General features: G+C 65.8%; 46 protein-coding genes, 1 other RNA gene and 1 pseudogene (1 of these 48 only partly in view). 26 read left to right on the top strand and 22 right to left on the bottom strand.

Annotated features, from left to right (window positions below; translation table 11 throughout):
* Nucleotides 1-222, top strand: a 222-nt coding sequence (locus A7D16_RS19340; RefSeq protein ID WP_153043136.1) for a transposase, incomplete at its 5' end; no start/stop codon positions are given.
* Nucleotides 223-357: 135 nt separating this feature from the next.
* Here the strand turns inward: A7D16_RS19340 and A7D16_RS19335 are convergent.
* Nucleotides 358-1,374: a LysR family transcriptional regulator gene (locus A7D16_RS19335; RefSeq protein ID WP_064634847.1), complete on the bottom strand. Its 1,017-nt coding sequence runs from the start codon at nucleotides 1,372-1,374 to the stop codon at nucleotides 358-360.
* A gap of 66 nt (nucleotides 1,375-1,440) precedes the next feature.
* Here A7D16_RS19335 and A7D16_RS19330 point away from each other — a divergent pair.
* Nucleotides 1,441-1,707, top strand: a pseudogene (locus A7D16_RS19330) (NAD(P)H-dependent oxidoreductase); the annotation flags it as partial.
* A 354-nt stretch (nucleotides 1,708-2,061) separates the two neighbouring features.
* On the opposite strand, the gene serS reads toward A7D16_RS19330, so the two are convergent.
* The gene (gene serS / locus A7D16_RS19325; RefSeq protein WP_064634846.1) at nucleotides 2,062-3,342 is read right to left on the bottom strand and encodes a serine--tRNA ligase; all 1,281 of its coding nucleotides are present in this window, start codon (nucleotides 3,340-3,342) and stop codon (nucleotides 2,062-2,064) included.
* Nucleotides 3,343-3,454: 112 nt separating this feature from the next.
* Between serS and A7D16_RS19320 the strand changes: the two genes are divergently transcribed.
* Both A7D16_RS19320 and A7D16_RS19315 read left to right on the top strand, forming a co-directional pair.
* On the top strand, nucleotides 3,455-4,117 hold the full coding sequence (locus A7D16_RS19320) for an energy transducer TonB (protein WP_064634845.1): 663 nt from the start codon (nucleotides 3,455-3,457) through the stop codon (nucleotides 4,115-4,117).
* 359 nt (nucleotides 4,118-4,476) lie between these two features.
* Complete coding sequence (locus A7D16_RS19315; protein WP_064634858.1) at nucleotides 4,477-4,944, top strand: energy transducer TonB; 468 nt, start codon at nucleotides 4,477-4,479, stop codon at nucleotides 4,942-4,944.
* Nucleotides 4,945-5,273: 329 nt separating this feature from the next.
* Here the strand turns inward: A7D16_RS19315 and aroA are convergent, their stop codons facing one another.
* The 3 genes from aroA to serC form a co-directional block, all read right to left on the bottom strand.
* Entirely contained in the window at nucleotides 5,274-6,596 is a 1,323-nt protein-coding gene (gene aroA, locus A7D16_RS19310) for a 3-phosphoshikimate 1-carboxyvinyltransferase (RefSeq protein WP_064634857.1), read from the bottom strand.
* Nucleotides 6,597-6,708: 112 nt separating this feature from the next.
* Complete coding sequence (gene pheA, locus A7D16_RS19305) at nucleotides 6,709-7,917, bottom strand: prephenate dehydratase (RefSeq protein WP_064634844.1); 1,209 nt, start codon at nucleotides 7,915-7,917, stop codon at nucleotides 6,709-6,711.
* 83 nt (nucleotides 7,918-8,000) lie between these two features.
* On the bottom strand, nucleotides 8,001-9,086 hold the full coding sequence (gene serC / locus A7D16_RS19300; RefSeq protein ID WP_064634843.1) for a 3-phosphoserine/phosphohydroxythreonine transaminase: 1,086 nt from the start codon (nucleotides 9,084-9,086) through the stop codon (nucleotides 8,001-8,003).
* 176 nt (nucleotides 9,087-9,262) lie between these two features.
* Between serC and msrP the strand changes: the two genes are divergently transcribed.
* A complete protein-coding gene (gene msrP / locus A7D16_RS19295; protein WP_064634842.1) occupies nucleotides 9,263-10,231 on the top strand; it encodes a protein-methionine-sulfoxide reductase catalytic subunit MsrP in 969 nt (322 codons plus the stop codon).
* Nucleotides 10,232-10,350: 119 nt separating this feature from the next.
* Complete coding sequence (gene msrQ, locus A7D16_RS19290) at nucleotides 10,351-11,007, top strand: protein-methionine-sulfoxide reductase heme-binding subunit MsrQ (RefSeq protein ID WP_064634841.1); 657 nt, start codon at nucleotides 10,351-10,353, stop codon at nucleotides 11,005-11,007.
* Here the strand turns inward: msrQ and A7D16_RS19285 are convergent.
* Nucleotides 10,949-11,758, bottom strand: coding sequence for an FHA domain-containing protein (locus A7D16_RS19285; protein ID WP_064634840.1), 810 nt, complete (start codon nucleotides 11,756-11,758; stop codon nucleotides 10,949-10,951). The genes msrQ and A7D16_RS19285 overlap by 59 nt on opposite strands.
* Before the next feature lie 244 nt (nucleotides 11,759-12,002).
* On the opposite strand from A7D16_RS19285, the gene A7D16_RS19280 reads away from it, so the two are divergent.
* The 3 genes from A7D16_RS19280 (at nucleotide 12,003) to A7D16_RS19270 (ending at nucleotide 14,550) form a co-directional block, all read left to right on the top strand.
* Entirely contained in the window at nucleotides 12,003-12,278 is a 276-nt protein-coding gene (locus A7D16_RS19280; protein WP_042822008.1) for a polyhydroxyalkanoic acid system family protein, read from the top strand.
* A gap of 162 nt (nucleotides 12,279-12,440) precedes the next feature.
* On the top strand, nucleotides 12,441-13,007 hold the full coding sequence (locus A7D16_RS19275; RefSeq protein WP_064634839.1) for a phasin family protein: 567 nt from the start codon (nucleotides 12,441-12,443) through the stop codon (nucleotides 13,005-13,007).
* Between the two features lie 538 nt (nucleotides 13,008-13,545).
* Nucleotides 13,546-14,550, top strand: a complete 1,005-nt coding sequence (locus tag A7D16_RS19270) for a restriction endonuclease (RefSeq protein WP_064634838.1) — start codon at nucleotides 13,546-13,548, stop codon at nucleotides 14,548-14,550.
* A gap of 176 nt (nucleotides 14,551-14,726) precedes the next feature.
* On the opposite strand, the gene hutC is transcribed toward A7D16_RS19270, so the two are convergent.
* Both hutC and A7D16_RS19260 read right to left on the bottom strand, forming a co-directional pair.
* Entirely contained in the window at nucleotides 14,727-15,464 is a 738-nt protein-coding gene (gene hutC / locus A7D16_RS19265; RefSeq protein ID WP_064634837.1) for a histidine utilization repressor, read from the bottom strand.
* A gap of 173 nt (nucleotides 15,465-15,637) precedes the next feature.
* Nucleotides 15,638-17,008, bottom strand: coding sequence for a formimidoylglutamate deiminase (locus tag A7D16_RS19260; RefSeq protein ID WP_064634836.1), 1,371 nt, complete (start codon nucleotides 17,006-17,008; stop codon nucleotides 15,638-15,640).
* Nucleotides 17,009-17,068: 60 nt separating this feature from the next.
* Between A7D16_RS19260 and hutI the strand changes: the two genes are divergently transcribed.
* From hutI to hutU, 4 genes are all read left to right on the top strand, one after another.
* Nucleotides 17,069-18,292: an imidazolonepropionase gene (hutI, locus tag A7D16_RS19255; protein WP_064634835.1), complete on the top strand. Its 1,224-nt coding sequence runs from the start codon at nucleotides 17,069-17,071 to the stop codon at nucleotides 18,290-18,292.
* The gene (gene hutH, locus A7D16_RS19250; protein WP_064634834.1) at nucleotides 18,289-19,827 is read left to right on the top strand and encodes a histidine ammonia-lyase; all 1,539 of its coding nucleotides are present in this window, start codon (nucleotides 18,289-18,291) and stop codon (nucleotides 19,825-19,827) included. The genes hutI and hutH overlap by 4 nt, the downstream gene beginning before the upstream one ends.
* Nucleotides 19,828-20,008: 181 nt before the next feature.
* Nucleotides 20,009-20,866 carry an N-formylglutamate deformylase gene (hutG, locus tag A7D16_RS19245; RefSeq protein ID WP_064634833.1) on the top strand — a complete coding sequence of 286 codons (858 nt, stop codon included), beginning with the start codon at nucleotides 20,009-20,011 and terminating at the stop codon, nucleotides 20,864-20,866.
* A gap of 16 nt (nucleotides 20,867-20,882) precedes the next feature.
* The gene (gene hutU / locus A7D16_RS19240) at nucleotides 20,883-22,550 is read left to right on the top strand and encodes a urocanate hydratase (protein WP_064634832.1); all 1,668 of its coding nucleotides are present in this window, start codon (nucleotides 20,883-20,885) and stop codon (nucleotides 22,548-22,550) included.
* 115 nt (nucleotides 22,551-22,665) lie between these two features.
* On the opposite strand, the gene A7D16_RS19235 is transcribed toward hutU, so the two are convergent.
* Nucleotides 22,666-22,741: non-coding RNA, sX9 sRNA (locus A7D16_RS19235), on the bottom strand.
* Between the two features lie 228 nt (nucleotides 22,742-22,969).
* Here A7D16_RS19235 and A7D16_RS19230 point away from each other — a divergent pair.
* A complete protein-coding gene (locus A7D16_RS19230; protein ID WP_064634831.1) occupies nucleotides 22,970-23,698 on the top strand; it encodes a hypothetical protein in 729 nt (242 codons plus the stop codon).
* Between the two features lie 149 nt (nucleotides 23,699-23,847).
* Here A7D16_RS19230 and A7D16_RS19225 read toward each other — a convergent pair whose 3' ends face one another.
* The 6 genes from A7D16_RS19225 to ligA all read right to left on the bottom strand — a co-directional run bounded on the left by A7D16_RS19225 (nucleotide 23,848) and on the right by ligA (nucleotide 35,537).
* Nucleotides 23,848-26,346 (bottom strand): membrane-bound PQQ-dependent dehydrogenase, glucose/quinate/shikimate family, encoded by a 2,499-nt coding sequence (locus A7D16_RS19225; RefSeq protein ID WP_064634830.1) that lies wholly within the window; start codon nucleotides 26,344-26,346, stop codon nucleotides 23,848-23,850.
* 224 nt (nucleotides 26,347-26,570) lie between these two features.
* The gene (gene gyrA, locus A7D16_RS19220; protein ID WP_064634829.1) at nucleotides 26,571-29,270 is read right to left on the bottom strand and encodes a DNA gyrase subunit A; all 2,700 of its coding nucleotides are present in this window, start codon (nucleotides 29,268-29,270) and stop codon (nucleotides 26,571-26,573) included.
* A 210-nt stretch (nucleotides 29,271-29,480) separates the two neighbouring features.
* Nucleotides 29,481-30,545: an S-methyl-5-thioribose-1-phosphate isomerase gene (gene mtnA / locus A7D16_RS19215; RefSeq protein ID WP_064634828.1), complete on the bottom strand. Its 1,065-nt coding sequence runs from the start codon at nucleotides 30,543-30,545 to the stop codon at nucleotides 29,481-29,483.
* A 560-nt stretch (nucleotides 30,546-31,105) separates the two neighbouring features.
* Nucleotides 31,106-31,792, bottom strand: coding sequence for a DUF3011 domain-containing protein (locus A7D16_RS19210; RefSeq protein WP_064634827.1), 687 nt, complete (start codon nucleotides 31,790-31,792; stop codon nucleotides 31,106-31,108).
* A 284-nt stretch (nucleotides 31,793-32,076) separates the two neighbouring features.
* Entirely contained in the window at nucleotides 32,077-33,039 is a 963-nt protein-coding gene (epmA, locus tag A7D16_RS19205) for an EF-P lysine aminoacylase EpmA (protein WP_064634826.1), read from the bottom strand.
* On the bottom strand, nucleotides 33,036-35,537 hold the full coding sequence (gene ligA / locus A7D16_RS19200; protein ID WP_064634825.1) for an NAD-dependent DNA ligase LigA: 2,502 nt from the start codon (nucleotides 35,535-35,537) through the stop codon (nucleotides 33,036-33,038). The genes epmA and ligA overlap by 4 nt, the downstream gene beginning before the upstream one ends.
* Nucleotides 35,538-35,925: 388 nt before the next feature.
* Here ligA and A7D16_RS19195 point away from each other — a divergent pair, with 388 nt between their 5' ends.
* The gene (locus tag A7D16_RS19195; RefSeq protein WP_064634824.1) at nucleotides 35,926-37,050 is read left to right on the top strand and encodes a pyridoxal phosphate-dependent aminotransferase; all 1,125 of its coding nucleotides are present in this window, start codon (nucleotides 35,926-35,928) and stop codon (nucleotides 37,048-37,050) included.
* Between the two features lie 203 nt (nucleotides 37,051-37,253).
* Here the strand turns inward: A7D16_RS19195 and A7D16_RS19190 are convergent, their stop codons facing one another.
* The 7 genes from A7D16_RS19190 to A7D16_RS19160 all read right to left on the bottom strand — a co-directional run bounded on the left by A7D16_RS19190 (nucleotide 37,254) and on the right by A7D16_RS19160 (nucleotide 44,211).
* Nucleotides 37,254-37,637: a hypothetical protein gene (locus A7D16_RS19190; protein WP_064634823.1), complete on the bottom strand. Its 384-nt coding sequence runs from the start codon at nucleotides 37,635-37,637 to the stop codon at nucleotides 37,254-37,256.
* Nucleotides 37,638-37,643: 6 nt separating this feature from the next.
* Nucleotides 37,644-38,375, bottom strand: coding sequence for a cell division protein ZipA (gene zipA / locus A7D16_RS19185; RefSeq protein ID WP_064634822.1), 732 nt, complete (start codon nucleotides 38,373-38,375; stop codon nucleotides 37,644-37,646).
* 56 nt (nucleotides 38,376-38,431) lie between these two features.
* The gene (gene smc / locus A7D16_RS19180; protein ID WP_064634821.1) at nucleotides 38,432-41,935 is read right to left on the bottom strand and encodes a chromosome segregation protein SMC; all 3,504 of its coding nucleotides are present in this window, start codon (nucleotides 41,933-41,935) and stop codon (nucleotides 38,432-38,434) included.
* Between the two features lie 210 nt (nucleotides 41,936-42,145).
* On the bottom strand, nucleotides 42,146-42,595 hold the full coding sequence (rplI, locus tag A7D16_RS19175) for a 50S ribosomal protein L9 (RefSeq protein ID WP_006451584.1): 450 nt from the start codon (nucleotides 42,593-42,595) through the stop codon (nucleotides 42,146-42,148).
* Between the two features lie 277 nt (nucleotides 42,596-42,872).
* Nucleotides 42,873-43,103, bottom strand: a complete 231-nt coding sequence (gene rpsR / locus A7D16_RS19170; protein WP_005991243.1) for a 30S ribosomal protein S18 — start codon at nucleotides 43,101-43,103, stop codon at nucleotides 42,873-42,875.
* An 11-nt stretch (nucleotides 43,104-43,114) separates the two neighbouring features.
* On the bottom strand, nucleotides 43,115-43,549 hold the full coding sequence (gene rpsF / locus A7D16_RS19165) for a 30S ribosomal protein S6 (protein ID WP_006451585.1): 435 nt from the start codon (nucleotides 43,547-43,549) through the stop codon (nucleotides 43,115-43,117).
* Nucleotides 43,550-43,872: 323 nt separating this feature from the next.
* A complete protein-coding gene (locus A7D16_RS19160; protein ID WP_064634820.1) occupies nucleotides 43,873-44,211 on the bottom strand; it encodes a HesB/IscA family protein in 339 nt (112 codons plus the stop codon).
* A 204-nt stretch (nucleotides 44,212-44,415) separates the two neighbouring features.
* Here A7D16_RS19160 and asnS point away from each other — a divergent pair, with 204 nt between their 5' ends.
* The 11 genes from asnS to sbcB all read left to right on the top strand — a co-directional run.
* Nucleotides 44,416-45,810, top strand: coding sequence for an asparagine--tRNA ligase (gene asnS, locus A7D16_RS19155; protein WP_064634819.1), 1,395 nt, complete (start codon nucleotides 44,416-44,418; stop codon nucleotides 45,808-45,810).
* Between the two features lie 28 nt (nucleotides 45,811-45,838).
* Nucleotides 45,839-46,189 (top strand): hypothetical protein, encoded by a 351-nt coding sequence (locus A7D16_RS19150; protein WP_064634856.1) that lies wholly within the window; start codon nucleotides 45,839-45,841, stop codon nucleotides 46,187-46,189.
* A complete protein-coding gene (locus A7D16_RS19145) occupies nucleotides 46,186-46,491 on the top strand; it encodes a hypothetical protein (RefSeq protein ID WP_064634818.1) in 306 nt (101 codons plus the stop codon). Before A7D16_RS19150 ends, A7D16_RS19145 begins: the two co-directional genes overlap by 4 nt.
* The gene (locus A7D16_RS19140; RefSeq protein WP_064634817.1) at nucleotides 46,488-46,814 is read left to right on the top strand and encodes a hypothetical protein; all 327 of its coding nucleotides are present in this window, start codon (nucleotides 46,488-46,490) and stop codon (nucleotides 46,812-46,814) included. Before A7D16_RS19145 ends, A7D16_RS19140 begins: the two co-directional genes overlap by 4 nt.
* 1 nt (nucleotide 46,815) lies before the next feature.
* Complete coding sequence (locus tag A7D16_RS19135; protein ID WP_064634816.1) at nucleotides 46,816-47,454, top strand: FMN-binding negative transcriptional regulator; 639 nt, start codon at nucleotides 46,816-46,818, stop codon at nucleotides 47,452-47,454.
* 85 nt (nucleotides 47,455-47,539) lie between these two features.
* Nucleotides 47,540-48,202, top strand: coding sequence for a carbonate dehydratase (can, locus tag A7D16_RS19130; RefSeq protein ID WP_064634815.1), 663 nt, complete (start codon nucleotides 47,540-47,542; stop codon nucleotides 48,200-48,202).
* A 229-nt stretch (nucleotides 48,203-48,431) separates the two neighbouring features.
* Nucleotides 48,432-48,980, top strand: coding sequence for a 3-hydroxyanthranilate 3,4-dioxygenase (locus A7D16_RS19125; protein WP_064634814.1), 549 nt, complete (start codon nucleotides 48,432-48,434; stop codon nucleotides 48,978-48,980).
* Between the two features lie 361 nt (nucleotides 48,981-49,341).
* Nucleotides 49,342-51,471 (top strand): FUSC family protein, encoded by a 2,130-nt coding sequence (locus tag A7D16_RS19120; protein ID WP_064634855.1) that lies wholly within the window; start codon nucleotides 49,342-49,344, stop codon nucleotides 51,469-51,471.
* A gap of 33 nt (nucleotides 51,472-51,504) precedes the next feature.
* Nucleotides 51,505-52,776 carry a kynureninase gene (kynU, locus tag A7D16_RS19115; RefSeq protein ID WP_064634813.1) on the top strand — a complete coding sequence of 424 codons (1,272 nt, stop codon included), beginning with the start codon at nucleotides 51,505-51,507 and terminating at the stop codon, nucleotides 52,774-52,776.
* A gap of 320 nt (nucleotides 52,777-53,096) precedes the next feature.
* Complete coding sequence (locus A7D16_RS19110; protein ID WP_064634812.1) at nucleotides 53,097-54,464, top strand: FAD-dependent oxidoreductase; 1,368 nt, start codon at nucleotides 53,097-53,099, stop codon at nucleotides 54,462-54,464.
* 289 nt (nucleotides 54,465-54,753) lie between these two features.
* Nucleotides 54,754-55,953, top strand: partial view of an exodeoxyribonuclease I gene (gene sbcB / locus A7D16_RS19105; protein WP_064634811.1) — the 5' portion only. Its footprint extends 246 nt past the window's final position; the window shows 1,200 of its 1,446 coding nt (coding positions 1-1,200); it begins with the start codon at nucleotides 54,754-54,756; its stop codon lies off the right edge, out of view.

Below are 55,953 nucleotides of genomic sequence, written 5' to 3'. Positions count from 1 at the left end.
AGCGGCGCGCGAGAGATTTTAGGCGAGCAGCTCACGGTGCAGATTGCCAAGCGCAGCGAACTGCACACCTTCAAGGTCATGCCCAAGCGATGGATTGTCGAGCGTAGTTTTGCTTGGCTGGAGAAGAACCGAAGGCTATGGAAGAACTGCGAGCGCAAACTCAACACCAGCCTGCAGTTCATCCATTTGGCCTTCTTGGCACTGTTACTCAGAAGATTGTGAACAGGTTCTAAGCACGCGTGCAACCTATCGAACATTTGGAGAAAGCTCACTGCCGAGCAGCTGGCAGACTGCAATATCTCATGTCAGCCAGCCTCGGCGGCCGGACAGCCTTCAGCCGGCTTCGACCCCAGCCGCTTAGCCCGCTTCGGCCACAACCAACCGCGGTGCAACGCCAGCGGCACGCTTGAGCTTTTCCGCCAGTTCGGCGCAGTTGCCGCCGCAGTCCAGGCGCGAGCGTTCGATTTCCTGCGGCAGGTGTTGGGCCAGGAAGTCGATGAACACACGCACCGCCGGCAGCAGGCCGCGGCGCGAGGCGAACACCGCATGGCAGATACCCTGCGGCAGCGACCAGTGCGGCAGCACCACTTCCAGCTCGCCGCTGCGCACCGCTTCGGCGCACACGGTTTCCGGAAGCATGGTGATGCCGAAGCCGTCGCGCGCCATCGATTGCAGCAGCGGGAAGTCGAAGCCGGCCAGGCGCGGCTGCAGGTCGACGCGGCGCATTTCGCCGTTGGGCCCATGCAACTCCCAGCGCTGATGCGCTTCGTCTTCGCTGGTGCTCATGGTGGTGTGGTTGGCCAGCTCGCTGGGGTCCTTGGGACGGCCGGCGCGGTCCAGATATTTTGGGCTGGCCACCAGCAGCTCCTGCACCTGGCCGAAGCTACGCATCACCAGGCTACCGTCGTCGTCAAGGCGCGAACGCACGCGCAGCGCGATGTCGTAGCCCTCGTTGATCACATCGACGCGGCGGTTGCTGATGTTGAGCTGCAGCCGCACCTTGGGGTACTTGGCCAGAAATTCCGGCAACAGCTTGGGCAACTGGATCTGCGCGAGCGAGACAGGAACGCTCACACGTACAAGACCGCGCGGCTCGGCGCTGAGACGATCCACCACCTCGCGCGCGGCCTGGGCCTCGGCCAGCATGGTCTGGGCATGCCGATGCACGCTGGTGCCGACGTCGGTGACCGCGAAGCGGCGCGTGGAGCGCTGCAGCAGGCGCACACCCAGGTCGGTTTCGAGCTGACTGATACGGCGGCTCAGGCGCGATTTGGGGATGCCAAGCGCACGCTCGGCCGCGGCGAAGCCGCCGTGGTCCACCACCATCGCGAAGTAGTACAGGTCATTCAGGTCGTGCATGGCGCAGGTATCCATGAATAGAACGATAAGTGATATTTAATCACCTTTATCCCAACAGAGCAACGACCTAGGCACCTCCGCGGCGCTGCCTTCCATTACACCGCCAATGGTCTGGGAGGCCTTGCCGGCGGCAAGCGCGTCATCATCGCCAGCGCGCGCGGCGGCATCTATGCCGACCCAACCAACGATTTCCAGGAGCGCTACCTGCGTCAGCTGCTCGGCTTCCTGGGCATCGGCGACATCGGCTTCGTGCGCGCCGAAGGCGTGGCCTATTCGCCGCAGCACCGCAGCAATGTGATTGCGAAGGCGCTGGCCGGCTTGCAGCAGACGGCAGACGCCGCGGCATAAGCGCCCAGCACAAGCGCGGGCCAGTGCCCTCGCCCGCACCGTAAAAGCGATAGCGACGCGCGTGGTGGGCGCAGACGCGCTGCGATTGCGAGCGTGCTGCCATATCCGCCGGCGAGCGCTCCGCAACTGCGCCAGGCAGCGAGCTGCATACAACGCAAAACGGGGCCACTGCTGGCCCCGTTTTGCGTGCTAAAGGTACGTCGCTAGACAGCAACGACGACTGCACGTGCTGGTGCAACCGCGTGCGTGCTGCCAATCCAACGACGAGGCCAAACCGCGCGTGTTGCTACCGAGATCACTCGACGCATCTACGCCGCTGCACAGCACTCGCCAACTGCACCGGCCACGCCGACGTCAACCGATCTTTTCCAGCCCCCCCATGTAAGGGCGCAATACCTGCGGCACGTCGATCGAGCCGTCGGCATTCTGGTAGTTCTCCATCACCGCGATCATGGCGCGGCCCACTGCGGTGCCGGAGCCGTTGAGCGTGTGCAGCAACTCCGGCTTGCCGCTAACCGGATTGCGCCAGCGCGCCTGCATGCGCCGCGCCTGAAAATCGCCGCAATTGGAGCAGGACGAAATTTCGCGATAGGTGTTCTGCGAAGGCAGCCATACTTCCAGGTCGTAGGTCTTGATCGCAGAAAACCCCATGTCGCCGGTGCACAGCAGCACCTTGCGATACGGCAGGCCGAGCTGTTCCAGCACCACCTCGGCGCACCGCGTCATGCGCTGGTGTTCGGCGTCGCTGTCTTCCGGCGCACAGGCAGTGACCAGCTCCACTTTTTCGAACTGGTGCTGACGGATCATGCCGCGCGTATCGCGGCCGCCGCTGCCGGCTTCGGCACGGAAGCACATCGAATGCGCAGTCATGCGCAGCGGCAGCCGTTCGGCATCGACGATCTCGTCGCGCACGATGTTGGTCAACGGCACTTCGGAGGTGGGGATCAGATAGCGGCGCGACTCGCCCACCTCGGTCTGGAACAAGTCGTCTTCGAACTTCGGCAGCTGCCCGGTGCCACGCATCGACTCGGCATTGACCAGCAGCGGCACGTTGGTTTCTTCGTAACCGTGCGCGCCGACATGCAGGTCCAGCATGAATTGCGCCAGTGCGCGGTGCAGACGCGCGATCGGGCCGCGCAGCACGGTGAAACGCGCGCCCGACAATTTGGCTGCCGTTTCGCCATCCAGCCAGCCGTGCGGCGCGCCGAGCTCCACATGGTCCTTGACCGCGAAATCGAAACTGCGCGGCGTGCCCCAGCGCGACTGCTCCACGTTTTCGCTCTCGTCCTTGCCGTGCGGCACATCGTCGGCCGGCAGATTGGGCAACCCGAGTGCGATGGTTTCCAGCTTGGCACGAATCACGTCCAGCACCTCTTCCGATGCCTTGAGCTCGTCGCCGAAACCAGCCACTTCGGCCAGCAGCGCAGTCACATCTTCGCCCTTGGCCTTGGCCTGCCCGATCGCCTTGGACTTGGAATTGCGCAAGCTCTGCAGTTCCTGCGTACGCACTTGCATACGCTTGCGTTCGCTCTCCAGCGACTCCAGCTTCGCAGTGTCCAGGGAGAAACTACGCGTGCTGCGCAGGCGCTCGGCAAGGTCGGCGGGGTGTTGGCGAAGCAGGGCCGGATCTAGCATCGGAATAGGGGCGTCAGTGGGAATAGCGCGAGATTATCGCCTGTTCCGCCACCTGCTGCGATCGATTCACTGCGGCTATGCCAGAATTACGACGATTCTTCAGGTGAGCCCTATGCCCGCGCCCCGTCCTGCGTCCGATCGCCATATCGTTCTGCATCTGCCCCGTCACACCCTGAAAATTGCCGGCATCGCCTTCGCTGCCGGCCTGTTGTTGTTCCTGCTGGTCTGGGCAACCGGCCGCAAGGACGATTTTTATAAGGCCTCGCCCGCGCAGCCGACCGCAGGGGTGCAAACCGACGACACCATCGCGCCGCTGCCTGCGCCGCTGCCGGCCCAGGACGGTGCCAGCGACATGCCGCAGGCCAAGCCGCCGGCCGAAACCCCGACCCTGGTGGACAACGCGCCACCGGCCCCGCCTGCGCCAACGCCGTTGCCGGAAGATGCGGCGCCCGGTGCAGCAGGCGGTGCGGCGCCGTCCAACCCGCCGGTCGCCGGTGGCGATCGCCCGGTGCCGATCCAGGGCCAGATGCCGCCGCCCCGCTACCCGTCGGCAGCGCTGCGTCGTGGCGATGCCGGTGACGTGGTGGTACGGGTGGATGTGGATGCTGCCGGCAACCCCGGCGGCGTGACCCTGGTGCAGCGCAGCGGCTCGCGCGATCTGGACCGCGCAGCGATGGAAGCGGTGCGTCATTGGCGCTTCCACCCGGCGCAGCGCAACGGCCAGCCCGTGGCTGGCAGCATGGATATCCCGTTCGAATTCAAGCCCGCGCAGTAGGCACGGCTGACGCTTCGCGCGGCAGCGCAGACTCATGCGTGCCGACGCATTGGTGAGACAAGGCAGGCGGTGAATAACGCCGCACAAGCACAATATCCATGCAGCTTTAACCCGAGCGCAGCGTCAGCTTGACCAAGCTGAATATCCACGAAGCTTTGGCGCTTCATTGACCCGATGCCTTAGCTGCCCCTCAGGTAATGCCGACCAGACTGGCCCTGTCATCCCACAGATGCGCCAGGAGGCTGGCCATGTCCTTCATCTCCAATCCGTCGTCACCCCATCCGCCGTCGCTGCAGCAACAGGGCCTGCGTGCCGTCGAACCGCAGCACGACATGCAGGGCGATGGCGCGTTACCCTGGCTGTGGGCGACGCTGATCGCACTGATGATCGTGATACCGAGTTGGTGGTGGGCACGCCACAGCGACGAATCGTTCGCCACTGATACGCAGCCGGCACCGGCAGCGAGCCGGCAGATCCTGCCGACGACCGAGGGCCCGCGGGCGATGACGATGGTGGCCCACCAGCCTGCGCGCGCGGCGGTCAGCAGCGTGGAGGCCAAGCCGCTGCCGGGCAACGCAATGCCGAGCTACCCGCCCACAGTGGCGCGTGCCGGTATCCAGGGCAGCCGCACTGCACGCCTGCAGCTAGATGTGCAGGGCAAGGTGAGCGATGTGACCATCGTCGAGCGCAGCGGCAGCGACGACCCGCGCCTGGACGCGGCGGTGGCGGAGAGCCTGCGTCAGTGGCGTTTCGAGCCTGCGACGCGCGATGGCCACGCCGTGGTGAGCACGGTGCAGGTGCCGGTCGAGTTCACGGCGCAGCGCTGAGCGCCTTCTGGTCAGGCAACGCATGGCCAAAGGTCAGTGCATTGAAGCAGCACGCGCTGACCTTGTAGCCAAGTGGCATGTCCGCCTAGCCGCACGGCTCGCCCGTCTCGGCGATCCTTGCGGGCAGAGGTCGAGATCGCGCTTCCCGGCCACGATGTCGCTGTTGGCCGAGGCAGGATGCCCGCGCGCGTAAAGCGAACGCGGAGCACGACCACACTATTGGCTGTAGGCACCTGGCTGGAAGCAGCAACACCCCTTTGAACGCAGCGCAGGTCGGCAAGCGCGCATTGCAGCCCGACATGTGCATCGCAGCTAATCGGCGAAACGCGTCAGCGCAGCTCAGCCGCCTCCAGCCCGAACCCTGCGCCCTGCGCCAGCGTGTCGAAGCCGGGGAACGAGGTCGCCACATTCGCTACATCGTTCACCTGCACGCTGCCGGTGGACAGTTGGCCGGCAATGGCAAACGCCATGGCAATACGGTGGTCGCCATGACTTTCGATCACACCGCTGCCGATGCTGCCACCGTGGATGGTGGCGCCATCGGGGGTTTCGTCGACCTGCACGCCCAACGTGCGCAGGCCAGTGGCCATGGCCGCCAGCCGGTCCGATTCCTTGACCCGCAGTTCGGCAGCGCCGGTCACCACGGTCTGCCCGCTCGCCGCAGCCGCAGCCACGAACAAGGCCGGAAACTCGTCGATCATGTCCGGCACCAGCGCTTCGGGAATCTGCGCGCCATGCAGCGGTGCGTAACGCACGCGCAGATCGGCCACCGGCTCGCCACCGTGTTCGGCATGGTTTTCTTCGCTGATATCCGCGCCCATCAAGCGCAACGCCGCAAGCAGCCCGGTGCGGCGCGGGTTCAAGCCGACCGCGCGCAGCACGACCTCCGAGCCGGGAACGATGCTGGCAGCGACGATGAAGAATGCAGCGGACGAAAAATCCGCCGGCACCGCGATATCGGTCGCGCGCAGGCGTTGCCCGCCGCGCAAACGTGCTGTGCCCGGCGCAAAATCGATGTCCACGCCGAATGCCGACAACATGCGCTCGGTGTAGTCGCGGGTGGGATGCGGCTCGGTCACCGAGGTTTCGCCCTGCGCGTAGAGGCCGGCCAGCAGCACCGCCGATTTGACCTGCGCACTGGCAACCGGCGAGATGAAGTCGATACCGTGCAGCGTCTGCCCGCCGCGCACGCGCAACGGCGGCGTGCCGTCGTCCTGCGTCTCGATCCGTGCCCCCATCTGTGCCAACGGGCCGGTCACGCGCCGCATTGGCCGCTTGGACAACGATTCATCGCCGACCAGCACGCTGTCGAAACGTTGCGCGGCAAGCACGCCGGCCAGCAGGCGCATGCCGGTACCGGCGTTGCCGCAATCCAGCGAATCGGTCGGCGCCTGCAGGCCGTCCACACCCACGCCGTGCACGACGCGCTGCGAGGCCGACGGCGTCTCGATGCGCACACCCAGCTTGGCGAAGATCGCCGCAGTGGAGCGCGTGTCTTCGCCTTCGAGAAAGCCATCGATGCGCGAGACGCCATCGGCGAGCGCGGCGAACATCACTGCGCGGTGCGAGACCGATTTATCGCCAGGAATGGCCAAACTACCGCGCAATGCACTGCCTTGCTGCGCGATCCAATACTGCGTGCTGTTGCTCATGCGAATGATCCGAATGCTGCGCATCGCCACACGCTGTGGGGACGCGCTTTGAAAGAGTGGCCACGTTGCCGACACCGACGCAACGCGCCGATGCCGGCGACTGTTCGTCTGCTCAGGGAATGGCGACCGGATACGACCCCAGCACCTTGATCTGTGCCGAATGCGCTTCCAGTTCGGCCAATGCCTGCTTCATCGCCTCGTCTTCCACATGGCCGACCAGATCGATGAAGAAGCCGTACTCCCACTTGGCCTGATGCGAGGGCCGCGATTCGATGCGGTTCATGCTGATGCCGTGCCGCGCGAACGGGCTGAGCACATCGAACAATGCGCCCGGCTTGTCGTGGATGAACACCAGCACCGAGGTGCGGTCGTGCCCGGACGAGGGGAAGATCTGCCGGCCGATCACCAGGAAACGCGTGGTGTTGTCGTCGTCGTCTTCGATCGACTTCATGATGACTTTCTTCAAGCCATACACATGCGCTGCGCTTTCGCCGCCGATGGCTGCGGCATCTTCTGCATTGCGTGCGCGGCGTGCGCCCTCGGCGTTGCTGGAGACCGCGATCTTCTCCACCTTGGGCAGGTGCGAACGCAGCCAACCGGCGGTTTGCGCGAACGATTGCGAATGCGCGTAGATGCGCTCGATGTCTTCCAGCCGGCCGTTGCGCGAAAGCAGGTACTGATGCACGCGCAGTTCGACTTCGCCGCAGATTTTGAGGTTGGAAGTCAGGAACATGTCCAGCGTGACCTGGATGGTGCCCTGACCGGAATTTTCCACCGGCACCACGCCGAAATCGGCGTTGCCCGCTTCCACTTCCTGGAACACTTCTTCGATGGTGGCCATCGGAAGACCCACTGCCGAGCGGCCGAAATGCTTGAGCACCGCCTGCTGGCTGAAGGTGCCTTCCGGGCCGAGGTAACCGATCTTCAACGGCTCCTGCTGGGCCAGGCAGGCCGACATGATTTCGCGGTAGACGTGCACCAGCACTTCGTCGCTGAGCGGGCCTTCGTTGCGGTCCACCACCATGCGCAGCACCTGCGCCTCGCGCTCGGGCCGGTAGTAATCCACCGCCGCTGCGAGCTTGCCCTTGGCCTTGCCGACCTGATGCGCGAAGTTGGCGCGCTCGGCGATCAGTGCCTGGATCGTGCGGTCGATTTCGTCGATCTTGGCGCGCACATCGGCCAGCACCGGCGCGGCTGTCTTGGTCGCGGGCTTGTCAGTCGGCCTGCTTGCAGCCTTGCCGAGGGAAGCGCCTGCGGACTTCTTCGCCGGCTTGTTTTTACCGCCAGTGGCGGACGTGGGCTTGTTGGACTTGGGAGCCATCGCTGGGCATTCCTAAAATGGCGGCGCATGTCCGCTGGCAGCGCATGCGCCGGCGCGGCAAACGCCGCAGGTCAATGAAGAACTCAGCCGTGCCGCTGCTGGAAGTCGTGCATGAAGCTCGCCAGCGCTTGCGCGCCTGCCACCGGCATCGCGTTGTACAGCGAGGCACGAATGCCGCCGACGGCCTTGTGGCCCTTCAACGCAAGCAGCCCGGCCGCTTTGGATTCGCTGACGAACAACGCATCCAGCTGCTCGTTCGGCAGAAAGAACGGGATGTTCATGCGCGAACGCACCGCCGGCGTGATCAGGTTGCGATAGAAGCCGCCGGAGCCGTCGATGGCGCCATACACCAGCGCGGCCTTTTCGGCATTGCGGCGCGCGAATTCCTGCACCCCGCCCTGCTCCAGCATCCACTTCACGGTGAGCCCGAGCAGATACCAGTTCCAGGTCGGTGGGGTGTTGAGCATCGAGTCGCGCGCGACATGCGAGGCGTAGTTGAAGATGTCCGCACGCGGCTGCCCGGCACGCTCCAGCAACTCGCGCCGCACGATTACCACCGAAATACCGACCGGGCCGAGGTTCTTCTGTGCGCCCGCGTAGATCAGGCCATAGCGCGAGATGTCCAGCGGCTCGGAAGCGATCGAGGAACTGAAGTCGGCAAACAGCGGCAGCGTACCCACGTCCGGCGTGTCGCGGAATTCGACGCCATGGATGGTCTCGTTGGCGGTGATGTGCACATAGGCCGAGTGTGGCGACAAGGTCCAGCTGGCAACCGGCGGGATGTCGATGAAGCCATCGGCCTGCGCGTCGGCGGCGATGCGCGCATCCACATACGTGGCCGCCTGCTTGATCGCCGTCTTGCCCCAATGCCCGGTGATGACGTAGTCGGCCGCCTGGCCGGGCGCGGCGAAATTCAGCGGCAGCAACGCCTGGATGGTGGTGGCGCCACCGGCAGTAAACAGCACTGCATACTCGTCGGGAATCGACAACAGACTGCGCAGATCGGCTTCGGCGGCAGCCGCCACGGCCATGAAGTCGGCGCTGCGGTGGCTGATTTCCACGATCGAGGCGCCAACGCCGTTCCACTCGACCATCTCCGCCTGCGCCTGCCGCAGGACCGATTCCGGCAATGTCGCAGGGCCGGCACTGAAATTGAACGCGCGTGTCATGGCACACCTTGTCGAGCTAGCCTTCTAGTATGCCGCAGCGCATCGGGCTTGGCAGCGGGCAAAAAAGTTGCAGCTGCATCCTTTTGACTGAGCCTCACGTAACGTGGTCACACGCACGGCGCGAACTTGTGCCCCTGTCCGTTACTCTCACGCTGCAGCCACTGCCGGAGCCTGCCATGTCATTTCGCGATGCTTTCAAATTGCCGTCCAGCGAGATCACCGATGAATCCGTTTATCGCGACCGTCGCCGGCTGCTGCAGTTGCTTGCGTTGACCCCGGCGCTGGGTGTGGCCGGTTGTGCCGAGGCCGACCCGCCGCCTCCGCCGAAGACGGTGGTGACGCCGGCGCAGGCGCGCAGCGGATTCCGCACCGCCGAGGAACTGACCCGGCTGGAAGATGTCACCAGCTACAACAACTTCTACGAGTTCGGCACCGACAAGACCGATCCGTCAAAGGCGGCCAAGACCTTGAAGCTGTCGCCATGGACGGTGAAGGTCGGTGGCGAGTGCGAGAAGCCCGGCAGCCTGTCGCTGGACGAACTGCTCAAAGGCATCAGCGCGGAAGAACGCATCTACCGGCTGCGTTGCGTGGAAGGCTGGTCGATGGTGATCCCGTGGACGGGCGTGCCGCTGGGCGATGTGCTCAAACGCTTCGCGCCGACTTCCAAGGCCAAGTACGTGGCATTCACCACGCTGGCCGACCCGCAGCAGATGCCGGGCGTACGCTACCGCTCGATCAACTGGCCGTACCGCGAAGGTCTGCGCATCGACGAGGCGATGCATCCGCTGACCTTGTTGGCCACCGGCCTGTACGGCAAGCCGTTGCCGCAGCAGAACGGCGCGCCGTTGCGGCTGGTGGTGCCGTGGAAATACGGCTTCAAGAGCATCAAGTCGATCGTGGAGATCCGCTTCGTCGAGAAGATGCCCGAGACCGCCTGGCACGATCTGCAGCCGTCCGAATACGGCTTCTTTTCCAACGTCAACCCGGCGGTGGACCATCCGCGCTGGAGCCAGAAGACCGAGCGCCGCATTGCCGGCACCGCCAGCAAGCTGTTTGCCGAGCGCATCGCGACCAAGCCGTTCAACGGCTACGCCGATCAAGTCGCTTCGTTGTACGCGGGCATGGATCTGAAGAAGTGGTTCTAGGCAATACACAACGTCGACCTGCGTAGGAGCGCACCCGGGCGCGACGGGCATGACCAGCAACGCCCGTCGCGCCCGGTTGCGCTCCTGCGCTTCGGCATCGCTTCGCTCTTCGAGATCGCATGGCCAAGACCTCCGTCCCCCTGATCGCCGCCAAGACCCTGGTGCATCTCGCCGCGCTGGCGCCGATTGCATTGCTCGGCTGGCAGTTCTGGCAGGTGTGGCAAAGCGGCAGCGACGCGCTGGGCGCCGACCCGGTGGCCGAGATCGAGCACCGCACCGGGCTGTGGGCGTTGCGCTTGCTGCTGATCACGCTGGCAATCACGCCGCTGCGCCAGCTCACCGGTCAGGCGGTGTTGATCCGCTTCCGGCGCATGCTGGGCCTGTACGCATTCTTTTACGCCAGCGTGCATCTGGCGGCCTATCTCACACTGGATCTGCGCGGCTTCTGGACGCAGATTTTCGAAGAGATCCTCAAGCGCCCCTACATCACGGTGGGGTTCGCGGCGTGGCTGTTGCTGGTGCCGCTGGCGATCACGTCCACCCAGGGCTGGATGCGTCGGCTCAAGCGCAATTGGGGCCGCCTGCATATGCTGATCTACCCGATCGGGCTGCTGGCGGTGCTGCACTTCTGGTGGCTGGTGAAGTCCGACATCCGCGAGCCGGCGCTGTATGCCGGCATTCTGGCGCTGCTGCTGGGCTGGCGCGCCTGGAAACGCCTCAGCGCGCGCCGAACCACAGCAAGGCGCTCAACGCCGCCGCCAGCAACACCGCGCTGAGCAGCAACCAGGGCCAACGGGCCACCTTCATTGGTGCGCGCGTCGGCTCTGCGGCCACACGCGGCGGCGGTAGCGGTTCGGTGTCGGGCAGGTCCCAGGTGGTGCTGTGATGGGTGCGCGGCACCTCCACCACAAACCGGTGGCGCGCATCGAAGACGACCTGATCGCCGGCCTGCAGCCAGCCATCGCGCACCTGCACGCCGTTGATCCAGCTGCCGTCTTCCGAGCCCAGGTCGCGGATCAGCACACGGTCGCCATGACGCTCCAAGCGCGCGTGCTGCGCAGCGAAGGCCGGGTCGTCAATGACAATGTCAGAGGCGGCATCGCTGCCGACCAGGCGTGAGCGATCCAGGGTGAAACTGCGCCCGTGGTGGCGTCCGCCCAGCCCGCGCAGCAATAGGCAGACCTCGCTCAAACCGGCACTTTCTTCCTGAATGTCGTTGGCCGGCGCACTGGACGGCGCGCTGCGCAACAGCATCTCCACGCCATCGGCATAGATCGCATCGCCCGGGCGCAACAGCGCCATGCGACGCACCGGCCGCCCATTGACGTGGATGCCGCGGATGCCATTGGCCACCTGCAGCCACAGGCCGCGTTGGTCCAGGCAGAATTGCGCCAACAGCAGCGCACCCTGCGCATCGCTGACCACCCGCACGCTGCCGGAGGCATGACGGACGATCCGGTGGACGCCGGGCTTGAGGGAATGATCCGGCTGCTGCCGGTGGGTGAAATGAACTTGCAGATCGCGCACCCGCCGCAGCCTAGCAGGTTTGCTCGCACGCGCGGCCATCTCGGGTGATCCGGGCCGCTGCACAGTTGCCGGCGGGCGCCTGGAACGCGATGCAGGCAGGTCAAGCCTGCGCATTGGCTGCGCCATCTGCGTGCCGCAAGCCGCGTTGCTGATTTCGGCGGCAACGCGTCGCACGCTCGCACTTGGAGCTGGGGCCGCGCTTGCGCACAATGCGCCCTCACTTTTCGCATGACCCATCGCACCCATGTCCAGCATCGATATCCGCCACGACCATTCCCTGACGCCGGCCCAGGCCCGCGCGGCTATCGATGAGGCGGCGCGCAAGTTGACCGACCGCTACGGCATTGCCTCGCATTGGGAAGGCGACACCTTGCGCATCGCACGCGCCGGCGTGGACGGCGCGATCGCACTGCTGCCACAGCAGGTGCACGTCACCGCCGAGCTCGGCTTTTTGCTGTCTGCGGTGCAGCCGATGGTGGAATCGGAAATCCGCCGCTTGCTGGCCGAAAAACTGGCCTGAGCGCTCGCCTGGCGCTGCGTTGCTTCAGCGCCAAGTCACCTGACCCGGCGCGCATGGGTGGATGCTGGCAGCAGGCCTGATCGGGCCACGCTTCACCTGCCCGATGCAGCATCGGTACTAGGGTGAAGGCAACGTCACTTTGGCAATCGACAGGAGCATCGCATGACGACCGGATACGATCAGAACGGTAACCGCGACAACGCCGCCCAGGGCTTCCAGGCACAGGCGGAACAGATCTCGCGCCGGCTTGGCGAATCGGCGCAGACCGTGTGGCTGGCAGGGCTGGGTGCGCTCGGCCGCGTGCAAAGCGAAGGCGGCAAGCTGTTCGACTCGCTGGTGCGCGAAGGCGCTGCCTACGAACGCACCGGCCAGCGCAAGGCGGCCGAAAGCGTCGACGAGTTGCGCGAGGAAGTGGAAACCCAGTTCGAGCAGGCGCGCGACACCGCAGTGCGTGGCTGGGACAAGTTGGGCAAGGCCTTCGACGACCGCGTCAAAGGCGTGCTGCGCACGCTCAACATCCCGGAGCAGGAAGAACTGGAAAACCTGCGCCGGGAGGTCGAATCGCTCAAGGCCCAGGTTCGTGCAAATACTGCGGCCACCAAGCGTGCCAACCGCACCGCCAACCAGGCGGCACAGGCAGCCAGCGAGCCGACGGGTGCAGGTAGCGTCGGTGCCGGGCAGGCAGCGTCATCGTCGTCCGGCAACCCCGGGGCGTTTGACCCGGAGTAAGCGCACTGGCCCCAGGCAACCGCGCCCGCCTTCGGATGGCGCGGTTGACCTGAGGCGGGCATGACGCCAATCGGCCGGGTCATGCAGGGGCACAGGTGTTCATGGCGTAGGTATGTCCGATGGCAGGATTGCTTGTCTGGCGACCTCCCCTGATCGCCCGAACAGTTTCGGCCGAGCGCGCCCGCAAGGCCCCAGGCAAGCACGTCGTTGCTCTCCCCGGCGGCAAAGCCCGGGCAACGCCGATGTCCGGCAGCAACTACTATCGAGATAGCTCCGCTAAAGCGCTCAGCACACAGTTTCTTACCTAAACGTCGCCTGGCGCCCCATGTTGCAAAGCAACATGCTTTTTCAGACAATCGGGAAGGCCCGCCAGTCCTGCGTTATGAAGTCCGTTTGCTCCCCTCCCCTCACGGCTTCGGACTGGCGGGTCTTTCGCTATCTGGATCACGGCTCGTGACATCGCCGCCCGCGATCCATTGACGAATCTTTCGCGAAGGATTCTTCTAGACGCACGATTCGTTATACGCACCATTGTTTGATGCTTATGCCTTCCTGGATTCTGGCGCCCCTGGTGGCACTGCTGCTCTGGCTGGCGGTGTGCGCGTATTTTTGGCTGGTGCGGCGCCGCGCCGACGAAGTGCACGAAGGCGTACGTGCGTTGGCCGCCATGCATTGGCGCGACTTTTCCGCCGTGGTGCTGCGCGTTCTGCAGGACCAACGTGGATGGCAGCCAACCCAGTTGCCGCAGGATGGCCTGCCCACCGCCGATTTCATGATGCAGACCGAGCATGGCACCCGCCTGGTGGCCTGCAAGCATGGGCGCGGTTACCGCATTGGCGTGGCGGCAGTGAACGAGCTGGGCGCGATGGCGCGGCTGGCCGGAGCCAACGGCGGGGTGATTGTCACCGAAGGCCGCATGGAGCGCGAAGGCGTTGCCGCCGCGGAAAAACAATCGATCGAGGTGCTGGACGGCGCGCGTTTGTGGCCGCTGCTCAAGCCGTACCTGCCTGGGGATGTGGAAACCGGGGTGGTCGGCACCGCGAAGCGCCGCGCGATCCGCCATAGCGTGATCGCCGGTGCGGCACTGGCAACCCTGGCCTTGGTGGCGGTGCTGGCGCTACGCCCGCCAGTGCCCGCGCCGGCCGCACCGCGCACTGCGCTGTCCTCGCCCACCACTGCACCGGCGCGCGTGGCGGCATCGACCACCGCCCCGGCAACTGCATCGCAGCCGCCGGCAGCTGCAGCATCCACGCCAGCTGCGGCGGCACCAGCGGCAGCCGGCGCAGAACCCGATGCGGCCACCCTGCAGGGCTATCAGCGCGAGGTTTCCAAGGCGTTGGCGCAGACGCCTGGCCTGATCCGCGGCATCTGGCTGACCCAGGCGACGCTGGCGGTGGATCGCACGGTCGAAGACAGTGCGGCATGGCCGCTGATCTGCCGCGAGCTGGAACGCTACCCGTACCTGCGCACGGTGCGCGTGCAACTCAACCCGCGCCCGGGAATCGCCGAGCCCGTGCGCTGGCGTCAGTGCACCACGATTTGAGCGTGATGCCTTGCCTTGCTGCGCTCGCACTGTATCGCACGGACTCGCCTGGCCGGATCCGCAGTCGTCACCAGCGAAGTGGCAGTCACACCAGCGAGTAGTCACTCGACAGTGCCGATGCACACTCGGCAGCGAGCTGGAAGCTGCTTAACCGCAGTGTAATTACCGCCATCAGCTCAGCGCATTCCCGGCGCAAACCGCGCCACCAGATCGTACGAGCCGCCCAGAAACAGCTGGCGCACGTAGGTGACGGGCTGCTCGCCGCGCCAGGTGTGACGGTCGATCACCAGGCAGGCCGCACCTTCGTCTACCTGAAGCTGTTCGGACTGCGCCGCATCGGCGCTCACCGCGCTGATGCGGTGCTCGGCGCGTGTCCATGGCACGTTGCGCAATAACCAGCTGCCCGGCGCCACCTCGGTAAACGGCTGCTCCAATGCTTCGGGCACGGTGCTGATATCGATCACGCGCTGCTCCAGCGCAAACGGGCGGCCATCGGCCAGGTGCACGCTCTGCAATGCCAGCACCTTGCCGGCGCTGCCCAAGGCACGTTCCTGCGGTACGCGTTGGCGCACATTGCGCAGCTGGCGCGACAACAACGCGAAGCGATAGACGTGGCCGCGCGTGGTCATTTCCACTTCGATATCCGGGATCGAGAGCGCCACCTGTTCCAGATGCGGATGCGGCCGCGCAACGAACGAGCCGGTGCGGCGGCGGCGCTCGATCATGCCGGCATCGGCCAGCAAGCCGAGCACCTTGTTCACGGTCATGCGCGAGCAGCCGTACTGCGCCATCAGCTCGTGCTCGGGCGGAACACGGTGCCCGGGTGGCCAGTCGCCGCTATGGATGCGTTGTTCCAGATCCTGGCGGATGCGCTGATGCAAGGTGCCGGGCGCGAGGGGGGTGGTAGCGGTCAAAGCTCAGGTCTCCGGGAAGAGCGGCGATCCAACGGCAGGCGTCATCGTCAGGTGGGTGCAGCCGGTGTGCGTTGCAACAGACACCAGACGCTTGATTGAGGCACTGTCCGCACCTGCCCGATCAACGTTGCGATGTTCAGCGGCTCCAGGACCTGCATTGTGCGCGCATCCGCTCAGTTGCCCAGCAAGGTTCCCAGTACGGCAGCAAAACGCGTGGCGATGCGCGCGCGGTCGACATGCTGCCCCTCGCGTACCACCCAGCGCCCGCCGCGCCAGACGTTACGCACCGCCGAGCCACGCGCGGCAAACAACCAGCTGTCCAGCAAGGCGTCGTCGTTGCGCGCGAGCAAGGCCGGATGCGCCGTGTCCAACTCGACCAGATCCGCCGCTGCCCCGGCGCGGATGCCGCATTGCGCAACACCCAGCGCCTGTGCGGCGCCGGCGCCGGCCTGCTCGTAGAGCCAACGCCCGCTGGACACTGGCCCTTGCGCCAAGACATTGCGTGCCTGCAGCGTCAGGCGCTGGCCGTATTCGAGCAGGCGCAATTCCTCGGCCGCATCGATCAGCACATTCGAATCCGAGCCCACCCCGAAGTGCCCACCGGCGGCAGCGAATGCCTGCATCGGGAACACGCCGTCACCCAGGTTCGCTTCGGTGATCGGGCACAGACCGACCACCGCGTCGCTGGCGACGATCGCGTGCAGTTCGTGCGCATCCACATGCGTGGCATGCACCAGGCACCAGCGCGCATCCACCGGCGCGTTGGCCAGCAGCCACTGCACCGGGCGTTGACCGGACCAGGCCAGGCAGGCATCCACCTCGCGCTGCTGTTCGGCGATATGGATGTGGATGGGCCCAGCGGTGAGCGGCGCCAGCGCCGCCAGTTGCTGCGGTGTGACTGCGCGCAGGCTGTGCGGCGCCAGCCCCAGCACGGCGTCCGGCAGTGCTTTCAGGCTGTGTCTGCAATCGTCCAACAGACGCGCGAACCCGTCGATGTCGTGAATGAGGCGGCGTTGCGCCGGGCTGGGCGCGGCGCCGCCGAAATCCGATTGCGCATAGAACACCGGCAACAAGCTGAGTCCGATGCCGGTGTTGGCGGCTGCGGCGGCGATGCGCTCGGACATTTCACCGGCATGTGCATAGGGCGCACCGCTCACCGTGTGGTGCAGGTAATGGAATTCGCCGACACGGGTGAAGCCGCTTTCCAGCATCTCCACATACGCCTGTTCGGCGAGCGCCTGCAGGCTGTCCGGGTCCAGCCGGTCGACGAAGCGGTACATCAGCTCGCGCCAGCTCCAGAAGCTGTCGCCGCTGCGCCCGCCGACTTCGGTCAGGCCGGCCATGCCACGCTGGAAGGCGTGGCTGTGCAGATTGCCCAGCCCAGGCAGCAGCACCTCGCAGCGGGTGTCGCTGATGGCAGCAGGCACGTCGGCCTGCACCGAGACGATGCGCCCCTGCGTCAGCGCGACCCGCACCCCGCTCGCCCAGCCGTCGGGCAACAAGGCCCGGGCGGCCCAGAACACCTGCACCTGTTGGTCTGCCACTGGACACCCTCGGTTGCCGAACTTATTGTATATACATATCAGACACCACGAGCCTGCGCCATGCATTGCGACGTTCTCTGGCACAACGCGCAACTGATGACCCTGGATGCGGCCGATGGCGGCCTGGGCATCGTGGACGAGGGCGTGGTTGCCTGCCAGGACGGCCGCATCATCTACGCCGGCCCGGCCGCCCAGGCCCCGGCGTTGGAAGCAGACACCGCGCACGACTGCCAGCGCCGCTGGATCAGCCCAGGCCTGATCGATTGCCACACGCACCTGGTCTACGCCGGCAACCGCGCCAACGAATTCGAACAGCGCCTGCGCGGCGCCAGCTACGCCGACATCGCCGCAGCCGGCGGTGGCATCGTAGCGACCGTGCGCGCCACCCGCGCGGCCGACGAGGCCGCGCTGCTGGCCACCAGCCTGCCGCGCCTGGACGCCATGCTTGCCGAAGGCGTGACCACGCTGGAAATCAAATCCGGCTACGGGCTCACGCTGGACGATGAAATCAAGCAGCTGCGCGTAGCGCGCCAGCTCGCTGCGCTGCGCAAGGTGGAAGTGGTGCCGACCTTCCTGGGCGCACATGCCGTACCGCCCGGCGAGGACGCGCAGACCTATATCGACCAGGTCTGCGCACAGATGATTCCGGCGATCGCCGCGCAGGGGCTTGCCGAGGCCGTGGACGTGTTCTGCGAGCATCTGGCGTTCTCGCACGCGCAGGCCGAACAGGTCTTTATCGCGGCGCAGGCGCATGGCTTGCACATCAAGATCCACGCCGAACAGCTGAGCAACCAGCATGGCGCGGAACTGGCTGCGCGCTACGGCGCGCTATCGGCCGATCACATCGAATACCTGGACCAGGCCGGCATCGCGGCGATGGCCGGCGCCGGCACCGTGGCGGTGCTGTTGCCGGGCGCGTTTTATTTCACTCGCGATACCCAACTGCCGCCGATTGCCGCATTGCGCGCAGCCGGCGTGCCGCTGGCGTTGGCCACCGACTGCAACCCGGGTACCTCGCCGCTGACCAGCCCGTTGCTGGCGATGAACATGGCGGCGACGTTGTTCCGCATGACCGTGGACGAGTGCATCGCCGGCTTTACCCGCGAGGCTGCACGCGCGCTCGGGCGCAGTGGGCGCCTGGGCCAGCTGCGCGCCGGCATGGACTGCGATCTGGCGATCTGGGACATCGATGCGCCGGCCGATCTGGTCTACCGCATGGGCTTCAACCCTCTTCATGCCCGCGTCTGGCGCGGGCATCTTTCGCTGAATTCGGAGTCGTCATGAGTTCTGTTGTGTTGCAGCCCGGCCAGGTCACGCTGGCGCAGTGGCGTGCGCTGTATCGCGGTGCCGAGGTCGTGCTGGACGACGCCTGCGCGGCCGCGGTGCTGCGCAGTGCGCAAACGGTGGAAGCCATCGTTGCGCGTGGCGAGCCGGTGTACGGGGTCAACACCGGCTTCGGCAAGCTGGCCAGCGTGCGCATCGAGCGCGAAGACCTGCAGACCCTGCAGCGCAATATCGTGCTCTCGCATGCGGCCGGTGTCGGCGAGCCAACGCCGGTGCCGGTGGTGCGGCTGATGATGGCGCTCAAGCTCACTAGCCTGGCCCAGGGCGCCTCCGGCGTGCAGCCGGACACGCTGGCGTTGCTGGAAGCGATGCTGCGCGCCGGCATCACGCCGGTGGTGCCGTGCCAGGGCTCGGTGGGCGCGTCCGGCGATCTGGCGCCGCTGTCGCATCTGGCCGCGGTGATGATCGGGGTGGGCGAAGCGTTCGTCGGCGCGCAGCGTCTGCCTGCTGCCGACGCGCTCGCACATGCGCAGCTGCAGCCGCGCGTGCTGGGCGCGAAGGAAGGCTTGGCACTGCTCAACGGCACCCAGTTTTCCACCGCCTGCGCCTTGGCCGGCCTGTTCGAGATCGAAACCGTGTTGCAGGCCGCATTGGTCACCGGTGCGTTGTCGGTGGAAGCGGCCAAGGGCTCGGATACGCCGTTCGATGCGCGCATCCACGCACTGCGCGGGCAGCCGGGGCAGATCGCCACCGCGACGGCACTGCGCGCGTTGATGGCCGATTCGGCCATTCGCGAATCGCATCGGCTTGGCGATGTGCGCGTGCAGGACCCGTATTGCCTGCGCTGCCAACCGCAAGTGATGGGCGCGGCGCTGGATGTGATGCGTCAGGCCGCACGCACGCTGGAGATCGAAGCCAATGGCGTTTCGGATAACCCGCTGGTCTTCAGCGAGACCGGCGAGGCCTTGTCCGGCGGCAACTTCCATGCCGAGCCGGTGGCCTTCGCCGCCGACATGCTGGCGATGGCGGTGTGCGAAATCGGCTCGATCAGCGAACGCCGCACCGCGATGCTGGTGGACCCGGCGCTGTCGGGGCTGCCGGCGTTTCTCACCCCGCGCCCGGGCTTGAACTCCGGCTTCATGATTCCGCAGGTCACTGCCGCCGCGCTGGTGTCGGAAAACAAGCAGCGCGCGTACCCGGCCAGTGTCGATTCGATCCCGACCTCGGCCAATCAGGAAGATCACGTGTCGATGGCTGCGCACGGTGCGCGCCGTCTGCTGGCGATGGCCGAGAACGCCGCGCATGTCATCGGTATCGAACTGCTGGCCGCGGTGCAAGGCTGCGACTTCCACGCACCGCTGCGCTCCAGCACCGCGCTGGAAGCCGCACGTGCGGTGTTGCGTGCGCAGGTGCCCACGCTGCAGGACGACCGCTATTTCCATCCCGATATGCTGGCCGCCAGCGCATTGGTACGCTCGGGAGCGCTGGCGCAGGCGGTGGCGATTGCGTTGCCGGGTGTGGAGCACGGCGCATGAGCTGGCAGATCGCACGACTTGGCGCGATGCCTGCATCACCGCAATCGCAACTGCGGCCTTTCGCCATATCTCCACGCACGTACGCATGCGATGACGCGCCATGCAACGCGCGCGGTACTCACTCTGCACAGCTGCGCGACGCGTGCCAGATGATCAGCGCAGTGACACATGGAGCGCAGCGATGAACGCCCTGCCCGGCTGGCTGGACCTGCACCGCGGCGACGCGCCGTTGATCATCAGTTTTCCGCATACCGGCACCGAGCTGCCCGACACGGTGGCCGACCAGTTCGTGTCGCCGTGGCTGGCGCGGCGCGATGCCGATTGGTGGGTGCATCAGCTCTACGACTTCGCGCACGCGCTGGGCGCCACCACGCTGCGCACCGCCATCTCGCGCTCGGTCATCGACGTCAATCGCGACCCCAGCGGCGCATCGCTGTATCCGGGCCAGAACACCACTGGCCTGTGCCCGCTCACCACCTTCGACAATCAGCCGTTGTATGCCGATGGCGCTGCGCCGGACCAGGCGCAGATCGCGTTGCGCCGCACGCGCTGGTTCGACCCGTACCACGCCGCGCTTGCCGACGAAATTGCGCGCCTGCGTACGCAACACGCAAAGATCGTGGTGTACGACGCGCATTCGATCCGTTCGTTGATTCCGCACCTGTTCGATGGCGAATTGCCGCAATTCAACATCGGCAGCAATGACGACCGCAGCTGCGACCCGGCGCTGGTCGATGCAGTGGAACAGCTGTGCCGCAGCAGCGGCTACAGCACCGTGCGCAACGGCCGCTTCAAGGGTGGCTGGATCACCCGCCACTACGCGCAACCCGAGCACGGCGTGCACAGTTTGCAGATGGAGCTGGCCTGCCGCGGCTACATGGGCGAGCCGGACACCATCACGCCCGACAACTGGCCCACGCCATGGCAGCCCGCGCATGCAGTCGCGTTGCGTGCGGTACTGCGGCATGTGCTGCTGGCCTGCCTGCAGTTCGCCAGTGCCCCCTCTTCCGACACCGCGCTGCCTGCGGCCACCCGTTGATTGCAAGGAACCCGGCATGACCCGTCACGATGCAACCCGCGTCATCCGCGCCGCCACCGGCACCACGCTCACCGCCAGGAGCTGGCTGACCGAGGCACCGCTGCGCATGTTGATGAACAACCTGGACCCGGACGTGGCCGAGCGCCCGCAGGAATTGGTGGTGTACGGCGGTATCGGCCGTGCTGCGCGCGACTGGGAATCCTTCGATGCGATTGTCGCTGCACTCACCCGATTGGACGATGATCAAACCCTGCTGGTGCAGTCCGGCAAACCGGTCGGGGTGTTCCGCACCCATGCCGATGCGCCGCGCGTGCTGATCGCCAACTCCAATCTGGTGCCGCGCTGGGCCACCTGGGACCACTTCAACGCGCTCGATCAAAAAGGCCTGGCGATGTACGGCCAGATGACCGCCGGCAGCTGGATCTACATCGGTGCGCAAGGCATCGTGCAAGGCACCTACGAAACCTTCGTGGAAATGGGCCGCCAGCACTACGCCGGCAGCCTGGCCGGCAAGTGGCTGTTTACCGGCGGCCTGGGCGGCATGGGCGGCGCGCAACCGCTGGCGGCAGTGATGGCCGGTGCTTCGTGCCTGGCAGTGGAGTGCCGCCGTTCCAGCATCGACATGCGCCTGCGCACCGGGTATCTGGATACCTGGACCGAGTCGCTGGATGAAGCGCTACAGCTGATCGAGCAATCGTGCACGGCAAAGAAGCCGCTGTCGGTCGGCCTGCTCGGCAATGTCGCCGATGTGCTGGACGAACTGCTGCTGCGCGGGATCAAGCCGGACCTGCTGACCGACCAGACCTCTGCACACGACCCGGTCAACGGCTACCTGCCGCAGGGCTGGAGCGTGGACGAGTGGGACGCAAAGCGCGTGAGCGCGCCGAGGGAGGTGGAAGCCGCCGCACGCGAGACGATGGCCAACCACATCCGCGCCATGCTCACCTTCCACGCGCTCGGCGTGCCCACCGTGGATTACGGCAACAACCTGCGCCAGATGGCGCTGGAACAAGGGGTCGCCGATGCGTTCGACTTCCCCGGTTTTGTGCCCGCCTATATCCGTCCGCTGTTCTGCCGCGGCATTGGCCCGTTCCGCTGGGTGGCACTCAGCGGCGACCCGGACGACATCGCCAAGACCGATGCCAAGGTCAAGGAACTCATTCCCGACGATGCCCACCTGCATCGCTGGCTCGACATGGCGGCCGAAAAGATCGCCTTCCAGGGCCTGCCCGCGCGTATCTGCTGGGTGGGCCTGGGCGACCGCCACCGGCTGGGCCTGGCCTTCAATGCGATGGTGCGCAGTGGTGAATTGAAGGCGCCGGTGGTGATCGGCCGCGACCATCTGGATTCGGGCAGCGTGGCCTCGCCCAATCGCGAAACCGAAGCGATGGCCGACGGCTCCGATGCAGTCTCCGACTGGCCACTGCTCAATGCCCTGCTCAACACCGCGTCCGGCGCCACCTGGGTGTCGCTGCATCACGGCGGTGGCGTCGGCATGGGCTTCTCGCAACACGCCGGCATGGTCATCGTCTGCGACGGCAGCGAGGCCGCCGACAAGCGCATCGAACGCGTGCTCTGGAACGACCCGGCCACCGGTGTGATGCGCCACGCCGATGCCGGCTATGCGATTGCAACCGATTGCGCGAAAGAAAAGGCACTGGATTTGCCGGGGATTCTGGGCTGATAGCAATGCGGCGCGTGGACGATCGCGCGCTCAAGATGCGCCGCTCGGCGCTGCCCCAGTGGCGGCCATCGGTCGTCGCGGGGCCTGGATGCGTCGCTGCGTTTCACCCTGAGAGCGCTAACCCAACGTGGCAAGCAGTCGTCAGGCGGGTGCGGACGGCGCGCAGGAACCGGGGTGTACACGTGGTCCATGCCGCCCCGCGCACCGGCCGCGCCCGCATGGCGGTGAATGCAGTCGTTTTGTCGGCTGCCCCAAGGCTTGGCAGCGCTCTTTACCCCAGGCATGCCGAAGCGCTCGTTGCTGCGGTGGCTGTTCTGCCCTGCACGCGCCGATCTAGCGGCCCCGTCACATTCCCGACAATCACCCTCAAGTCTGCGCTTTGCAGGCCGACAAGGTATGCAACGGTTTGAGGAATCTCCATGGGCATCTTGATTTACCTGGTGCCTGCATTCGCACTCTGGGCGCTGATCGCCACCGGACTGGCATTCGTGCGCGGCCGCCAGCTGCGCACCGAATCCGGCGAGCTTGCCAGCACGCAGGACAGCCTTGGCCGCTATCAGGCGGCGCTGTCGCAACTGAAAGCGCGTACGGCCGCCACCACGTTGGAACTGGAATCGCTGCAGCGCAGTTACGCCGTGCTGAAGCAATCGCTGGATCAGCAGGAGCAGAACGCATCGGAGCAGCAGGCAGCCACTGCCGGCCAGGTGATTCCGATGGTGATGGTGCAGCAGTTGGATATCGCCAACGAGATCGGCACGCTGTTCGCGCACGTGGCGCGCGTGGCGCGCAGCCTGCGTCGCTATAGCGCCTACAGCCGCGGCCACAACGCGCCCGAGCCGAGCACCGCGCGCTATGACCTGCACTGGCTTGCCGATTGCCTGCACAGTTTCGATCAGCTGGGTCATGCGCTGGTGCGCGGCAATGTCGCTGCCCTGATCACCGCCTGCCAGGACCTGCTGTCGATGTACGAGCATTATCTGAAGGACGGCTCCGGCTATAACAGCCGCAACACCTTTCAGCGCCTCAGCAACGATGTGCCGCTGTCCGAGGCCACCGATGCGATCCGCTCGATCATCGTCAAGGCGACGTTGGCGCAGGATGTGCGCGACGCGGTGCAGGACGATGAGTTGGTGGCGAACGTTGGGTGAATCGGGAATCGGGAATCGTAAGAGCCTGCGCGCCGGGGAGCTGTTAACTCGATGCCGTGATGTGCACTGTGCTTGGTTGGCTTCAAGCCGCTTGCGCCCATAAAAAAACGCGCCGTTATCGGCGCGTTTTTTCTTTGCACGTTCCAACGCTAGTGCTGGGGTAGCGCGTAGGCGATCAACGCATCGCCTGCCGGGGTTTCCATGAAGTGATGCCCGCCGGCCATGATGACCAGATATTCCCGGCCATCGTATTCGTACACCATCGGGTTGGCTTGGCCGCCGGCCGGCAGCGCGGCATGCCACAGCTCCTTGCCGGTCGCCAGATCGATGGCGCGGATCAGGTCGTCGGTGGCGGCGGCGATAAAGATCAACCCACCAGCCGTCACTACCGCACCACCGTTGTTCGGCGTGCCGATCTCGATGGGCAACCCCGAGCGGATGCCGAACGGGCCATTGCCGCGCGCACTGCCGAACGGACGATCCCAGAGTGTTTTGCCGCTGGCCAGATCGATGGCGCGGATGCCGCCGTACGGCGGTTCCTTGCACAGCAATTTGGTGAACGGCAGCCGCCAACCGGCGTTGACGTTGATCGCGTAAGGCGTACCCGCCTGCGGGTCGCCTGCCCCTTCCGCACCGCCGGCATCGCCACGCACTTCATCGCGCGGTGCCCAGCCCAGTTTGTCGGCCTTGGCGCGCGGCACCAGCAGGTTGTAGTTGGGCATGTCGTTGTAATTGGCAACGATGACACCGCGCCGCGGGTCCACCGCCACGCTGCCCCAATCCGACCCGCCGTTGTAACCTGGGTATTCGATCGAATGCCGGTCCGCTTCCGGTGGCGTGTAAATCCCCTTGTAGCTGGCGGTGCGGAACTGGATGCGGCAGATCAGCTGGTCGATCGGGGTCATGCCCCACATATCGCGCTCGGTCAGATCCGGCTTGCGCAGCGTGTGATACAGCGAAAACGGTTGGGTCTTTGCGCGCATCTGCGGCTCCACACCGCCACCTGGCACCGCACGTTCTTCCACGCCCACCAGCGGCTTACCGGTGCGCCGGTCCAGCACATACAACTCGCCCTGTTTGCTCGGCAGCAAGACCGCCGGCACGTTGACGCCGTCCTTGGGGAAATCGATCAGGCTCGGCTGCGAACCCAGGTCGTAATCCCAGGCATCGATGTGGGTGGTCTGGAAATTCCACACCGGCTTGCCGGTGGTGACATCCAGCGCCACCAGCGAGGTCGCGTAATGATTTTCCTGCGGCGTGCGCGAGCTGCTCCAGTAATCTGCGGTGGAATTGCCCATCGGCAGATACACATAGCCCAGCTGCTCATCGGCGGCCGCAGTGGTCCACATGTTGGGCGTGCCGCGCGTCCAGCTCTGGCCCGGCGGCGGTGCACCGTTCCATTCCGGATGCGTCATGTCCCAGGCCCAGCGCAACTTGCCGGTCACTGCATCGAAGCCTTCGATCACGCCGGAAGGCTCGTAACGCTTCTGCCCGTCGAGCACCTGATGGCCGGTGACCACCACGCCACGCACGATGGCCGGTGGCGAATTGATCGACACATAGCCCGGCGGCGTCTGCCCCATGCCGACGGTGATATCGACCTGACCATTGCTGCCGAAATCCGGGCACGGTGTGCCGCTGCGTGCATCCAGCGCAATCAAGCGGCCGTCCAGCGTGCCTTCGATCACGCGCGTGCGGCACAGCGCTGCCGGCGACGTTGCCGTTGCCGTTGCCGTTGCCGTTGCCGTTGCCCCAGCATCTACAGCGTTGGCAGCTGCCGGCACTTCGTAATACGACACCCCACGGCAGGCCGCGGTATACGGAATCGCCTCGTCCTTGACCTTGGGATCGTAACGCCAGCGCTGCTTGCCGCTGGCGGCATCCAGCGCAATGACCTGGTTGCGCGCAGTACACAGATACAGGCTGTCGCCCACCTTCAGCGGCGTGGTTTCTGCACCCCAGCGCTTGCTCGGCAGATCGCCGGTATGAAAGAGCCAGGCCTGCTGCAGTTGCGCGACGTTGTCGCGATTGATCTGCTGCAGCGGCGAATAGCGCTGGCCGGCCTGGCTGCGTCCGTACGCGGCCCAATCGCCGTCGGCAGGGTCGTTCGCCGGCTGTGCGCCAGAGGCCGTAACCGAAGCAGACCCAGTGCGCTTGACCAGACCACCGAGCATCCCGGCCGCATGCGCCAACGCGCCATCGGCTTCGGTGACGCCGTGCGGCATGAAGGCCAATGCGAAGGCCACCACGAACACCACCGCCAGTGCGCCGGCCACGCTGCGCGAGACCGCGCGCGACACCGGGCGTTGCAATCTCGGCAGCAACAGCGCGAGCACGAATGCCAGGCCGACAATCAAGCTCAGACGCGGCACCCACCGCCAGTAATCGCTGCCCGATTCCCACCATGTCCACAACAGCGAGACCACCACCACGCCGGCAAACCACCAGGCGCCCGCATTGCGGCAGCGAAACAGCAGCGCACCGGCAATCAGCATCGCTGCACCGGCCGGTGCGTAGTACCAGGAGCCGCCCAACGCGGCCAGCCACACGCCACCGGCCAGTAGCACCACGCCCAGTAATGCAATCACGCCTCCCAAAGTCGCCAGCGCCCAATGGCCGCGACCGGAAGGACGATCCAGAATCGTCATCAGTTGTTCCTCTTCGAGTAAGCGGCGACGCAACGCCGCCGCACCGCCAACAACCTTCGACCTGTGGCGGTGAAAGATCCGCGTTCTTTGCAGCGACACGCGAAGACACTGCGTTGCAGATGTCAGCGCCCGCAATAAAACACCACGCGTTAAAAACGACGCGCATAAAAAAACGCCGGCTTTCACCGGCGTTTTTCGTCAACGGCGTTGCTGGCGCGCTGCGATCACGCGTCCGCCGGTGGCGCTTCGCTTGCGCTTGCGTTCGCTTCGTCCACCACGTCGTCCACGTCATCCAGCGATGCGTCCAGGCGTTCCACTGCCTGCAACTTTTCACCCTTGGACAAACGGATCAGCGTGACGCCCTGGGTATTGCGGCCCACGCGCGAGATTTCCGAACCGCGGGTGCGTACCAGCGTGCCGCCATCGGAAATCAACAGCACTTCGTCGGTGGCACCCAACAGCACCGCACGCACCAGCTTGCCGTTGCGCTCGGTGGTCTGGATACCGATCACGCCCTGGGTGCCACGCCCCTTGCGCGGGTACTCGGCCAGCGGGGTGCGCTTGCCGTAGCCGTTTTCGGTGGCGGTCAGGATGTAGGCCGCATTGCCATCATCGGCGATATCGATCAGCGCGGCCTCGGCGCCCTCGGTGGTTTCGACAACCTCATCGACACCGTCGTCTTCGATCTCTTCTTCGACACCGCCGGCACGCTCGGAAACGATCAGGCTGACCACCTCTTCGCCCTTGGTCAGGCGAATACCGCGCACGCCGGTGGCGGTGCGGCCCATCGAACGCACGGTGGATTCGCCAAAGCGCACGGTCTTGCCGTTGGAGGCAAACAGCAACACATCGCGGTCGCCATCGGTCAAGGCCACACCGACCAGCGCATCACCCTCGTCCAGGTTGATCGCGATCTTGCCGCGCGCCAGACGGAAGGCGAATTCGCTCAGCGGCGTCTTCTTGACCGTGCCGTTGCGGGTGGCGAAGAACACGTAGCGGTTATCGACGTATTCGCGCACCGGCAGCACCGCCTGCACACGCTCGCCGGCTTCCAGCGGAATCCAGTTGATGATCGGGCGGCCACGCGCATTGGAGCCGGCTTCCGGCAGCTGATGCACCGGCAACCAGAACACCTTGCCGCTGCTGGTGAAGGTCAGCAGCGTGTCGTGCGTGTTGACCAGCCACAGCTGGTCGATGAAATCTTCTTCCTTGGTCGCTGCGGCAGAACGGCCACGGCCACCACGGCGCTGCGCGCGATACGCACTCACCGGCTGGCGCTTGGCATAGCCGGCGTGCGACAGCGTCACCACCACGTCTTCCGGCGCGATCAGATCCAGAATGTCCAGATCTTCTTCGCTGTGACGGATTTCGGTGCGGCGTTCGTCGCCGTATTCTTCGCGGATATTGATCAGCTCGTCGCGGATCACCTGCAGCAGCACGTCGGGGTTTTCCAGGATGCGGATCAGGCCTTCGATGACGCCGAGCAACTGCTTGTACTCGTCGGTCAGCTTTTCCTGTTCCAACCCGGTCAGGCGATGCAGACGCATTTCCAGGATCTGCGAGGCCTGCACTTCGCTGAGCTGGTAGAAGCCCTTGATCAGGCCCACGCCCGGCGGCAGATCTTCCGGCTTGGACGCTTCGGCACCGGCCGCACCCAGCAGCGCGCCGACCAGACCCGGTTGCCAGGTCTTGGCCAGCATGCGCTCGCGCGCTTCCTGCGGGTTGGCCGAGGTCTTGATCAACTCGATCATTTCATCGATGTTGGCCAACGCAACGGTCAGGCCTTCCAGCACGTGCGCACGCGCACGCGCCTTGCGCAGCTCAAAGATGGTGCGGCGGGTGACCACCTCGCGGCGGTGGCGGATGAACGCCTCCAGCATCTGCTTGAGGTTCATCAATTGCGGGCGGCCGTCGATCAGCGCCACCATGTTGATGCCGAACACCGACTCCATCTGGGTCTGCTGATACAGGTTGTTGAGCACAACCTCGGCAGACTCGCCGCGCTTGATTTCGATGTAGATGCGCATGCCGTCCTTGTCGGACTCATCGCGCAGCTCGCTGATGCCTTCGAGCTTCTTTTCCTTGACCAGCTCGGCGATCTTTTCGATCAGCCTCGCCTTGTTCACCTGATACGGGATCTCGGTGACGACGATCGCCTCGCGGCCATTGTCGGCCACTTCCACATCGGCTTTGGCACGAATGCGCACGCGGCCACGGCCGGTGCGATAACCGGCGGCAATGCCGGCGGTGCCGTTGATGATGCCCGCGGTGGGGAAATCCGGGCCCGGGATGTATTCCATCAGGCCTTCGACATCCAGCGTCGGGGTGTCGATCAGCGCGATGCAGGCGTTGATCGCCTCGGTCAGGTTATGCGGCGGGATGTTGGTGGCCATACCCACCGCGATACCGGCCGAACCATTGACCAACAGGCTCGGGAACCGGGTCGGCATGACCGTCGGTTCCTGTTCCTTTTCATCGTAATTGGGCTGGAAATCGACGGTTTCCTTGTCGATGTCGGCCATCAGCTCATGCGCCAGCCGCGACATGCGCGACTCGGTGTAACGCATCGCCGCAGCAGAGTCGCCGTCGACCGAACCGAAGTTACCCTGGCCGTCCACCATCATGTAACGCAGCGAGAATGGCTGCGCCATGCGCACCAGCGTGTCGTACACCGACTGGTCGCCATGCGGGTGGTATTTACCGATGACGTCGCCGACGATACGCGCCGACTTGAAGTAGGCCTTGTTGCTGTGTGCGCCCAGCTCGTGCATCGCGAACAACACGCGTCGGTGCACAGGCTTGAGGCCGTCACGGGCATCGGGGAGTGCGCGGCCCACGATCACGCTCATCGCGTAATCGAGATAGCTCTTGCGCATCTCGTCTTCCAGGTTGACCTGGATGATTTCCTTGGCGGTTTCTGCCATTCGGGTTCCGTAAGTGAGGTGGCGGGCGAGCCGGAAAGCCGCGTCGGGGGCGCCTTAGTCACAGGCTGCCGGCCCCACGCTCCCGCCGATCGATTCAAGCACCGGATTGTACCACGGCAGGCCACCCCGATGGCTCCGGTTTACCAGCCAGAAACAAGCACTTGCAGGGAGTTTGCGCGGCGTTGGCAGCCTGCCGGCGCGGTGCCGGGCTCAGTTGCCGAACGCCGCCTGCATCCGCGCCAGGTCCGGCTGCGCGATCACACCGCGTTCGGTAACGATCGCATCGATCAGATCGCCGGGGGTGACGTCGAACACCGGGTTCCAGGCGTGGATGCCGTCGGCCACCGTCCTGACCCCGCCTACGCCGAACAATTCGCCCGGATCGCGCTGTTCGATCTCGATCTGATCGCCACTGGCAGTGGCCATATCCACCGTGGACGACGGCGCCACCACCATGAACTTGACGCCGTGGTGGCGCGCAGCGATCGCCAGCTGATAGGTGCCGATCTTGTTGGCAGTGTCGCCATTGGCGCAGATGCGGTCAGCGCCGACGATCACCCACTGCACCAGCCCGGACTTCATCAGATGCGCGGCGGCCGAATCGGCGATCAAGGTGGCGTCGATACCGTCCTGCTGCAATTCCCACACGGTCAGGCGTGCGCCCTGCAGCCACGGCCGGGTTTCGCCGGCAAACACCTTGGCAATGCGCTGTTGCGCCATGCCGGCGCGGATCACACCCAGCGCCGTGCCGAAGCCGGCGGTGGCCAGCGAGCCGGTGTTGCAATGGGTCAGCACGCCGCTGCCCGGGGCGATCAGCCCGGCGCCGAGCGCGCCCATGTGGCGGTTGGCGGCCAGATCCTCATCGGCGATGGCCTGCGCCTCGCGCGCGATCACCTCGCGCCAGTCGGCGCCGGCCGCGCCCAGCACCCGGCGCATGCGCATCAGCGCCCAGGCCAGGTTGACCGCGGTCGGGCGCGCCGCATTGAGCCGCAGCAACGCCGGCTCGAGTTTCTGCAGCGCGGCGCTGCCGTCGTCTGCAACGACATCGCGTGCGGCCAGCACCACGCCCCACCCGGCCGCAATGCCGATCGCCGGCGCACCGCGCACGGCCAGCGAATGAATCGCCTCGGCCACCGCGTCGCTGGTGTCGCAACGCACATGTTCCACCACGAAGGGCAGCTTGCGTTGGTCGAGCAATTCCAGGGCATCGCCGGTCCACAGGAGTGGCCGGATGTGGTCGTAGCGGGCGTAATCGATATGGGCGCTGTCGTTCATGCGTCCATTGTAAGGCGCGGGGGCGGTGCAGTCAGTGGACCTTCAATGCTCAGCTCGCAGTCCTCAAGCACCAGCAAACGCCTGGTTAGTCGGGGCGCGGTGCCCTCACCGCTTGCGGGACACGCCGTTAATCCGTCCATGGGGGCTCGGTGGCGGCATCCATGCCGCCAACGGTCCCGCAATCGGTAAGGACACCGCACCAGACAGTTGGCTGGTGGTTTGTTGAAGAGCGAGTACATAGCGTCGCAAGTTAGCTAATCGCTCTTTGAAGACTCTGCGCACCGACCAACTTGACTGGTCCTTGCCCGCTCACCGTCGCGGGACCTTGAGCGGCATGGATGCCGCGCCAGAGCCTCCATGGACGGATTCACGGCGTGTCCTGCGATGGTGGGCGGGCAAGGGCCCTGCAGCAAAAAGGACGTACTCGCAGCGTGTTCCGCGACAGTGGGCGGGCAAGGGCCCGGCAGCCAAACCGCTGAGCAACCGCCTCGCGGCGAAGACCTGAATCCTCCGCCCGGCAATCGACCGACACGCGGTAGCGCAGCGGCCCGGTCAGCCGCTCAGTCGACGATGAACTCGGCCCGGCAGCCGTCGTTCACCCACACCCCGTCGCGGCTCCAGCCCCAGGTCTGGCCTTCCACGCACGGCGTTCTGGACATCTGCCGGCCCAGGCGCACAGCGCGCTCCACCGACACCCCGCAGGTGCGGCGCGCGCTTTTTTTGGATTCGCAGGTGACCATGCGCGGCACCGTCACGAAGCCAGAGCCGTCTTCGGCACCCACTTCGAATTCGCCATCGCATCCACGCGACACCCAGATCTCGTTACGGCGAACGCCCCAGGTACGGCCCTCCTTGCACGGCCACATCGAACGTTGCCGCAGCAGCCGCACCGGCGCGCCACGCAGCACCACCGGGCATGCCACTTTGCCGCCATTGGAATCGCAGCGCACCACGCGGCGCATCACCGTTGCGGTCTGCACGCGGGACGCTGCGAATTCGGCGCGGCAGCCTTGTTCCACCCACACGCCATCGTCTTCGACGTCCCATTCGCTGCCGCGGATACAGCTGGTCTCGGAGAGCTGGCGCACCAGTTGCACGCCATTGGCGATGTCCATCGCGCAGTGCACGCGCGCCATGTCCTTGGACTCGCAGCGCACCACACCGGCCGCGCGCTCGGAAGCGCGCGCATCGACGAGCATCAGCAGCGGCAAGCACCACAAACCGCATAAGCTGATCAGCCACTTCATGCCGACAATCCTCACCCCGAAACGTTCTACGTCGCGCCCCCGTGGACGTGAAGATGAGAGCATCATCGATGTGAAGATAGCAATACGGCGCAGGTGACAACGGCGTGGCAGCGTGGCGCGCTTGCTATTACGAGGCAACCGCGAGCCGCCTGATTTGTGCAGGATGTGCCAGACAGGCCCGATCTGTTGTGTGCCGGCCCGGTCTGGCGCGGACATCTGCCGTGCCGCACCCGCGTTGTGGCAGCGCCTTGGTCGTCTGGCGCAGTGGCTGCTGCGCCGCGACTTCAGGCGCGGGCAAAGTCGAAGGCCAGCACGTCGGCAATCTGCGTGGTGCCGCGCAAGGCCATCAGCAGGCGATCCACGCCCACCGCCACACCGGCGCAGTCCGGCAACTGCGACAACACTGCAAGCAGGCGTTCATCCAACGGCAGCTGCGGCAATCCGCGCGCCGCACGCACGGCGTTGTCGCGTTCGAAGCGCGCACGCTGCTCCTGCGCATCGTTCAGTTCGTGGTAGCCGTTGGCCACCTCGAAGCTGCCCAGATACAGCTCGAAACGCTCGGCCACCGGTGGGTCGTCGTGGCGCACACGCGCCAGCGCGCATTGGCTGGCCGGCCAGTCGTGCACGACCGTCAATGTGTCGCTGGCAAAGCCCGGCTGGATGCGATGGGTCAGCAGCAGGTCCAGCCAATCGTCGCGGGTCAGGCCGGCGGGATCGATGGCCACGTCATGCAGCGCGGCGCGTAGCGTTTCGAGCGGGTCGCGCAGCGGGTCGATGCCCAGCGTCTGCACGAACAGCGCGCGATAGGTCAGCACCTGCACCGTGACCTCGCGCCCGACCAGCGCCAGCGCGCGACGCACCAGTTCGATGGTTTCCTGCGCAAGGCTGCGTTCGTTCCAGCCCACCCGATACCATTCGAGCATGCTGAATTCGGGGTTGTGGCGGCCGCCGGCCTCGCCATTGCGAAACACCCGGCCCAGTTCGTAGCAATCGCCCACACCTGCGGCAAGCAGGCGTTTGAGCGGATATTCCGGCGAGGTGCGCAACCAGCGCAGCGGCACGCCGGCATCGACATGGCCGCTGAAGCGGGTGCTGAAACTCTCAATGTTCGGCTCGGTATTGCCGGCTTCGGACAGCACCGGCGTTTCCACTTCCAGCACGCCGCGTCCGGCGAAGAAGTCGCGAATCGTGGCATTGAGCCGCGCACGCAACTGCAGCGCAGCCAGATCGACCTGCGCTGCGCTCATGGTTGTTGGCCGTGTTCGCCCAGGAAGGCCAGCAAACGTGCTTCGTCCCAGATATCCACGCCCAGCGATTGCGCCTTGTCGAGCTTGGAGCCGGCTTCTTCGCCGGCCACCAGGAACGCGGTCTTCTTGGAGACGCTGCCGGCGACCTTCGCGCCCAATGCTTCGAGCCGCTGCTTGGCGGCATCGCGTGTCAGCGCAGCCAGGGTGCCGGTGATGACCACCGTCTGGCCATCGAGCGGGCCGGTCTGCAGCGCATCGGCTTCCGGCAGGCGCGCCAGCACCGTTTCCATCGCCTGTTGCGCTGCGCTGGCCAACGCGGCGTTTTCCGGGCGATCCAGCCATTGCAGCAACGCGGCCACCACGGGCGCGGGAACGCCGGCCTGTTGCAAGGCATCGGCGCCTGCGGTGCGCAATGCGGCGAACGATTCCACCGCAGCGGCGAGCTGTTGCGCGCGCACCGGCGTCACCTTGGGGATGTCCATGTCTTCCAGCACGCTGGCGAAACTCAATGCCTCGCGCAGCCTGGGCGATGGCGGATGCGCATCGCCGATCCGTACGCCACGCTGCAGCAGATCGTCGATGGCCTGCTGATTGCCGGGCTGGTCGAGGAAGTGCCCGAGCGAACGCGCCACTTCGCCACCGATATCCGGCACGCGCTTGAACAACGGCCACGGCAGATGGCGGATCAATTCCAGATCGCCGAACCAGGCCGACAACGCCTTGGCCGTGCTTTCGCCCACATGCTCGATGCCCAGCGCAAACAGGAAGCGCTCCAGCGTGGTATCGCGCGATGTTTCGATCGCCTCGATCAGGTTCTCGGCCCACTTGGTGGCGATCTTCTTGCGGTTCCAGTCGAACCTCGGCAGGCCTGCGCGCAGCAGATCGGCCTGCCAGGTCTGCGGCACCTCGCGCTCGCCGGCCAGGTCCACGCCAATGCCGACCACACTGGTTTCCAGTTGCGCATACGCACCGCTGGCCAGATGCTCGCGCGCCTCACGCAGGAAGCCATGCGGGCTCTCGGCGGTGCTGATCAGGCGCAGTTGCAGCAGCTGATCGACGGTAAGCAGATACAGATCGGCAACGCCCTGCACCAGGCCACTGTCGACCAGCACTTCGATGAATTTTTCGCCCAGGCCATCGACATCCATCGCGCGCCGCGAGACGAAATGCCGGAAGGCTTCCTTGCGCTGCGCCGGGCAGGTCAATTCACCGGAACAGCGCCACACCGCCTGGCCTTCTTCGCGCACGATCTCCGAACCGCACACCGGGCACTGCGTGGGCATGCGCCATGGCTGGGTGCCGGGCGGGCGCTGATCGGCCACCACCGCGGCCACCTCCGGGATCACATCGCCGGCGCGGCGCACGATCACCGTGTCGCCCACCCGCACATCCAGCCGCGCGATCTGGTCGGCGTTGTGCAGCGTGGCATTGGTGACGACCACCCCGGCCACATGCACCGGCTTCAAGCGTGCGACCGGCGTGGCCGCACCGGTGCGGCCGATCTGGATCTCGATCGCTTCCACCGTGGTGGACTGCTCCTGCGCCGGGAACTTGTGTGCAATCGCCCAACGCGGTGCGCGCGACACGAATCCCATCTCGCGTTGCCCGGCCAGATCGTCGAGCTTGTAGACCACGCCATCGATATCGAAGGGCAATCCATCGCGCGCTTCGCCGATGCGTTGGTAATATGCCAACAGGCCGTCGCTGCCCTGCACCACTTCGACCAGCGCGCTGACCGGAAAGCCCCACGCGCGCAGCTGCGCCAGGATTGCCGAATGCGTCTGCGGCAATGCGCCTTCGCTCACCTCGCCCACGCCGTAGGCAAAGAAACTCAGCGGGCGCTGCGCAGTGATGCGCGCGTCCAGCTGGCGCAGCGAGCCGGCCGCGCCATTGCGCGGGTTGGCCAGCACCTTGCCGCCCTGCGCGCGCATCTGTGCGTTGTAGGTTTCGAAGGCGGCGCGCGGCATGTAGACCTCGCCGCGCACTTCCAGCACCTGTGGCCAGCCTTCGCCGCGCAGGCGTAGCGGAATCGCCTTGACGGTGCGCAGATTGGCGCTGACATCCTCGCCGGTGGCGCCATCGCCGCGCGTGGCACCCTGCACGAACTCGCCGTTTTCGTAGCGCAGGCTGATCGCCAGACCGTCGAGTTTGGGCTCGGCCGAAAAGACCGGCTGTTTGATTTCCAGGCGCTCGCTGATGCGCCGCACGAACTCACCCACTTCCTCATCGCTGAAGGCATTGCCCAACGACAACATCGGCAAGGCATGGCGCACTTCGGCAAACCGCGACGCGGCCAGATGGCCGACACGCTGGGTCGGAGAATCGGCCGATGCCAGCTGCGGATGCGCCGCTTCCAGCGCCTCCAGCTCGCGCATCAGACGGTCGTAATCGACGTCGGCCATCTGCGGCTCGTCGAGCACGTGATAACGGTAGTTGGCGTCTTCGATGCGACGGCGCAGGGCATCGATGCGCTGCGCGGGATCCGGGCTGACAGTCATACGATCGCTGGGCTGGCTCTGGGCCGCTCATTCTAACGGGCCATGCCGATGCCAAGCGTTGGCACAAGCGCCTTCGGTCGCGCGGATCGATCGATGGATGAAGGCGTTGGCATTGGCGGCATCCGCCGCGTTGGTGATGCTTAAACCACACCTTGCCACGTGTCTGCCTCGGAGCAAAGCAGGTGCTTCAGCAGCTGCAAATACTGCTGGAAAGCGAGCCCGGCGGTTACCTGGCCTGTGTGCGCAAACGCTGGAAACACCACCGTCGCTACCACCTGATTGCAGCGCGCGCCGGCACGACCGACCCTGCGGGTATTTACCGATAGGCAGACACGCCCAAACCGGCTAGCGTGGCGCCCTCGTTGCCCGCCGCTTCTGGAGTTCACCCGTGTCGTTGCCCGTCTCGCGCCGCTCGTTTCTCAGCCTCGCCACCACCGGCGTGGCGGTTTCCGCACTGGGGCTGGCACCCGCGGCCGAGGCGGCCCGCAAGCGCACCGCGGCGCCGGCAACGCCGGGCGTGGCCGCCGCGGCCGGCACCGTGTACCTCAACCTCAACGAGCACCCGCTCGGGCCTGCCCCGGCGGCGGTTGACGCTGCCACGCGTGCGCTGGCGCGCTCGGGCCGCTACCTGTTCGAGCTGGAGCAGGATCTGCGCAACCTGATGACCGGCGAGCTGCAGCTGCCCAACGATCATCTGTCGTTGTTTCCCGGTTCCAGGGATGCATTGAATCGCGCCAGCAATCTGTTCACCTCCGCGCGCGCCGGGCTGGTGGTGGCCGACCCTAGCTTCGAACCGCTGATCGAAAGCGCCACTGCCCGCGGCGTGGCCGTGCGCAAGGTGCCGCTGCGTGCCGATGGCGCACACGACGTCAAGGCGATGGCCAAGACCGACCCGACCGCAGGCCTGATCTATGTTTGCAACCCCGGCAACGCGACCGGTTCCATCACCCCGCGCGCCGAGATCGAGTGGCTGCTGGCCAACAAGCCTGCTAGCGCGGTGCTGGTGGTCGACGAGGCGTATATCCATTACAGCAACGAGCCCTCGGTGGCCGATCTGGTGCGGCAGCGCCAGGACCTGATCGTGCTGCGCAGCTTCTCCAAGCTCTACGGCATGGCCGGCCTGCGTCTGGGCGCCGCCCTGGCCCCGCCGGGCCTGCAGACCAGACTTGCCGCGTTAGGCAGCAACCCGTTGTCGGTGCCGGCGATGGCCGCCGGCATCGCCAGCCTGCGCGACCCACTGCTGGTGCAGACCCGCCGCGCAGACAACGCCCGCGTGCGCGACGAAACCATCACCTGGCTCAAGGGCAAGGGTTACACCTGCCTGCCCTCGCAAGCCAACTGCTTCCTGCTGGACGTCAAACGCGATGCGGGCGTGTTCGCCGATTCGATGCAGAAGCAGGGCGTCATCGTCGGCCGCAGCTGGCCGATCTGGCCCAAGCGCGTGCGTGTCAGCGTGGGCACCGAAGCGGAGATGCTGCGTTTTCGCGAGGCGTTCGGCAAAGCCAAGCGCTAACTCGCAAAGCGTTTGATAAAGCCAACGCAACACCCCTACCATCGGGACATTGTCCTCCTTTATGAGGGAGAAGGTGCCCCGCCAGGGGTGGATGAGGGGCGCATCGCCGCGTCGCTACGCGCCTTCAGAAATGACACACCACAAGTGGCTTCGCCCCGTACCCTCACCCCAACCCCTCTCCCGCCGGGAGAGGGGCTTTAAAACTACTGATCCATCGCCTCGCTGTTGGAAGCGCGTAGCGTGCGCCGGATCCACAGATAGCTGATGACGAAGGTCAGTGCCATCGAGCCGGCGTTCCATAGCAGCAGCTCGCGCAGCATCGGCGGGCCTTGCAGGATGTGCGTGTAGTAACGGCGGTCGAACAGCGCGATCGCATGCGGCAGGAACACGCTGATGAAGGGCGTTGGCACCGGCGCGACCAGCAAGGTGATCGCGCCCGCAAAGCCGCCTACCAACCAGGGCGAATGCCGCGGGCGTTTGCGCAGGCGCGCGGCGATCCTGGTAAAGATCCACAACAACGGCATCGCCAGGATCGCCCACAGCACCAGCAGCAACGCCACCGCCAACACGCCCTGCAGGCTCAACATGTCAACTCACCAGCGCGGCGACTTGGTCAGCGGCGGTGCCTGATGCTGGCGGTCGTAGGCACGCAGTTCGTCGCGGATATGCGCCACGCGCTGCCGGCCCAAGGCGTTACGGCTGTCGTCCAGCACCACGCCATCGAGCAGTTCGGCCATGCGCTGCACAGTGGGCAGCATCTTTTCCCAGGCATCCAGCGCGGTCATCGGCGCCGGCAGCGTGAGGAAAAACGCAATCGCCGGGGTCTGCATCTCGCGGATGTTGGCCATGTCGAAACTGCCGGGCTTGAGGATGCTGGCCATGCTGAAGATCGGCCCGCGCTCCGGATGCCCTTCCACCAGACGGTGGAATACATTCATGTGGCCGAAGACCAGCCCGGTCTTTTCGGCAGCGACCACCACATCTTCGCCGCGCAGCACCTGGCCGGCCTTGGCGGCCACGAACAGCGAGACGATCTTGTCGAAATCCTGGTTCGGGCGCTTGCCGACATCGTTACCGCCAGCGGCGTCCTGGTCGTCCTGGTTGAGCTCGCTCTGCTCGACGCTTGCGCCGCGTTCCAGCGCTTCACCATCCATGCCGGTTTCGCCGGAAATCACCGGTTCGCGCCGTTCGCGCGGCTGGCCATCGTCCTTGTCGACGCGACGGCCCTGCGGCGATTTCTTCGGGCGACCAAACAGGAAGATGGCCGCGACCAGCAGCAGTCCAGCGATCAGGATCCCGATCCGGATCATGGCCATGTCGGACATTCAGCGTGCCTCCGCATAAGAGTGACAGGTGTCGATATTCCAACAAGCATGGCACGTCATGCCGCACCCGCCAAACGTGCGGCCTCTTCCAGGTCCACGCTGACCAGGCGGCTGACGCCTGGCTCGCGCATGGTCACACCGGAGAGCTGACGCGCCGCTTCCATCGTGGCCTTGTTGTGGCTGACGAACAGGAACTGCACCTTCTCGCTCATCTCGCGCACCATGTTGGCCAGGCGGCCGACGTTGGCCTCGTCCAGCGGCGCGTCCACCTCGTCCAGCAGACAGAACGGCGCGGGATTGAGCTGGAAGATCGCAAACACCAGCGCCACGGCGGTCATCGCCTTCTCGCCGCCGGACAGCAGCGAAATGCTCGACACGCGCTTGCCCGGCGGGCGCGCCATGATGGTCACGCCGGTATCGAGCAAGTCTTCGCCGGTGAGCTCCAGATACGCGTGACCACCACCGAACAGGCGCGGATACAGCGCCTGCACACCGGAGTTGACGCGGTCGAAGGTGTCCTTGAAACGGCCGCGGGTTTCGCGGTCGATCTTGCGGATGGCTTCTTCCAGGGTTTCCAGCGCGGTATTGAGGTCCAGGTTCTGCGCGTCCAGATATTCCGAACGCTGCGCGGCTTCGCCGTATTCCTGGATGGCAGCCAGATTCACCGGCTCCAGGCGACGCATGCGCCCGTCGATCTGGCCCACTGCCGCTTCCCACTCCGCCGCATTGGCGGCCTCGGGCAGGCCATTGACCACGTCTTCGAGCACGAACCCGGCCTTGACCACGGCAGCCGACAACTGTTCGGCACTGAGCACCAGTGCTTGCTGGTCGAGCTTGCGCTGGGAAATGCGTTCGCGCTGCGCCAGCGCCTGTTCGTCGCGCTGCTGACGGGTTTGTTCGAAGCTGCGGAGTTCGCTGTCGATGCTGTCCAGCAGGGTGCGCGCCTCGCCCAGCGCGCGCTCGGTGCGCACGCGCTCGCTCAATGCGGCCTGATGTTCGTGCTCCAGCGTTTCCACCGGCGAGTCGCCGTCGCTGAGCTGGGCCACCAGATCTTCCAGGCGCGTGTCGAGCTGGCCGCGCTGGCTGTCCATGCGCTCCAGCGTCTGACTCAGCGAGGCGATCTGGGTGCGCTGCGACTCCAGCGTCAGCGCCAGCGCATGCATCGCATCGCGCACGCCACGTGCGGCATCGCGCGCTTGATCGCGTGCATCGGTGAGCTGGCGACGCTCGCTTTCCAGCGCTTCGCGCGTGCCCTGCAGATCGCCCATCAAGGTGACCGCATCTTCGAGCTTGGCGCGCGCTTCGCGTGCCTGTTCGCGGCTGGTGTCCAAGGTTTCCAGCAACTGCGACAACTCGGTTTCGATGCGCTCGATGCGGGTGCGCGCGGCATCGACCTTGCCTTGCTGGCTCTGCAATTGCCCGGCCAGTTCGGAGACGCTGCGGTGCGACATGTACAGCTGGCGCTGCGCGTCTTCGCGCCGCTGCTCGGCCGCCAGCAGTTGTTCGCGGAAGCTGGCGAGCTGGTGCTCGAGCTCGGCTTCGCGCTCCTGCAGCGTTTCGATCTGGGTGCGCAGCTGCTGGATTTCGCGCTCGCGCAGCAAGGCGCCCTGCTTGGCCGCGCCGGAGCGCGAGACGCGCACCCAGCCCTCGCCCAGCCGCTCGCCGTTGCGGGTGATGACCGAGTCGCCCTCGGGCAGGCTGCGCTGCAACGCGCGTGCGGCGTCCAGATCTTCGGCGGTGTGCAGGCGAGCCAGCAGGCGACGGATCGCGATCGGCCCCTGCACCTTTGCGGCCAGCGAAGTCGGCGCAAAGCTCGCGTTGTCGGTGGCGCTGGACACCAGCGCGATGCGGCCATCGCCCAACTCGCCCAGCGCATCGACCAGTTGCTCCGGCGCATCCACCAGCACGCCTTCGATCAACTGCCCCAGTGCGCCTTCGACTGCATTTTCCCAGCCGCCTTCAACGCTGATGCGCTCGCCGACACGCGCCGCCGAATCCAGCCCGCGCGACTTCAGCCACGCCACTGCCGCGCCCTGCTCCTGACCGAGCGCGGCCTGCTGCAAGGTTTCCAGCGACGACAGCCGGCCACGCGCGGCCTGCGCCTGCTTGCGCACTTCGGCCAGCTCGCCCTGGCTGGCCCGCTGCTGTTCCTGCAGTCCGCCGAGCGCGTGCTTGCGCGCTTCGACCTGCTCGGTCAATCCGTCCAGCGACGTCTTCTGGGTTTCATGGCGCAGTTCGATCTGCTCGAACGCCTCGGCCAACGCATCCAGGTCCAGCCCGGCGCGTTCGTTGACGAGCGCTTCGCGGCGGCGGTCGGCTTCCAGCGACTGGCGGTCGAGATAATCGACGCGCGTGCGCTCCACTTCGCCGGCACGCGAAGCTTCGCCGGTGTCGCGGTTATGGGTTTCCCAGCGCTGCTGCCAGTCGGCCAGCCGCGCTTCGGCTTCGCGTAGCGACTCCTGGCGGAATTCGTGGTCTTCGCGCAGTTGTTCCAGTTGCGGTTCGGCCGCATCCACGGCCTCGCGCAGTACCGCCAATCTGGCCGAATCGCCGCTGATGTGCTGGGTCAATTCCTGCAGCTGGCTTTGCGCCTCATCGCGCGCCTTGTGCAGGCGATGCGAGAGCTCGCGTTGATGCTGGATCTGCTGCTCGATGCGCGCCAACGCACCACCGACCTGATAGACATCGGCCTGCGCCTTGGCCACCGCTTCGGCGGCTTCTTCGCGGCGCACGCGGCCGGTCTCGATGCACGCTTCGGCATCGCGCTGGTCGGCGATCAGCTGCTGCAGGCGGGTTTCTTCCTGGTTCAATTTTTCGCGCAGGCCCTGCAACTGCCCGTCCAGGCCGCGGTATTCCAGCGCCTTCCACTCGGCATCCTTGATCCGGCGCTCTTCCTGCAGCGCCTGATACTGCTCGGCCTGGCGCGCCTGGCGCTGCAGATGCGCCAGCTGCTTGGTGATTTCCTCGCGCAGATCGCCCAGGCGATCGAGATTTTCGCGGGTATGCCGGATGCGCGTTTCGGTTTCCTTGCGGCGCTCCTTGTACTTGGAAATGCCGGCGGCCTCTTCCAGATACACGCGCAGATCTTCCGGGCGCGCCTCGATGATCTGGCTGATCATGCCCTGCTCGATGATCGAGTAGCTGCGCGGGCCAAGGCCCGTGCCCAGGAACAGGTCGGTGATGTCGCGGCGGCGGCATTTGGTGCCGTTGAGGTAATAGGCGCTGTTGCCGTCGCGGCTGACCAGGCGCTTGACCGAGATCTCGTTGAACGAGGCGAACTCACCGGTGATGGTGTGATCGGAATTGTCGAAGATCAGCTCCACCGTCGCCTGCGACACCGGCTTGCGCGCCGAGGAGCCGGAGAAGATCACGTCGGTCAGCGAGTCGCCGCGCAGGCGGCTGGCCGAGCTTTCGCCCATCACCCAGCGCACCGCATCGATGATGTTGGACTTGCCGCAACCGTTAGGGCCGACGATGCCGGTCATGTTGGTGGGCAGATGCAACGTGGTCGGGTCGACGAACGACTTGAAACCGGACAGTTTGATCGTGGACAGGCGCATGGGGGCTGGAGATTCCGGGCACCGCGCGGACGAAGCCGGCAGGTACTTTTCCTGTGAAGCCAGCGCCCAAGCCCTTGATGCATAAGATCTGCGGGCCGTGGAACCGGCAATGGGGCATGAGTATAACGGGCATGCCAGCGCTGGCGGCGGCGCCCCAAAAAACGAAGGGCGCCTAACAAGGCGCCCTTCGGGTGACACAGATGGCCTGGATCAGGCGTCGGATTCGACGATGACCTTGACCGAGGTTTCCACATCGGCGTGCAGGTGCAGCACAACGTCGTACTCGCCGACATTGCGGAATGCGCCTTCGCCCAGGATGACTTCGCTCTTTTCCAGCGGCAGGCCGGCGGCGGTGAACGCCTCGGCGATGTCGCGCGGGCCAACCGAGCCGTACAGCTTGCCTTCGGTGGACGCATGCGCGCCGATGGTGACGCTGGCGCCTTCGAACTTGGTGGCGCGGCTCTGTGCGTCGGCCAGGATGCTGTTGGCCTTGGCTTCGTAATCGGCACGCTTGGTTTCGAACGCTTCAACGTTCGCAGCGGTGGCCGGCACGGCCTTGCCCTGCGGCACGAGGAAGTTGCGGCCGTAACCCGGCTTGACGCTGACCTTGTCGCCCAGGTTGCCCAGGTTGGTCACTTTCTGCAGAAGAATCAGATCCATGGTAGTACTCCGTTATTCGTTAGCGCGGGCGCTTTGGCCGACGCAACGTTTGCTGTCCGAAAAGACGGGATTCGGGAATCGGGATTTGGGAATCGCAAGAGCACGATCAACACCGCATCTCGAATGACCGGCCTCTATATTTTTAATAACCCGCACATGGATGTGCGGGCTCTTGTGAGGGACTCACATACAACCGTGCGGGCTATTGTGAGGGACTCACAACCGTGCGGGTCTTGCGCAAGGAGCCGCACACATGCGGACTCCTGCGCGGAATTGCTTAGACGTCGTGATTGTCCGTGTACGGAATCAGCGCCAGGAAACGCGAGCGCTTGACGGCCGTCGCCAGCTGACGCTGGTACTTGGACTTGGTGCCGGTCACGCGGCTCGGAACGATCTTACCGTTCTCGGTGAGGTACTGGCGCAGGGTATTGAGATCCTTGTAGTCGATCTCTTTGACGCCCTCGGCGGTGAACTTGCAGAACTTGCGACGACGGAAGAACTTGGACATGACAGCGCTCCTTAAGCGGCTTCGGCGTTGTCGCCGTCGGTATCGGTGGCGGCAGGTGCAGCATCGCCCTCATCGTCATCGCGACGACGACGCTCGCTACGCTCGGGCTTGTCGCCCTTCTCGTCCTTGCTCTTCATGATCAGCGACTGCTCGGTGTCCGGGCCATCGCGCTTGACGACCAGGTGACGCAGCACCGCATCGTTGAAGCGGAAGCTTTCCACCAGCTCGCTCAGCACGGCCTGGTCGACTTCGATGTTGAGCAGCACGTAGTGCGCCTTCACCAGGTTCTGGATCGGGTAGGCCAGCTGACGACGGCCCCAGTCTTCCAGACGGTGGATGGTGCCGTTACCGCCCTCGATCAGCGACTTGTAGCGCTCGATCATGGCCGGGACCTGCTCGCTCTGGTCCGGATGGACCAGGAACACGACTTCGTAATGACGACTCATGTTGTTTTACCTTTCGGATGTGGCCACGTGGGCCGGACAGCTCCCCGGTAGCCCGCGCAAGCGGCCGGTGGAGCAAGGGTTCCCAGCCCGGACGGGCAGGAAGCCGGAAAGTATGGCAGTTCAGGCGTTTAGCCGCAACCAGCTGGGCCGCAAAGACGCTCCAAAGCCCCTCTCCCCTCGGGAGAGGGGTTGGGGTGAGGGTCCGGTGGCGAAGCCCGCGCAGAATTTCGAAGGCTCATGGCTTCGCCCGTACCCTCATCCGCCCTTCGGGCACCTTCTCCCGAGGGGAGAAGGAACTCCAGTGCCGGTTGGCTCAGCCGGACTCAACGATGCTCGGCTTCGGTCGTGAAGCTCTCCCCGCAGCCGCATTCGGCGGTCGCGTTGGGATTGCTGAAGGTGAAGGTCTCGCTCAGGCCATGCTTGCCGAAATCGATGCAGGTGCCATCCACCAGCGGCAGGCTGGTGGGATCGACGAAGATGCGCACCCCGCCCTGCTCGAACACCGCATCGTCGGCGCGCTTCTCGCGCGCCAGGTCGGTGATGTGGCCCCAGCCGGAACAACCGGTCTTGGTCACGCCAAAGCGCAGACCCAACGCACCCGGGGTCTGCTGCACGAAACGCTGCACGCGCTCCAGCGCGGCGGGGGTGAGGCTGACGGCCATGAGGGCACTCCAAAACAGTGGTGGCAAGTATAGCGAGGCCGCAACAACCGGGCGGCACGCCGGGCAGCGGCGTCTGCAACAGATGGGGGCAGCGCGCGCCTGCGACAAGCGCAGCGTTCGGCAACCTGTTCAGATGCTCGCGCCGGCGCGCCCGCAGCCAGTAAACTCGCAGGCCATTCAAGATCGCTACGGCGAGGAACAGTCATGACGGTGGTCAGCGTTGAACATGCGCTTGCGGGCAAGCTCCCGGAAGGCGGCGAAGTCACGGTGCGGGGGTGGGTGCGCACGCTGCGCGGATCTGCCGGGCTGGCCTTCATCAACGTGACCGATGGCTCGTGCTTCGCTCCGATCCAGGTGGTGGCCAACGACACGCTGCCCAATTTCGACGAGATCAAGCGCCTGACCAGTGGCTGCTCGCTGATCGCCAAGGGCGTGCTGGTGAAGTCGCAGGGCAAGGGCCAGTCGTTCGAGATCCAGGCCAGCGGCGTGGAGATCGTCGGCTGGGTCGAAGACCCGCTGACCTACCCGATCCAGCCCAAGCCGATGTCGCCGGAATTCCTGCGCGAAGTAGCGCACCTGCGCCCGCGCACCAATCTGTTCGGCGCGGTGACGCGTATCCGTAACAGCCTGGCGCAGGCGGTGCACCGGTTCTTCCATCAGAACGGCTTCAACTGGATCAGCACCCCGATCATCACCACCTCCGACGCCGAAGGCGCCGGGCAGATGTTCCGCGTCTCCACGCTGGACATGGTCAACCTGCCGCGCGATGCCACCGGCAACGTGGATTTCAGCCGCGACTTCTTCGGCAAGGAAACCTTCCTCACCGTGTCCGGCCAGCTCAACGTGGAGGCGTACTGCCTGGCGCTGAGCAAGGTCTACACCTTCGGCCCCACCTTCCGCGCGGAAAACAGCCACACCACGCGCCATCTGGCCGAGTTCTGGATGATCGAGCCGGAAATCGCCTTCGCCGATCTGGCCGAAGACGCACGTCTGGCCGAGCAGTTCCTCAAGTATCTGTTCCGTGCGGTACTGGACGAACGAGGCGACGACCTGGCGTTTCTGGCCGAGCGTGTGGACAAGAACGCGATCAGCAAACTGGAAGCCTTCATCAATGCCCCGTTCGAGCAGATCGACTACACCGAGGCGGTGAAGCTGCTGCAGAACTCCGGCAAGAAGTTCGATTTCCCGGTGGAATGGGGCCTGGACCTGCAGACCGAGCACGAACGCTGGCTGACCGAAGAACACATCGGCCGCCCGGTGGTGGTCACCAATTATCCCGAGCACATCAAGGCGTTCTACATGCGCCTGAACGACGACGGCAAGACCGTCGCGGCGATGGACGTGCTGGCGCCGGGCATCGGCGAGATCATCGGTGGTAGCCAGCGCGAAGAACGCCTGGATGTGCTGGATGCGCGCATGGCGCAATTCGGCCTGGATAAGGAGCACTACAGCTGGTACCGCGATTTCCGTCGCTACGGCTCGGTGCCGCATGCCGGCTTCGGCCTGGGCTTCGAGCGCCTGGTGGTGTACGTGTGCGGGCTGAGCAACATCCGCGACGCCATCCCCTACCCGCGCGCGCCGGGCAGCGCGGAGTTCTGAGGTGACGACCGCGGCGGCCACGGTCACCATGTACCGCCCGCTGGGGCCGGAGGAATACGCGTTGGTGCGCGACCCCGGCTTCCAACGGTGGCCGCCACGGTTGCCGGAGCAACCGCTCTTTTACCCGGTCACCCACCAGCGCTACGCCAAAGAAATCGCGTCGCGCTGGAACGTTAAGGACAGCGGGGTTGGCTATGTCGCGCAGTTCGAGGTACGCGCAGCGTTCGTCGAACACTACCCCATCCAAAAAGTCGGCGGCGCACACCACACCAAGTGGTGGATCCCGGCCGAAGAACTGGATGCGTCGAATGACACTATCGTCGGCCTGATTGACATCATTGGCCAATTCGATGCCCCACCCACGGAGCACGCCGCATGACGCTGTTCTTCGCACTGTGTTTTGTCGGTGTCGCCGTCGCGGGTTTGACCGCACTGCTGATCTTCTGGCCACTGACGTTGGTGCACCTGCGCGACCGCCACCCGGATGCGCTGGCCAGCTTCGGCGACCCGGCCTTCATCAGTCCCAAGGCGTGGCGCTGGTTGCTGGCGCGCCGTTACCGCAGCTACCGCGACGGTGCACTGTCCGGTCTGGCCACCCCCGCCTGGCTGTCGCTGCTCACCATCTTTTTCGGCCTGGGCATGGCGGCCCTGCTCGGGCTGCTTTCCAAGGTAATGCCATGACGACGTACGAAGACGCGGTGCAGGGCGCACACGACTCCTGGTGGCTGGCCACGATCGGCCGCACGCTGATCTGGGCACGCCTGCGCGTCAATGAAGCCGGTACCGCCGAGGTGCTGGACAGCGACGGCAAGACGCTGCCTTACGACAGCGAAGACAGCGCGCGTGCGGCCTTGTTCGACGCCGAATTCGTGGCGCTGGACGGGCTGGACGAAGAGGACGCGCTGATCCGCGGTTTCTCGCTGCACGAAGTGTCGCCACCGCAGGGCGATGACGACGCCGACCTGCGCGCGCGCATGGTGGTGAGCATGGGCGGCCGCGCCTGACATGTATGCCCCACGCGCGTTTGCGCAGACCGATCTGGCCTTGCTGGACTGGCTGTTCGCACGCGATGCGTTTGTCACCCTGATCAGCCAGGGTGCCGATGGCCAACCGGCGATCTCGCAGTTGCCGGTGCTGTATCGACGCGACGGGCAGGATGTGGTCATCGAAGGCCATTGGGCACGCCCCAATCCGCAGGCGCATAGTCCCGGCAATGCGGTGATCGTGCTGCAGGGGCCGCACGCCTATGTCTCGCCCACCTGGTATCTGGACAAGGAAGCGGCCGCGCGCGTACCCACCTGGAACTACGCCGTTGCGCATCTGCATGGACGCTGCGAGCCGGTGAGCGATGAGGCGGAGCTGGGCGATCTGATCGGGCGCATGAGCGCGCATTTCGAACAGCGCGTCGGCAGCGACTGGGTGTTCGACATGGCGCGCGACAGTCATCGCCGGCAACTGCGTGGCCTGGTCGGCTTCCGCTTCGTTCCAGGCCGTATCGAACTGACCTTCAAGCTGAGCCAGAACCACCCGGCCGGCAATATTGGGGCAGTGAGCGATGCGCTGGCGCTGCAGGCGTCGACCGATGCGCGCGAGGTGGCCACGTTGATGCGCGATGCATTGCGCGCACGCGCTGGCGCGGCCTGAGCGCACCGATCCGTATCCTGCACCACGGCTTTATGGCTCCTGTGTCCACCGCGTCCTTCCCTCCCGCATCTGGAATACTGCGCGCATGAACGAGCTCAACCATTTACTTGAAAACAACCGCGCCTGGTCCGAGCGTATCCGCCGCGAAGACCCGGAATTCTTTTCCAAGCTGTCCACGCAGCAGACGCCGGAATACCTGTGGATCGGTTGCTCCGATTCGCGCGTCCCGGCCAACCAGATCATCGACATGGCGCCGGGCGAGGTGTTCGTCCATCGCAATATCGCCAACGTGGTGGTGCACACCGACCTGAATTGCCTGTCGGTGATCCAGTTCGCGGTGGACGTGCTCAAGGTCAAGCACGTGCTGGTGGTGGGCCATTACGGCTGCGGCGGCGTGTTCGCCAGCCTGACCCAGAAGCGCATGGGCCTGGTCGACAACTGGATCCGCCATGTCACCGACGTGGCCGACAAGCACGAAGCCTGCCTGCACGACGCCGGCGATCTACCGGTGCAACATGCGCGTCTGTGCGAGCTCAACGTGCTTGAACAGGTGGTCAACGTGTGCCGCACCACCATCGTGCGCGATGCCTGGGACCGCGGTCAGGAACTGTGCGTGCATGGTTGGGTGTACAGCCTGCGCGATGGCCACGCGCACGACCTGGGCATGTCGATCAACCGCCCCGAGCTGCTGCAGGAACGCTACGACGCAGCACTGGCGAAGATCCAGGCCGATCACGAAGAACGCTGAGGGCTGCAGCGGCGGCGCACTCTGGCGCATAACCGTCCAGCTAGTGTGCTCAAGGCTTGCCAACACCCGTAAACGCAGACCCGCGGCACTGCCGCATCAGGCTCTTGCCGCATCAGGTGCCGGTCACGTCCGCCCAGCGCGCGCGTGACACGGGGTGGGTCGTTCGCGGCGGCGCCCATCGGCGCCGTCGCTTGGCTATGCTGGGCGTCTTCCATATCGAGAACCGTCGATGCTGGTCCCACCGATCAACCTGCATGCCTGGATCGAGCAACACCGCCACCTGCTCAAGCCGCCGGTGGGCAACAAGTGCATCCAGCAGGATGGCTTCATCATCATGATTGTGGGTGGGCCGAACGCGCGCACCGACTATCACTACGACGAAGGCCCGGAGTGGTTCTTCCAGCTCGAAGGCGAGATGGTGTTGAAGGTGCAGGACGACGGCGTGGCGCGCGACATCCCGATCCGGGCCGGCGAGATCTTTCTGCTGCCGCCCAAGGTGGCGCATTCGCCGCAACGCGCTGCCGGCTCGATCGGGCTGGTGATCGAACGCGAGCGTTTGCCCGGCGAGCAGGACGGCCTGCAGTGGTATTGCCCGCAGTGCAATCACAGGTTGTATGAGGCGATGTTTCCGTTGCAAAACATCGAAACCGACTTTCCTCCGGTGTTCGATCATTTCTACCGTTCGCTCGCACTGCGCACTTGTTCGCAGTGCGGGCACCTGCATCCAGCGCCTGAGCGTTATGCCGCGACCGAAAGACAAGGTGGCAGCGGCATGTGATTGCGGCGAATACCGGTAGCGCGATGTCCGTGATCGCTCGTACGGAAACTCTGGTTTTAGCCGCGTTTGCCGAGCTTGCGTGCGTCAGCAGCGCTGCGTCTGCGTATCCGAGAAGTCCGCAGTTTCGCTCGTACCCTTGCCCCAACTCCCGCTTCGCGCCCCTGCCCGCACTTGCGCCACGGGCGCTCCAAGGCAGGCGCGCCCGTGGCACGCAATCCGTGCCTTCTCGCCCCGATGGAAGAGGGGCAATGATCCATCTGACACCAGGCGCCGCAGATCGCATCGTGGATCTGTCGATGCAGGCTGCTTCCGGTGATCGCGCGCAGTGGATGCGCCAATGGCATGCGTTGAAACCCGCATCATGCTGCGCGCACTGATCGACCTCAAACCGCGCGATGTGCCCTTGCGCGTGGCGCTGCGCAACACCGCTGCGGTGGTCCTGCCGCTGGCGATCGGCGTTGCCACAGGGCATGTGTCCGCCGGCCTGGCCGTGTGCAGTGGCGCGCTCAACACCATGTTCTCCGACCAGCCCGGGCCGTATCGCGCACGCCTGCAGCGCATGCTGATGGCGGCGCTGGCGGCCGGACTGGCGGCATTGCTGGGCATCTGGGTCGGCCACAACACCCCGGCACTGGTGCTGGCCGGCCTGTTGCTTGGCCTGGGCGGCGGCTTGCTGGTGGCGCTCGGCCCGGTGGCCGCGCGGATCGGCCTGACCAGCATGATCCTGCTGGTGGTCAGCGCCGACATGCGGCTGCCGGTGCAGCAGGCGCCCGGCGTGGCGGCGTTGATCTTCGCCGGCGGCCTGCTGCAGGTGTTGCTGGCGCTGGCGGCCTGGCCACTGCAGCGCTATCGCCCGGAGCGCTTTGCGTTGGCGGAGTTGATGCGCCAGCTGGCCGGCATCGCGCGGCAGCGCCCGGAAGCCAGCGCAGCGCCGCCTGCCACGCAGGAAGTGCTCGAAGCGATGGTGATGCTGCACGGCGAACATCGCTCGCGCGCAATTGCGGTGCAGAGCTTTCGCATCATCGCCGAGCTGTGCGACCGCATAAGGCTGGAGCTGCTGTCGCTGGCCGATGCCGACACCCGCCTGACCGACTCGCAGGCACGCCCGGCCATCGAACGCGTGCTGCAACGCAGCGCCATCGTGCTGGAGCAACTCGCGCATGCGATGACCATAGGCGAAGACCCGGTGGCAGCCAATGCCTCGATGACCGGCTTCGACGATCTGGTCGGTGCGTTGGCGCAGTTTCGGCACGACAACGCCGATACCCGCGAACGCCGGTTGGTGCGCGTGGCGGTGGCGCGCGCGCACGGCCTGGGCGGCCAGTTGCGTGCGCTGATCCGCAACGCGCACTGGGCCAGCAGCCGCGGCGAAATCCAGGCGCAACTGGCCGAAGCGCGCCTGCCGGCGGCACTGCGCCCTGCCGCAACCTGGGCCACCTTGCGCGCAAATCTGGATCTGTCGTCGGTCGCCTTCCGGCACGCCTTGCGCTGCGGCGTGTGCCTGGCGTTGGCCATCGCCTTCCAGCGCTGGCAACAGATTCCGCATGGCTTCTGGATTCCGATGACCACCGCGATCGTGCTCAAGCCGGATTTCGGCGGCACCTTCAGCTTCGGCGCATTGCGCGTGGCCGGCACCTTCGTTGGGTTGCTGGTGGCCACCTTGCTCGCGCATCTGGCCATGGACGGGGCCAGCATCCGCATGGCCTTGCTGGCGCTGTTTTGCCTTGGGTTTCGGTTGCTGACGCAGGTGAACTACGGCATCGGCGTGGCGTTTCTGACCGGCATGCTGGTGTTGCTGCTGTCGTTGGAAGGCGTATCGCCGGGCGAGGCGGTCGGCGCGCGCCTGCTGGCCACCGTGGCCGGTAGCGCACTGGCGTTGATCGCCTACGCGCTGTGGCCGACGCGCGAACGCCGGCATATCCGCGCCTCGCTGGCGCAACTGCTCAGCGCGTACCGCGACCATCTGCGCCACCTGTTGCTTGGTCAGATGGATGGCCTGAGCGATAGCCGTGCCGCCGCGCGGGTGGCGCGCACCAATGCGCAGGCGTCGATCGAGCGGTTGCGTGGCGAGCCGCGCAGCCGGCGCAATCTGCAGGAACTCAAACTGGCCGAATCGCTGCTGGCCAATGGCAACCGCCTGATCCGCGCCACCCTGCTGCTGGAAGCGGTGCTGCGCGATGGCCACCCGCTGCCCGCACTGGAGGCGTTGCCCGCATTCGCGCAGCAGGCCGACCAGGCGCTGTCGGAGCTGATCGATTGCCTGCGCAACGGCGGCATTCCTGCTACGGCCACCTTGCGCAATGCCGAGCGCCAGCTTTCCGATGCGCTGGCCGCATTACCCGACACCTCGCCGACCACCGCTGCGCTGGCCGACACCATCGACCGCGTCACTGACAGCATCGGCACGCTCACCCACCTGTTGCGCCCTGCCCGAGCGGCCTCGGCCGAGGGGCCAGCCGCGCATGCGGGCGCGCACGGTGCCGGCGGGTAAACTGCCGCCCTGATCCGTGTTGCGAGCCCGACGATGACCGACCTGCTGTCCCGCGCCCATGCCGATGCACTGGACGCCGCCGACCCGCTGCGCAGCCTGCGCGATAGCTTCGTGTTCCCGCAGCACGCCGGCCAGGACCAGACCTATTTCGTCGGCAATTCGCTCGGCCTGCAGCCGCGTACTGCCCGCGCGATGGTGGCCGAGGTGCTCGACCAGTGGGGCGCGCTGGCGGTGGAAGGCCACTTCACCGGCCCCACCCAGTGGCTGACCTATCACCAGCTGGTGCGCGACGCGCTGGCCCGCGTGGTGGGGGCACACCCCGGCGAAGTGGTGGCGATGAACACCCTCAGCGTCAACCTGCATCTGATGATGGCCAGCTTCTATCGCCCCACGCCCGAACGCGGTGCGATCCTGATCGAGGCCGGTGCATTTCCATCCGATCGCCATGCGATGGAATCGCAACTGCGGCTGCACGGGCTGGATCCGGCCACGCAGTTGATCGAAGTGGAGGCCGACGAACCCAACGGCACGGTGTCGATGACAGCGATTGCCGAGGCCATCGCGCAGCATGGGCCGCGTCTGGCGTTGGTGCTGTGGCCCGGCATCCAGTACCGCACCGGGCAGGCCTTCGACCTGGCCGAGATCGTGCGGCTGGCGCGCGCGCAGGGCGCGGCGGTGGGTTTCGATCTGGCGCATGCGGTGGGCAATATCCCGCTCACCCTGCACGACGATGGCGTCGATTTCGCGGTGTGGTGCCACTACAAATATCTCAACGCCGGCCCCGGCGCGGTGGGCGGGTGCTTCGTGCACGCGCGGCATGCCAGCAGCGACCTGCCGCGCATGGCCGGCTGGTGGGGACACGAGCAGCAGACCCGCTTCCGCATGGATCCGCAGTTCGTGCCCTCGCCCGGTGCCGAAGGCTGGCAGCTGAGCAACCCGCCGGTGCTGGCGCTGGCCCCGCTGCGCGCGTCGCTGGATCTGTTCGACCAGGCCGGCATGGCCGCGCTACGCGCCAAATCCGAACAGCTCACCGGGCATCTGGAACAGCTGATCCACGCGCGCCTGACGCAGGTATTGCAGATCGTCACCCCGGCCGAACCGGCGCGACGCGGTTGCCAGCTGTCGTTGCGGGTGGCTGGCGGACGCACGCAGGGCCGCTCGCTGTTCGAGCATCTGCACGCAGCCGGCGTGCTTGGCGACTGGCGCGAACCGGACGTGATCCGCATTGCGCCGGTGCCTCTGTACAACCGCTTCAGCGATCTGCACCGGTTCGTGGAGCAGGTGGAACGCTGGGCTGCCGCTTGAAGCAACTCACCACTGAGTGCGCTCATCGCCACGCGGACATGGCCAATCGCCGGCATCGGCATGGACCGGTCGTCCACTGACGCTACCGAGCGCGCCGTCCACGCCTGCCTGACGAGGTCTTACTGCAGTTTGCGCTGCGCGCCTGAACATGCACGGCACGGACTGTGCCATCCAACGGCGGCGCGCCTGTAGGGATTCGACACGCACCCGACGTACACTTCCAGCCCGCTCCTCGCTGAAAGCGCTGCGCGCCTGACGCTAGCCGCTCCACGTTCTCCATCTCCGCCGGCACCTGCGTCCGGCCGCTGCCGGACATTGCATTGAGCCCAGTTTCCCCGCGTTCCCTGACCTTGATCGGCGCCGGTCTGGCCGGTTGCCTGCTGGCCATCCTGCTGTCGCGTCGCGGCTGGCAGGTCACCGTGTACGAACGGCGTGGCGACCCCCGCATCAAGGGCTACGAGTCCGGCCGCTCGATCAATCTGGCGCTGGCCGAACGTGGCCGACATGCGCTGCGCCAGGCCGGCGCCGAAGAGGCAGTGATGGCCAAGGCGGTGATGATGCGCGGGCGCATGGTGCACCCGGTGAGCGGAGCGCCGCAGCTGCAACGCTACGGCCGCGACGACAGCGAGGTGATCTGGTCGATCCATCGCGCCGCGTTGAATGTCGCGCTGCTGGACCTGGCCGAACAGGCCGGAGCACGCGTGCATTTCTATCGCCGCCTGCACACGGTCGATTTCGACGCCGGCTACGCGCGCTTCATCGACGACCGCGACGACCAGCCGCACGAAATCCACTTCCAGAGCCTGATCGGCAGCGATGGCGCCGGCTCTGCACTGCGCGCGGCGATGCAGCGCAAATCGCCACTGGGCGAGCGCACTGAATTTCTGGATCATTCGTACAAGGAACTGGAAATTCCGCCACTGCCCGGCGGCGGCTTCCGCATCGAAGGCAATGCGCTGCACATCTGGCCGCGCGGGCGCTATATGTGCATCGCGCTGCCCAACGATGGCGGCACCTTCACCGTCACCCTGTTTTTGCCCAACGCCGGCGAGCCGAGCTTTGCCACCACGCGTACCGGCGATGAGGCATTGGCGTTGTTCGCGCGCGATTTTCCCGATGCGTTGCCGCTGATTCCGCAGCTCAAGGAACATTGGGAAGAGCATCCGCCCGGGCTGCTTGGCACCCTGACCCTGGACCGCTGGCATCTGGATGGCCGGGCCCTGCTGATCGGCGATGCCGCGCACGCGATGGTGCCGTTCCACGGCCAGGGCATGAATTGCGCCTTCGAAGATTGCGTGGCGCTGGCGGATCAGCTGGATGCGCACGACGACCTCGCCAGCGCGTTCGCCGCGTTCGCCGCTGCGCGCCGCGACGATGCGGCGGCGATCCAGCAGATGGCGCTGGAGAACTACCTGGAAATGCGCGACCGCGTCGACGACCCCGACTTCCTGCTGCAGCGCGAACTCGAACAGCAGCTGCAGGCGCGCTGGCCCACCCGCTTCGTGCCGCACTACACCATGGTGACGTTCCTGCGCACGCGCTATTCGATTGCGCTGGCGCGCAGCGACATCCAGCGCGAGATTCTGGTCGAGGCCACACGCGGGCACAGCGACCTGTCGCGCATCGACTGGGCAGCGCTGGAAGCGATCGTGCATGCACGCCTGGAGCCGCTGGAGGGCGCGCACTGATAGCTGCGTCGGCTGTGGCCGGTAGCATCAACGTCTGCGCTGCGGACGGTGACGGCGCGCTGGCCTGATCGCTGAACTGATGGATGTCTCACCGGCGCGGCGTCGGCAGCTGCCGGACACGTGCAAGTGCGCTGTGCGTGGCAGGCAGCTGAATCCAGACAATTCGCCCCACGGGCGCAGCTAGACCCTTCTCACAGCCGCGCCTCAGCGTGCCGGCGCTGCGATGAGGGATACTAGCGGCACCGGCAGCGCGTACGCCGTGCGCTGCGCATCTGGATCCCGCACCCGCATGCCTGACAGTTTTCTCTTCTACGACCTGGAAACCTTCGGCCAGGATCCGCGCCGCACCCGCATCGCGCAGTTCGCCGCGGTGCGGACCGACGCGCAGCTGCGCGTGATCGAAGAGCCGATCAGCTTCTTCGTGCAGCCGGCCGACGATCTGCTGCCCTCGCCCTACGCCACCATGGTCACCGGCATCACCCCGCAACACGCACTGCGCGAAGGCGTGAGCGAAGCCGAAGCGTTCGCGCGCATCGCCGAGCAGATGAGCCGGCCGCAGACCTGCACACTGGGCTACAACTCGATCCGCTTCGACGACGAGTTCGTGCGCTGCGGCCTGTTCCGCAATTTCTACGACCCCTACGAGCGCGAGTGGCGCGGCGGCAATTCGCGCTGGGATCTGCTGGATGTGCTGCGGCTGGTGCATGCGCTGCGCCCGGACGGCATCGTCTGGCCGCAGCGCGAAGACGGCGCCACCTCGTTCAAGCTGGAGCACCTGGCCAACGCCAACGACGTGCGCGAAGGCGATGCGCACGAAGCGTTGTCGGACGTGTACGCCACCATCGGCATGGCGCGCAAATTTCAGCAGCATCAGCCAAAACTGTGGGACTACGCGCTGCGCCTGCGCGACAAGCGCTTTGCCGCCACGTTGCTGGATGTCATTGCGATGGAGCCGGTGCTGCATGTGTCGCAACGTTACCCGGCATCGCGCCTGTGCGCTGCTGCGGTGTTGCCGCTGACGCGGCATCCGCGCATCGACAGCCGCGTGATCGTGTTCGATCTGGACGGCGACCCGGAAGTGCTGTTGCGGCTGAGCCCCGACGAGATTGCCGACCGGCTGTATGTCCGCGCGGCAGATTTGCCCGAAGGCGAGCAGCGCATCCCGCTGAAAGAAGTGCATTTGAACAAGTCGCCCGCGCTGGTGGCCTGGCAACACCTGCGCGCGGCGGATTTTCAGCGCCTGGGTGTCGATCACGACGCGGTCGTGGCCAAGGCAGCGCGGTTGCGTGAGCTTGGCCCGGCGCTGGCCGAGAAAGTGCGCCAGGTCTACGGCAACGAGCGTGCGGCGGCAGCGGCGGTCAACGATGCCGACGCCTCGCTCTACGATGGATTTCTGGCCGAAGGCGACAAGCGTCTACTTGCGCAGGTGCGAGCCAGCGCGCCGGCCGAATTGGGTGCGCTGGAAGCGCGTTTCCGCGACCCGCGCCTG

The organism is Xanthomonas nasturtii (assembly GCF_001660815.1).
Taxonomy (GTDB): Bacteria; Pseudomonadota; Gammaproteobacteria; order Xanthomonadales; family Xanthomonadaceae; genus Xanthomonas; species Xanthomonas nasturtii.
This window is presented reverse-complemented; position numbering and strand designations above follow the sequence as displayed.

Coding starts and splice junctions, on each gene's coding strand:
- A7D16_RS19210 (WP_064634827.1), bottom strand. CDS start 31,792: ATGAAGTGGCTGATCAGCTTATGCGGTTTGTGGTGCTTGCCGCTGCTG.
- A7D16_RS19150 (WP_064634856.1), top strand. CDS start 45,839: ATGTACCGCCCGCTGGGGCCGGAGGAATACGCGTTGGTGCGCGACCCC.
- A7D16_RS19140 (WP_064634817.1), top strand. CDS start 46,488: ATGACGACGTACGAAGACGCGGTGCAGGGCGCACACGACTCCTGGTGG.
- msrQ (WP_064634841.1), top strand. CDS start 10,351: ATGGCCAAGACCTCCGTCCCCCTGATCGCCGCCAAGACCCTGGTGCAT.
- ligA (WP_064634825.1), bottom strand. CDS start 35,537: ATGACTGTCAGCCCGGATCCCGCGCAGCGCATCGATGCCCTGCGCCGT.
- A7D16_RS19145 (WP_064634818.1), top strand. CDS start 46,186: ATGACGCTGTTCTTCGCACTGTGTTTTGTCGGTGTCGCCGTCGCGGGT.
- zipA (WP_064634822.1), bottom strand. CDS start 38,375: ATGTCCGACATGGCCATGATCCGGATCGGGATCCTGATCGCTGGACTG.
- A7D16_RS19270 (WP_064634838.1), top strand. CDS start 13,546: ATGCTTATGCCTTCCTGGATTCTGGCGCCCCTGGTGGCACTGCTGCTC.
- A7D16_RS19190 (WP_064634823.1), bottom strand. CDS start 37,637: ATGTTGAGCCTGCAGGGCGTGTTGGCGGTGGCGTTGCTGCTGGTGCTG.
- A7D16_RS19335 (WP_064634847.1), bottom strand. CDS start 1,374: ATGGATACCTGCGCCATGCACGACCTGAATGACCTGTACTACTTCGCG.
- asnS (WP_064634819.1), top strand. CDS start 44,416: ATGACGGTGGTCAGCGTTGAACATGCGCTTGCGGGCAAGCTCCCGGAA.
- A7D16_RS19160 (WP_064634820.1), bottom strand. CDS start 44,211: ATGGCCGTCAGCCTCACCCCCGCCGCGCTGGAGCGCGTGCAGCGTTTC.
- A7D16_RS19120 (WP_064634855.1), top strand. CDS start 49,342: ATGCTGCGCGCACTGATCGACCTCAAACCGCGCGATGTGCCCTTGCGC.
- can (WP_064634815.1), top strand. CDS start 47,540: ATGAACGAGCTCAACCATTTACTTGAAAACAACCGCGCCTGGTCCGAG.
- A7D16_RS19225 (WP_064634830.1), bottom strand. CDS start 26,346: ATGACGATTCTGGATCGTCCTTCCGGTCGCGGCCATTGGGCGCTGGCG.
- aroA (WP_064634857.1), bottom strand. CDS start 6,596: ATGAGCAACAGCACGCAGTATTGGATCGCGCAGCAAGGCAGTGCATTG.
- rpsR (WP_005991243.1), bottom strand. CDS start 43,103: ATGTCCAAGTTCTTCCGTCGTCGCAAGTTCTGCAAGTTCACCGCCGAG.
- rplI (WP_006451584.1), bottom strand. CDS start 42,595: ATGGATCTGATTCTTCTGCAGAAAGTGACCAACCTGGGCAACCTGGGC.
- hutI (WP_064634835.1), top strand. CDS start 17,069: ATGCATTGCGACGTTCTCTGGCACAACGCGCAACTGATGACCCTGGAT.
- serS (WP_064634846.1), bottom strand. CDS start 3,342: ATGCTAGATCCGGCCCTGCTTCGCCAACACCCCGCCGACCTTGCCGAG.
- gyrA (WP_064634829.1), bottom strand. CDS start 29,270: ATGGCAGAAACCGCCAAGGAAATCATCCAGGTCAACCTGGAAGACGAG.
- hutU (WP_064634832.1), top strand. CDS start 20,883: ATGACCCGTCACGATGCAACCCGCGTCATCCGCGCCGCCACCGGCACC.
- A7D16_RS19275 (WP_064634839.1), top strand. CDS start 12,441: ATGACGACCGGATACGATCAGAACGGTAACCGCGACAACGCCGCCCAG.
- kynU (WP_064634813.1), top strand. CDS start 51,505: ATGACCGACCTGCTGTCCCGCGCCCATGCCGATGCACTGGACGCCGCC.
- hutG (WP_064634833.1), top strand. CDS start 20,009: ATGAACGCCCTGCCCGGCTGGCTGGACCTGCACCGCGGCGACGCGCCG.
- mtnA (WP_064634828.1), bottom strand. CDS start 30,545: ATGAACGACAGCGCCCATATCGATTACGCCCGCTACGACCACATCCGG.
- A7D16_RS19230 (WP_064634831.1), top strand. CDS start 22,970: ATGGGCATCTTGATTTACCTGGTGCCTGCATTCGCACTCTGGGCGCTG.
- epmA (WP_064634826.1), bottom strand. CDS start 33,039: ATGAGCGCAGCGCAGGTCGATCTGGCTGCGCTGCAGTTGCGTGCGCGG.
- serC (WP_064634843.1), bottom strand. CDS start 9,086: ATGACACGCGCGTTCAATTTCAGTGCCGGCCCTGCGACATTGCCGGAA.
- rpsF (WP_006451585.1), bottom strand. CDS start 43,549: ATGAGTCGTCATTACGAAGTCGTGTTCCTGGTCCATCCGGACCAGAGC.
- smc (WP_064634821.1), bottom strand. CDS start 41,935: ATGCGCCTGTCCACGATCAAACTGTCCGGTTTCAAGTCGTTCGTCGAC.
- A7D16_RS19280 (WP_042822008.1), top strand. CDS start 12,003: ATGTCCAGCATCGATATCCGCCACGACCATTCCCTGACGCCGGCCCAG.
- hutH (WP_064634834.1), top strand. CDS start 18,289: ATGAGTTCTGTTGTGTTGCAGCCCGGCCAGGTCACGCTGGCGCAGTGG.
- pheA (WP_064634844.1), bottom strand. CDS start 7,917: ATGGCTCCCAAGTCCAACAAGCCCACGTCCGCCACTGGCGGTAAAAAC.
- msrP (WP_064634842.1), top strand. CDS start 9,263: ATGTCATTTCGCGATGCTTTCAAATTGCCGTCCAGCGAGATCACCGAT.
- A7D16_RS19135 (WP_064634816.1), top strand. CDS start 46,816: ATGTATGCCCCACGCGCGTTTGCGCAGACCGATCTGGCCTTGCTGGAC.
- A7D16_RS19125 (WP_064634814.1), top strand. CDS start 48,432: ATGCTGGTCCCACCGATCAACCTGCATGCCTGGATCGAGCAACACCGC.
- A7D16_RS19320 (WP_064634845.1), top strand. CDS start 3,455: ATGCCCGCGCCCCGTCCTGCGTCCGATCGCCATATCGTTCTGCATCTG.